Origin of the sequence: Streptomyces sp. Y20 (assembly GCF_043195475.1) — a bacterium.
Taxonomy (GTDB): Bacteria; Actinomycetota; Actinomycetes; order Streptomycetales; family Streptomycetaceae; genus Streptomyces.
The window spans coordinates 1-54,536 of the sequence record NZ_JBIDDP010000015.1 but is presented as its reverse complement, the minus strand read 5'-3'; the positions used below and the strand labels follow the sequence as shown (position 1 = coordinate 54,536).

General features: G+C 73.4%; 52 protein-coding genes and 3 pseudogenes. 30 read left to right on the top strand and 25 right to left on the bottom strand.

Going from position 1 to position 54,536, the window contains the following annotated elements:
* Positions 1–217: 217 nt before the first annotated feature.
* A complete protein-coding gene (locus ACGFT1_RS29970) occupies positions 218–1,186 on the bottom strand; it encodes an aldo/keto reductase (RefSeq protein ID WP_373912119.1) in 969 nt (322 codons plus the stop codon).
* A gap of 190 nt (positions 1,187–1,376) precedes the next feature.
* Here ACGFT1_RS29970 and ACGFT1_RS29965 point away from each other — a divergent pair, with 190 nt between their 5' ends.
* Positions 1,377–2,174 carry an endo alpha-1,4 polygalactosaminidase gene (locus ACGFT1_RS29965; protein WP_373912118.1) on the top strand — a complete coding sequence of 266 codons (798 nt, stop codon included), beginning with the start codon at positions 1,377–1,379 and terminating at the stop codon, positions 2,172–2,174.
* Positions 2,175–2,338: 164 nt separating this feature from the next.
* Here the strand turns inward: ACGFT1_RS29965 and ACGFT1_RS29960 are convergent, their stop codons facing one another.
* From ACGFT1_RS29960 to ACGFT1_RS29950, 3 genes are all read right to left on the bottom strand, one after another.
* On the bottom strand, positions 2,339–2,530 hold the full coding sequence (locus ACGFT1_RS29960) for a ferredoxin (protein ID WP_373912117.1): 192 nt from the start codon (positions 2,528–2,530) through the stop codon (positions 2,339–2,341).
* Positions 2,531–2,542: 12 nt separating this feature from the next.
* Positions 2,543–3,772 carry a cytochrome P450 gene (locus ACGFT1_RS29955; protein ID WP_373912116.1) on the bottom strand — a complete coding sequence of 410 codons (1,230 nt, stop codon included), beginning with the start codon at positions 3,770–3,772 and terminating at the stop codon, positions 2,543–2,545.
* A 184-nt stretch (positions 3,773–3,956) separates the two neighbouring features.
* Positions 3,957–4,415 (bottom strand): nuclear transport factor 2 family protein, encoded by a 459-nt coding sequence (locus ACGFT1_RS29950; protein WP_373912115.1) that lies wholly within the window; start codon positions 4,413–4,415, stop codon positions 3,957–3,959.
* Positions 4,416–4,606: 191 nt separating this feature from the next.
* Here ACGFT1_RS29950 and ACGFT1_RS29945 point away from each other — a divergent pair, with 191 nt between their 5' ends.
* Positions 4,607–5,056: a nitroreductase family deazaflavin-dependent oxidoreductase gene (locus ACGFT1_RS29945; protein ID WP_373912114.1), complete on the top strand. Its 450-nt coding sequence runs from the start codon at positions 4,607–4,609 to the stop codon at positions 5,054–5,056.
* 105 nt (positions 5,057–5,161) lie between these two features.
* On the opposite strand, the gene ACGFT1_RS29940 is transcribed toward ACGFT1_RS29945, so the two are convergent.
* The gene (locus ACGFT1_RS29940) at positions 5,162–6,079 is read right to left on the bottom strand and encodes a cation diffusion facilitator family transporter (RefSeq protein ID WP_373912203.1); all 918 of its coding nucleotides are present in this window, start codon (positions 6,077–6,079) and stop codon (positions 5,162–5,164) included.
* A gap of 350 nt (positions 6,080–6,429) precedes the next feature.
* On the opposite strand from ACGFT1_RS29940, the gene ACGFT1_RS29935 reads away from it, so the two are divergent.
* Complete coding sequence (locus tag ACGFT1_RS29935) at positions 6,430–7,446, top strand: glutathione S-transferase family protein (protein ID WP_373912113.1); 1,017 nt, start codon at positions 6,430–6,432, stop codon at positions 7,444–7,446.
* A 28-nt stretch (positions 7,447–7,474) separates the two neighbouring features.
* On the top strand, positions 7,475–7,777 hold the full coding sequence (locus tag ACGFT1_RS29930) for a DUF4235 domain-containing protein (RefSeq protein WP_121785588.1): 303 nt from the start codon (positions 7,475–7,477) through the stop codon (positions 7,775–7,777).
* A gap of 9 nt (positions 7,778–7,786) precedes the next feature.
* Here ACGFT1_RS29930 and ACGFT1_RS29925 read toward each other — a convergent pair whose 3' ends face one another.
* Both ACGFT1_RS29925 and ACGFT1_RS29920 read right to left on the bottom strand, forming a co-directional pair.
* Positions 7,787–8,179, bottom strand: a complete 393-nt coding sequence (locus ACGFT1_RS29925; protein ID WP_373912112.1) for a VOC family protein — start codon at positions 8,177–8,179, stop codon at positions 7,787–7,789.
* Positions 8,180–8,333: 154 nt separating this feature from the next.
* Entirely contained in the window at positions 8,334–9,185 is an 852-nt protein-coding gene (locus ACGFT1_RS29920; protein WP_373912111.1) for a hypothetical protein, read from the bottom strand.
* A 182-nt stretch (positions 9,186–9,367) separates the two neighbouring features.
* Between ACGFT1_RS29920 and ACGFT1_RS29915 the strand changes: the two genes are divergently transcribed.
* The 5 genes from ACGFT1_RS29915 (at position 9,368) to ACGFT1_RS29895 (ending at position 14,178) form a co-directional block, all read left to right on the top strand.
* Positions 9,368–10,318: an NADP-dependent oxidoreductase gene (locus ACGFT1_RS29915; RefSeq protein ID WP_373912110.1), complete on the top strand. Its 951-nt coding sequence runs from the start codon at positions 9,368–9,370 to the stop codon at positions 10,316–10,318.
* 134 nt (positions 10,319–10,452) lie between these two features.
* The gene (locus ACGFT1_RS29910) at positions 10,453–10,833 is read left to right on the top strand and encodes an anti-sigma factor antagonist (RefSeq protein WP_373912109.1); all 381 of its coding nucleotides are present in this window, start codon (positions 10,453–10,455) and stop codon (positions 10,831–10,833) included.
* A gap of 67 nt (positions 10,834–10,900) precedes the next feature.
* Positions 10,901–11,551 carry a DUF4230 domain-containing protein gene (locus tag ACGFT1_RS29905; protein ID WP_373912108.1) on the top strand — a complete coding sequence of 217 codons (651 nt, stop codon included), beginning with the start codon at positions 10,901–10,903 and terminating at the stop codon, positions 11,549–11,551.
* Between the two features lie 724 nt (positions 11,552–12,275).
* Entirely contained in the window at positions 12,276–12,836 is a 561-nt protein-coding gene (locus ACGFT1_RS29900) for a VanZ family protein (protein WP_373912107.1), read from the top strand.
* 106 nt (positions 12,837–12,942) lie between these two features.
* The gene (locus ACGFT1_RS29895) at positions 12,943–14,178 is read left to right on the top strand and encodes a ricin-type beta-trefoil lectin domain protein (protein WP_373912106.1); all 1,236 of its coding nucleotides are present in this window, start codon (positions 12,943–12,945) and stop codon (positions 14,176–14,178) included.
* Positions 14,179–14,187: 9 nt separating this feature from the next.
* Here ACGFT1_RS29895 and ACGFT1_RS29890 read toward each other — a convergent pair whose 3' ends face one another.
* Positions 14,188–14,433: a hypothetical protein gene (locus ACGFT1_RS29890; RefSeq protein ID WP_356822968.1), complete on the bottom strand. Its 246-nt coding sequence runs from the start codon at positions 14,431–14,433 to the stop codon at positions 14,188–14,190.
* A 216-nt stretch (positions 14,434–14,649) separates the two neighbouring features.
* Positions 14,650–15,456 carry an SDR family oxidoreductase gene (locus ACGFT1_RS29885; protein WP_373912105.1) on the bottom strand — a complete coding sequence of 269 codons (807 nt, stop codon included), beginning with the start codon at positions 15,454–15,456 and terminating at the stop codon, positions 14,650–14,652.
* A 152-nt stretch (positions 15,457–15,608) separates the two neighbouring features.
* On the opposite strand from ACGFT1_RS29885, the gene ACGFT1_RS29880 reads away from it, so the two are divergent.
* The gene (locus ACGFT1_RS29880) at positions 15,609–16,676 is read left to right on the top strand and encodes a PHP domain-containing protein (protein ID WP_373912104.1); all 1,068 of its coding nucleotides are present in this window, start codon (positions 15,609–15,611) and stop codon (positions 16,674–16,676) included.
* 16 nt (positions 16,677–16,692) lie between these two features.
* Positions 16,693–17,355, top strand: a complete 663-nt coding sequence (locus ACGFT1_RS29875; protein ID WP_373912103.1) for an HAD family hydrolase — start codon at positions 16,693–16,695, stop codon at positions 17,353–17,355.
* A gap of 246 nt (positions 17,356–17,601) precedes the next feature.
* Here the strand turns inward: ACGFT1_RS29875 and ACGFT1_RS29870 are convergent, their stop codons facing one another.
* A complete protein-coding gene (locus ACGFT1_RS29870; protein ID WP_373912102.1) occupies positions 17,602–18,480 on the bottom strand; it encodes an alpha/beta fold hydrolase in 879 nt (292 codons plus the stop codon).
* Positions 18,481–18,671: 191 nt separating this feature from the next.
* On the opposite strand from ACGFT1_RS29870, the gene ACGFT1_RS29865 reads away from it, so the two are divergent.
* Both ACGFT1_RS29865 and ACGFT1_RS29860 read left to right on the top strand, forming a co-directional pair.
* A complete protein-coding gene (locus tag ACGFT1_RS29865; RefSeq protein ID WP_373912101.1) occupies positions 18,672–19,703 on the top strand; it encodes an SDR family oxidoreductase in 1,032 nt (343 codons plus the stop codon).
* Positions 19,704–19,752: 49 nt separating this feature from the next.
* Entirely contained in the window at positions 19,753–20,016 is a 264-nt protein-coding gene (locus tag ACGFT1_RS29860) for a hypothetical protein (RefSeq protein ID WP_373912100.1), read from the top strand.
* 50 nt (positions 20,017–20,066) lie between these two features.
* Here ACGFT1_RS29860 and ACGFT1_RS29855 read toward each other — a convergent pair whose 3' ends face one another.
* Positions 20,067–21,356, bottom strand: a complete 1,290-nt coding sequence (locus ACGFT1_RS29855) for an ROK family protein (RefSeq protein ID WP_373912099.1) — start codon at positions 21,354–21,356, stop codon at positions 20,067–20,069.
* A 499-nt stretch (positions 21,357–21,855) separates the two neighbouring features.
* On the opposite strand from ACGFT1_RS29855, the gene ACGFT1_RS29850 reads away from it, so the two are divergent.
* The gene (locus ACGFT1_RS29850; protein ID WP_373912098.1) at positions 21,856–22,383 is read left to right on the top strand and encodes a GNAT family N-acetyltransferase; all 528 of its coding nucleotides are present in this window, start codon (positions 21,856–21,858) and stop codon (positions 22,381–22,383) included.
* Positions 22,384–22,646: 263 nt separating this feature from the next.
* On the opposite strand, the gene ACGFT1_RS29845 is transcribed toward ACGFT1_RS29850, so the two are convergent.
* Positions 22,647–23,183: a GNAT family N-acetyltransferase gene (locus ACGFT1_RS29845; protein ID WP_373912097.1), complete on the bottom strand. Its 537-nt coding sequence runs from the start codon at positions 23,181–23,183 to the stop codon at positions 22,647–22,649.
* A gap of 273 nt (positions 23,184–23,456) precedes the next feature.
* Between ACGFT1_RS29845 and ACGFT1_RS29840 the strand changes: the two genes are divergently transcribed.
* From ACGFT1_RS29840 to ACGFT1_RS29820, 5 genes are all read left to right on the top strand, one after another.
* Positions 23,457–24,101: a LuxR C-terminal-related transcriptional regulator gene (locus tag ACGFT1_RS29840; RefSeq protein WP_373912096.1), complete on the top strand. Its 645-nt coding sequence runs from the start codon at positions 23,457–23,459 to the stop codon at positions 24,099–24,101.
* 119 nt (positions 24,102–24,220) lie between these two features.
* Entirely contained in the window at positions 24,221–24,715 is a 495-nt protein-coding gene (locus tag ACGFT1_RS29835) for an FBP domain-containing protein (RefSeq protein ID WP_373912095.1), read from the top strand.
* Positions 24,716–25,230: 515 nt separating this feature from the next.
* A complete protein-coding gene (locus ACGFT1_RS29830) occupies positions 25,231–26,484 on the top strand; it encodes an aromatic acid exporter family protein (protein WP_373912094.1) in 1,254 nt (417 codons plus the stop codon).
* Between the two features lie 43 nt (positions 26,485–26,527).
* The gene (locus tag ACGFT1_RS29825; RefSeq protein ID WP_373912093.1) at positions 26,528–27,631 is read left to right on the top strand and encodes a hypothetical protein; all 1,104 of its coding nucleotides are present in this window, start codon (positions 26,528–26,530) and stop codon (positions 27,629–27,631) included.
* Positions 27,632–27,895: 264 nt separating this feature from the next.
* Positions 27,896–29,032, top strand: coding sequence for a lactonase family protein (locus tag ACGFT1_RS29820; RefSeq protein ID WP_373912202.1), 1,137 nt, complete (start codon positions 27,896–27,898; stop codon positions 29,030–29,032).
* On the opposite strand, the pseudogene ACGFT1_RS29815 reads toward ACGFT1_RS29820, so the two are convergent.
* Both ACGFT1_RS29815 and ACGFT1_RS29810 read right to left on the bottom strand, forming a co-directional pair.
* A pseudogene (locus ACGFT1_RS29815) lies at positions 29,000–29,197 on the bottom strand (DUF2470 domain-containing protein); the annotation flags it as partial. The gene ACGFT1_RS29820 and the pseudogene ACGFT1_RS29815 overlap by 33 nt on opposite strands.
* Positions 29,198–29,248: 51 nt before the next feature.
* Positions 29,249–29,857, bottom strand: a complete 609-nt coding sequence (locus ACGFT1_RS29810) for a TetR/AcrR family transcriptional regulator (protein WP_373912092.1) — start codon at positions 29,855–29,857, stop codon at positions 29,249–29,251.
* A gap of 120 nt (positions 29,858–29,977) precedes the next feature.
* On the opposite strand from ACGFT1_RS29810, the gene ACGFT1_RS29805 reads away from it, so the two are divergent.
* The gene (locus ACGFT1_RS29805) at positions 29,978–31,579 is read left to right on the top strand and encodes a cytochrome P450 (RefSeq protein ID WP_373912091.1); all 1,602 of its coding nucleotides are present in this window, start codon (positions 29,978–29,980) and stop codon (positions 31,577–31,579) included.
* Here the strand turns inward: ACGFT1_RS29805 and ACGFT1_RS29800 are convergent.
* The 3 genes from ACGFT1_RS29800 to ACGFT1_RS29790 form a co-directional block, all read right to left on the bottom strand.
* A complete protein-coding gene (locus ACGFT1_RS29800) occupies positions 31,541–32,389 on the bottom strand; it encodes a pentapeptide repeat-containing protein (RefSeq protein WP_373912090.1) in 849 nt (282 codons plus the stop codon). The two genes, ACGFT1_RS29805 and ACGFT1_RS29800, sit on opposite strands and share 39 nt — an antisense overlap.
* 114 nt (positions 32,390–32,503) lie before the next feature.
* Positions 32,504–34,501: a glycosyltransferase gene (locus tag ACGFT1_RS29795; protein ID WP_373912089.1), complete on the bottom strand. Its 1,998-nt coding sequence runs from the start codon at positions 34,499–34,501 to the stop codon at positions 32,504–32,506.
* A gap of 178 nt (positions 34,502–34,679) precedes the next feature.
* Positions 34,680–35,981: an alpha/beta fold hydrolase gene (locus ACGFT1_RS29790; RefSeq protein WP_373912088.1), complete on the bottom strand. Its 1,302-nt coding sequence runs from the start codon at positions 35,979–35,981 to the stop codon at positions 34,680–34,682.
* Between the two features lie 652 nt (positions 35,982–36,633).
* Between ACGFT1_RS29790 and ACGFT1_RS29785 the strand changes: the two genes are divergently transcribed.
* From ACGFT1_RS29785 to ACGFT1_RS29770, 4 genes are all read left to right on the top strand, one after another.
* Positions 36,634–37,389: a (Fe-S)-binding protein gene (locus ACGFT1_RS29785; protein WP_373912087.1), complete on the top strand. Its 756-nt coding sequence runs from the start codon at positions 36,634–36,636 to the stop codon at positions 37,387–37,389.
* Positions 37,386–38,864: a lactate utilization protein B gene (locus tag ACGFT1_RS29780; protein ID WP_373912086.1), complete on the top strand. Its 1,479-nt coding sequence runs from the start codon at positions 37,386–37,388 to the stop codon at positions 38,862–38,864. The genes ACGFT1_RS29785 and ACGFT1_RS29780 overlap by 4 nt, the downstream gene beginning before the upstream one ends.
* A complete protein-coding gene (locus tag ACGFT1_RS29775) occupies positions 38,861–39,502 on the top strand; it encodes a lactate utilization protein C (protein ID WP_373912085.1) in 642 nt (213 codons plus the stop codon). The genes ACGFT1_RS29780 and ACGFT1_RS29775 overlap by 4 nt, the downstream gene beginning before the upstream one ends.
* Positions 39,503–39,595: 93 nt before the next feature.
* Positions 39,596–40,750, top strand: coding sequence for an ABC transporter ATP-binding protein (locus ACGFT1_RS29770; RefSeq protein WP_373912084.1), 1,155 nt, complete (start codon positions 39,596–39,598; stop codon positions 40,748–40,750).
* Here the strand turns inward: ACGFT1_RS29770 and ACGFT1_RS29765 are convergent.
* The 4 genes and pseudogenes from ACGFT1_RS29765 to ACGFT1_RS29750 form a co-directional block, all read right to left on the bottom strand.
* Positions 40,746–41,684, bottom strand: a pseudogene (locus ACGFT1_RS29765) (ABC transporter substrate-binding protein); the annotation flags it as partial. The gene ACGFT1_RS29770 and the pseudogene ACGFT1_RS29765 sit on opposite strands and share 5 nt — an antisense overlap.
* On the bottom strand, positions 41,681–42,352 hold the full coding sequence (locus ACGFT1_RS29760) for an ABC transporter permease (RefSeq protein WP_373912083.1): 672 nt from the start codon (positions 42,350–42,352) through the stop codon (positions 41,681–41,683). The pseudogene ACGFT1_RS29765 and the gene ACGFT1_RS29760, both read right to left, overlap by 4 nt.
* 28 nt (positions 42,353–42,380) lie before the next feature.
* A complete protein-coding gene (locus tag ACGFT1_RS29755; RefSeq protein WP_373912082.1) occupies positions 42,381–43,061 on the bottom strand; it encodes an ABC transporter permease in 681 nt (226 codons plus the stop codon).
* Positions 43,062–43,230: 169 nt separating this feature from the next.
* Positions 43,231–43,794, bottom strand: a pseudogene (locus ACGFT1_RS29750) (TetR/AcrR family transcriptional regulator); the annotation flags it as partial.
* A 192-nt stretch (positions 43,795–43,986) separates the two neighbouring features.
* On the opposite strand from ACGFT1_RS29750, the gene ACGFT1_RS29745 reads away from it, so the two are divergent.
* The 3 genes from ACGFT1_RS29745 to ACGFT1_RS29735 all read left to right on the top strand — a co-directional run bounded on the left by ACGFT1_RS29745 (position 43,987) and on the right by ACGFT1_RS29735 (position 47,286).
* On the top strand, positions 43,987–44,844 hold the full coding sequence (locus ACGFT1_RS29745) for an AAA family ATPase (RefSeq protein WP_373912081.1): 858 nt from the start codon (positions 43,987–43,989) through the stop codon (positions 44,842–44,844).
* Positions 44,841–46,199 (top strand): VWA domain-containing protein, encoded by a 1,359-nt coding sequence (locus tag ACGFT1_RS29740; protein ID WP_373912080.1) that lies wholly within the window; start codon positions 44,841–44,843, stop codon positions 46,197–46,199. Before ACGFT1_RS29745 ends, ACGFT1_RS29740 begins: the two co-directional genes overlap by 4 nt.
* 112 nt (positions 46,200–46,311) lie before the next feature.
* The gene (locus ACGFT1_RS29735; RefSeq protein WP_373912079.1) at positions 46,312–47,286 is read left to right on the top strand and encodes a D-cysteine desulfhydrase family protein; all 975 of its coding nucleotides are present in this window, start codon (positions 46,312–46,314) and stop codon (positions 47,284–47,286) included.
* A 228-nt stretch (positions 47,287–47,514) separates the two neighbouring features.
* Here ACGFT1_RS29735 and ACGFT1_RS29730 read toward each other — a convergent pair whose 3' ends face one another.
* A complete protein-coding gene (locus ACGFT1_RS29730) occupies positions 47,515–47,874 on the bottom strand; it encodes a cupin domain-containing protein (RefSeq protein ID WP_373912078.1) in 360 nt (119 codons plus the stop codon).
* 216 nt (positions 47,875–48,090) lie between these two features.
* Entirely contained in the window at positions 48,091–49,362 is a 1,272-nt protein-coding gene (locus ACGFT1_RS29725) for a LysR substrate-binding domain-containing protein (RefSeq protein ID WP_373912077.1), read from the bottom strand.
* A 150-nt stretch (positions 49,363–49,512) separates the two neighbouring features.
* Between ACGFT1_RS29725 and ACGFT1_RS29720 the strand changes: the two genes are divergently transcribed.
* Positions 49,513–50,208 carry a type 1 glutamine amidotransferase domain-containing protein gene (locus tag ACGFT1_RS29720; protein WP_373912076.1) on the top strand — a complete coding sequence of 232 codons (696 nt, stop codon included), beginning with the start codon at positions 49,513–49,515 and terminating at the stop codon, positions 50,206–50,208.
* Between the two features lie 248 nt (positions 50,209–50,456).
* Positions 50,457–51,422, top strand: a complete 966-nt coding sequence (locus ACGFT1_RS29715; RefSeq protein ID WP_373912075.1) for a pirin family protein — start codon at positions 50,457–50,459, stop codon at positions 51,420–51,422.
* 315 nt (positions 51,423–51,737) lie between these two features.
* Here ACGFT1_RS29715 and ACGFT1_RS29710 read toward each other — a convergent pair whose 3' ends face one another.
* Together ACGFT1_RS29710 and ACGFT1_RS29705 are read right to left on the bottom strand one after the other, a co-directional pair.
* Positions 51,738–52,001, bottom strand: coding sequence for a hypothetical protein (locus ACGFT1_RS29710; protein ID WP_373912074.1), 264 nt, complete (start codon positions 51,999–52,001; stop codon positions 51,738–51,740).
* A gap of 47 nt (positions 52,002–52,048) precedes the next feature.
* Positions 52,049–52,540: a hypothetical protein gene (locus ACGFT1_RS29705; protein ID WP_373912073.1), complete on the bottom strand. Its 492-nt coding sequence runs from the start codon at positions 52,538–52,540 to the stop codon at positions 52,049–52,051.
* Between the two features lie 611 nt (positions 52,541–53,151).
* Between ACGFT1_RS29705 and ACGFT1_RS29700 the strand changes: the two genes are divergently transcribed.
* The gene (locus ACGFT1_RS29700; RefSeq protein WP_373912072.1) at positions 53,152–54,405 is read left to right on the top strand and encodes an Ig-like domain-containing protein; all 1,254 of its coding nucleotides are present in this window, start codon (positions 53,152–53,154) and stop codon (positions 54,403–54,405) included.
* The last annotated feature ends 131 nt before the right edge of the window (positions 54,406–54,536 follow it).

Here is a 54,536-nt window from a genome sequence, read left to right as displayed (position 1 = left end):
GGCAGCTCGAAAGACACGGGGAATGTGTGTACCTGCGCGCCGACAGCCCACACCTTTACACGGCCGAACACACCCGAACAAGAGATCTTCCCGTTCACGGTATTTCCTTTTCCCCATTTCCTTATTGACGCGCCGTCGAAAAAGCCCCTTCCGTCTCCCTTTCCCGCGGCGTCCGTGCGACGCGGAGCACGCGCCGCACGGGACCCCCGTCGGCGGGTCAGTGACCGCTGACGGCGCGCGCGGTGTAGGGCTGCTCCAGTTCCCCGGTCTCCTCCTCGCTCAGCTCGAGCTCCACGGCGGCGACCGCGTCCTCGATGTGCCCGGCCTTGGCGGCGCCGACGATGGGGGCGGTGACCGCGTCCTGGCGCAGCAGCCAGGCGAGGGCCACCTGGGCGCGCGGCACGCCGCGGTCGGCGGCGATGCGGGTGACCGCCTCGACGATCGCGCGGTCGCTCTCCAGGTACAGCCGGCTGCCGAAGTCGTCGGTGGCGCTGCGCCCGGTGACCGCGCCCCAGTCGCGGGTGAGCCGGCCGCGGGCGAGCGGGCTCCACGGCAGCACGCCGACGCCCTGGTCCGCGCACAGGGGCAGCATCTCGCGTTCCTCCTCGCGGTAGAGGAGGTTGTAGTGGTTCTGCATGGACACGAACGTCGTCCAGCCGTGCCGCTCGGCGGTGTGCTGCGCCTTGGCGAACTCCCACGCGTACATCGAACTGGCGCCGATGTACCGCACCTTGCCCGCCTTGACCAGGTCGTGCAGCGCCTCCATCGTCTCCTCGATCGGAGTGGAGTGGTCGTAGCGGTGGATCTGGTACAGGTCGACGTAGTCGGTGCCGAGGCGGCGCAGGCTGTGGTCGATCTCGCTCATGACGGCCTTGCGGGACAGACCGGCTCCGTTGGGGCCGGGCCGCATGCGGCCGTTGAGCTTGGTGGCCAGCACGATCTCGTCACGGTCGGCGTAGTCGCGCAGGGCCTTGCCGACGATCTCCTCGCTGGTGCCGTCGGAGTAGATGTTGGCGGTGTCGAAGAAGTTGATGCCGGCTTCCAGCGCCTGCCGGATGAGCGGGCGGGACGCCTCCTCGTCGAGGGTCCACTCGTGCGCGCCGCGGTCCGGCAGCCCGTAGGTCATGCAGCCCAGACAGATCCGCGAGACGTCCAGGCCCGTCGAACCGAGCTTCACGTACTGCATCGTTGCTGCTCCTGCCGTCGAAACGATGGTCGGGGCCGAGCCTACGGCGGTGGCCCGGAGCCGACTTGACGGCGCCGGTGTGCGGGCGGTTTGATCCTGGGCGTGCCGCGCCGCCCGGCGTGGGCAGGATGGAGCGGACTTGCCCACGGGTGTTCTCCGCGCCGCTGGGCCCCTGCCGGCCCTGGGCGCCGTGTCAGCGGCCGTGATCGTCGCGGTGACGGCTCTGGCCGGCTGCGCTCCCGGCCACCGCGGTGACAACGGTGCCGCGAAGCCGGCCGCGCTGCGGCTGCCGCCGCGCGGCGCCGGGTTCGACTACCAGATCGGTGGCGCCTATCCCCCGCCGGAAGGCGTGCGGATCGTCAGCCGCGACCGGTCCGACTCCCCCGCGCCCGGGCTGTACAACATCTGCTACGTCAACGCCTTCCAAGCCCAGCCCGCCGAGCGCTCCTCGTGGCCGCCCGACCTGCTGCTGCGCGACGCGCACGGTGCCGTCGTGATCGACGAGGACTGGCACGAGCCGCTGCTCGACCTGCGCACCCCCGCCGCGCGGAAGCGGGTGGCGCGGCGGGTGAACACGTGGATCGACGGCTGCGCGCGGAAGGGCTTCGACGCCGTCGAACCCGACAACTACGACAGCTACACCCGCTCCCACGGGCTGCTCACCGCGGCCGACGCGACCGCGTTCATGACCCTGCTGTCCCGGCACGCGCACGCCCGTCACCTGGCCATCGCGCAGAAGAACACCGCGGAACTGGCGGGGCGGCGCCGGCGGGCCGGGCTGGACTTCGCGGTGTCGGAGGAGTGCGGGCAGTACGACGAGTGCGGGGTGTACGCGAAGGCGTTCGACGACCGGGTGGTGGACATCGAGTACACCGACGCCGGACTGCGCGCGGCCCGTGCCCGGTGGGGCGGCCGGCTGAGCATCGTCCGCCGCGACCGGGACGTGTCCACCCCGGGCAGCGCGGCGTACGTCCGCGAAGTGCGCTAGGGCCTGCCGGCCGGATCATGCCGGGCTCGCGAGCCCTGGCACCGCGCCCTGATCCGGCCCCGACCGGAACGGAAGACCCCGGGCGTGCCGCCCCGGTGACAGCCGGGACCGTACGGCCGCCGACGGACCTGACGGTACGTCGGCCGCCGTGGTCGTCCCGGGTGTCAGGGGGTCACGGTGATCGCGCTCACCGGGCAGGCGCGGGCCGCCTCCCGGACCATCGGGTCGCCCGAGCCGTCCTCATGGCCCGGTACGAGGGTGCTGTAGCCGTCGTCGTCCTGGGTGAAGACGTCCGGCGCGGCCAGGGCGCACTGTCCGGCGCCGATACAGGTGTCCTTGTCGATGTCGATGTGCATGGGGAGAGCCTCTTACCAGGTCACGGGGAGTTCCAGCATCCCCTGGATCGTGTCGCCGGGTTTGAAGGGGATGTCCTCGGCGGGGGCGGCCAGCCGCAGGCCGGGCAGCCGCGCGAACAGGCTGCCCAGGGCGATCTCCAGTTCCGCGCGGGCCAGGTTCTGGCCCAGGCACTGGTGGATGCCGAAGCCGAACGCCATGTGGTGGCGGGCGGAGCGGTGGAGGTCCAGGGCGTCGGGGTCGTCGTACACGGCCGGGTCCCGGTTGATCACCGAGGTGGCGAAGAGGACCGCCTCACCGGCCCGGATCGTGGTGCCGGCGACCTCGATGTCCTCGACCGCCACCCGCTGCAGCCCCTCGGCGATGGACAGCACGCGCAGCAGTTCCTCCACGGCGGCGGGCAGCAGCGCGGGGTCGGCGCCCAGCTCGGCGGCCCGGCCGGGCTGCCGGAGCAGCGTGTAGGTGCCCAGGGAGATCATGTTGGCGGTCGTCTCGTGGCCGGCGACCAGCAGGATGATGGCCAGCGAGACGGCCTCGGTGCGCTCCAGCTCACCCGTCCGCAGCCGCTGGTGGACCAGCTCGTCGAGGATGCCGTCGCCGGGCTCGGTCTCCTTCGCCTTGGCGTCGATCAGCCCGCCGAGGTAGTCCTCCAGCCGCCGGCGGGCCTCCTCGGTGTCCTCGCCGGTCGGACCGCGCAGCAGTCTGCGGGACTGCTCCTCGAAGAACTCGTGGTCGGCGTAGGGCACCCCGAGCAGGCCGCAGATCACCATCGACGGTACGGGGAGCGCGAAGGCGGAGACCAGTTCGGCGGGCGGGCCCTGCGCGATCATCGCGTCGAGCAGTTCGTCCACGATCCGCTGGATCCAGGGACGCAGTTCCGTCGCGCGCTTGACGGTGAACGAGGGGATCATCATCCGGCGCTGCCGCTGGTGCTCGGGGTCGTCCTCGCCGAGCAGGGCCACCCTGCGCTTGCGGGCGGCCTCGAAGCGCGCGGTGATCGCGGGGAAGCCGGGGCGGCGGCGGTCGGCGGACAGGCGGGGGTCGGCGAGCAGCGTGCGGGCGGTCGCGTGCGCGGTGACCAGCCAGACCTCGCGGCCGTCGTAGAGGGTGACGCGGGACAGGGGCCGCCCGCCGCGCAGCGGGTCGTATCCGGTGGGCGGGTGGTAGGGGCAGGTGCGGTCCTGGGGGAAGGCGACGGGTTCGGCCGTGGCAGCCGGGCCGGTGGTGTCCGTCAGTTCCGTCATGGAAGAGACCTCGCAGACGAAGGGGGTGCGTCGTGCCGATCTTCATTAGATGCCCAGGGCATCTATAGGTCGACGCCAAGTTCGGCCAGTTGGGCGCGGGGCGTCATCTGGCCGGAGTGCGAGGGGTCAGGGGGCGGAAACCGGCCGCGGTCCCACGCCCCCCAGGGTGTCTCCCGCAGGAGGGTCAGGGCAACCGCACGGCGTCCGTTCCCGGGGCGAAGGCGCGGGCGACGGCGAGGCTGTCCTCGTACACGTGGTGCCGTACGACCAGGCCGTCCCGGACGGTCAGGTGCAGGGCGAAGCGGGCGCTGTAGGCGCGGCCGGTCGGTGCGGCGGTCTGCCGGATGACGCCCAGCACGACCGCGTCCTCGCCGTCGGCCAGGATGTGCCCGATGGTGGTGCCGGCCTCCTCCGGGACGTGGTGGGCGGCCAGTTCCCGATAGTGCGCGGCGACCTCGGCCCGGCCGGAACGGTGCCGGATCCACGGTGTGTCGGCCCGGCCGTGCTCCTCCTCCGGCCAGTCCAGCCGCCAGTCGCAGTCGTCGGCGTACAGATCGGCGATCGGCTGCGGGTCGCCCTGGCCGATCCTGCGCAGGAGTTCCTGGACCACGGAGCGGGTCGCGGCGGTGCGGTCGTCGGACATGGGCGGCTGCCTCCCCGGGCGGGTGGTGATCGGGACGGGGACCACTGTGCCGCGGGGGGCGCGGCGGCGCGATGACCTCTGAGGTAATCACCGCGTCGGCGGACGCGGCACGCGGTAAGGATGAATCGTGCGACCACCGGTGTTACGCCGGTGACAGACATCCGCGGGACCGACGAAGGGGACGCAGAGACATGCCACTTGAGGGCGAGTACGAGCCCAGCCCGACGCAGTGGGTGCGCGAGCAGGTCGAGCTGTACGAGAGGTCCGGCGGGACCGAGGGCACGACCCTGCGGGACACCGGGCTGCCGGTGATCCTGCTGACCACCCGGGGTGCGAAGAGCGGGAAGATCCGCAAGACGCCGCTGATGCGGGTGGAGCACGAGGGCCGGTACGCGGCGGTCGCCTCGCTCGGCGGCGCGCCCCGGCACCCGGTCTGGTACTTCAACGTGTTGTCGGACCCGCACGTCGAGCTCCAGGACGGTGCGGTCAAGCGGGACATGCGGGCCCGGGAGGTCACCGGGACGGAGAAGGCCGAGTGGTGGGAGCGGGCGGTGGCCGCGTTCCCGCCGTACGCCGAGTACCAGCAGAAGACGTCGCGGGAGATTCCGGTCTTCGTGCTGGAGCCGGTCGACGGCAGCTGACGCGAGAGCGCCGGCGGGGGTGCCGGTTCCGGCCGGGAAAGAGTCCGACCCGGAAAAGTCTGTTCCGGCAAGGTGTGGACCCGTTCCCCGCCGGGCACTCGCTCGTCAGGCCCCGCCGCGCTCCCCCGTCGCGGCGGGGCTTTCGTGTGCCTTGCCCACCGGCCGGTCGGTGACGTCCAGGAAGATCTGGTCGGCGTCCGGGAACATGTGGGTGAGGGACCGCTTGATGCGTTCGGACACCTCCTCGACGCGTTCGCTGTCCAGGCCCGGCACCAGGTCGATACGGGCGGCGACCAGGGTGGAGTCGAGGCCCATCTTCATGGTGAACAGCCCCTCCACACTGTCGATCTCCGGCTGGGCCCGCAGCAGCGCCTGGATCCTGCCGCTCAGTTCGGGGTCGGCGGCCTCGCCGATCAGCTGGTCGCGGGCGTCGCGGCCGAGCCGGTAGGCGACGTAGACCAGCAGTACGCCGATGGCCAGCGAGGCGGACGCCTCCCAGACGACCTGCCCGGTCACCATGTGCAGGGCCATCCCGATCAGCGCGAGGGTGACGCCGAGGACCGCCGTGGCGTCCTCGGCGACCACCGTGCGCAGCGCGGGATCGCGCAGCCCGGCCAGGCCGCCGCCCTGCCCGCGCACCTGGTGCAGGGCGCGCATCAGGGAGACGCCCTCGGCGATCAGGGACACGCCCAGGACGGCGAGGCCGACCACATAGCCGCTGAACGTCTCGTCGGCGCCGTCGCGCAGGGCCTCGACGCCCTGGAAGAAGGAGAAGCAGCCGCCCATGACGAAGATGCCCACGGCGGCGAGCAGCGACCAGAAGAACCGCTCCTTGCCGTAGCCGAAGGGGTGCCGGGTGTCGGCCGGGCGGCGGCTGCGGCGCAGCGCCGCCAGCAGGAAGACCTCGTTGAGGCTGTCGGCGACGGAGTGCGCCGCCTCCGACAGCAGCGCGGGCGAGCCCGCGAGGACACCGCCGACCGCCTTGGCGACGGCGATGACCAGGTTGGCGGCGAGCGCCACCAGGACGGTGACCTTGGTGTGCCGGTCGGCCTGGGACTCTCCGCCGCTGCCGGCCCGGGACCCGCCGCCGTCCGCGCGGTCGGCCGGGGGACCGCCGGAGCGGCTGCCCGGTCGGCTGCCGGACCCGCCGTCGGGTCGGCCGGTGTCCTGTTCGCGTCCGGGCCGCACGCCGCCGTCCGCGGCGCGCGCCGGCGCCGTTTCGTTGTTCCCGGCCGCAAGCGCGGCCTTCTCCCGTTCCGAGGATGTCCCAGTCACTTAGCGGCGACTGCCCCCGACCGGGCGGCTCACACCGTGCGGGACGCGCGGAACGGGGAACGCGGTGGCACGGAGGATCCCGGCGGTGAGGAGGAGACATGGGCGGCGACGGCACTCGCGCGTACGGCCACAGCACGTTCCACCGGTCCAGGAGTCACTTCGCCGACCGGATCACCGCCGACGGCCGGGACGGCTGGCCGGTCGAGGCGGGCCGCTATCGGCTGGTCGTCTCCCGTGCCTGCCCGTGGGCGAGCCGGGCGGTGATCGCGCGCCGGCTGCTGGGGCTGGAGGACGCGCTGTCGATGGCGGTCGCCGATCCGCTGCAGGACGACCGCAGCTGGCGGTTCACCCTGGACCCGGACGGCCGGGACCCGGTGCTCGGCATCCGGTTCCTCGCCGAGGCGTACGACCGCCGTGAGGCGGGCTACCCGGGCGGGGTGAGCGTGCCCGCGGTGGTCGACGTCCCCAGTGGGCGGCTGGTCACCAACGACTACCAGCGGATCACCCTGGACCTGGCCACCGAGTGGACGGCCCTGCACCGCCCCGGCGCGCCCGACCTCTACCCGGCCGCCCTGCGCGCGGAGATCGACGAGGTGATGGCAGAGGTCTACGAGGACGTCAACAACGGGGTGTACCGGGCCGGCTTCGCCACGCACCAGAAGCCGTACGAAGAGGCCTGCGCGGGCGTGTTCCGGAGGCTGGAACTGCTCGGTGAGCGGCTGGCCGGACAGCGGTATCTGGTCGGTGACACCCTCACGGAAGCGGACATCCGGCTGTTCACCACGCTGGTCCGGTTCGACGCCGTCTACCACGGCCACTTCAAGTGCAACCGCTGGAAGCTGGCGGAGCACCCGGTGCTGTGGGCGTACGCCCGGGACCTGTTCCAGACGCCCGGCTTCGGCGACACGGTCGACTTCGGCCACATCAAGCGCCACTACTACCAGGTGCACTCCGGCATCAACCCCACCGGCATCGTGCCGCTCGGCCCGGACCTCGGGGGCTGGCTGGGTCCCCACCACCGCGCGGAGCTGGGCGGCCGGCCGTTCGGGGACGGTACGCCGCCGGGTCCGGTGCCCGCGGGCGAACGGGTGGCCGCGCGAGGACGGCCCGCATGAGGATCGCCTGACGAGGAAGTAGTCACCCATGGCCAAGAACAAGAAGAAGAAGCTCCCTCTCGCCTATCAGCCCGTCGGATTCGTGCTCAGCTGGGCAGGCGGCGCGCTGGCCGGTATGGCCTTCCGCAAGGCGTGGATGGCGATCCGGCACGAGGACGACGCCCCCGACGCCCTGGACCCCGACCGCGGCTGGGGTGAGATCCTGCTGGCCGCGGCGGTCCAGGGCGCCATCTTCGCGGTGGTGCGCAGTGCCGTCGACCGCACCGGTGCGAAGGCCATCGAACGGTCGACGGGCGTGTGGCCGGCTACCGACAAGGGCGGCCGGGACTGAGCCGGCCGGTCAGCCCTGCTTAGGGGCCGTCGAGGACTGCAGGCGCAGGGTGAAGGAGTGCCCGGCGGGGTCGGAGTACCCGCGTTCCTCGTACGGCCCCGCCGCGTCCCTCGTCTCGATCGGCCGGCCGCCGAGCCCCACCACCCGGCGCTCGGCCTCGTCCAGGTCCTCGACGAGGAAGTCGAGATGGGCCTGGAGCGAGTTCTCGGGGCGCGGCCAGCTGGGCGGCGTCGCGTTGACGTCCCGGCGAAAGGCCAGCCGGACCCCGTCGGCGCCCCGGATCTCGACGAGGTTCGCGGACGCGGCGGTCCGTTCGCCTTCGAGCAGTTCCCGGTAGAACTCGGCGAGTTTCTCGGGCTCGGCGCAGTCGAGCACCAAGACGCCCGCTTTGACCAGTGCCATGCTTCCTCCTGGTGAATCCCGTGCGGTTGTCCCCTGCGGATATCCCGGGCCGCGGGAAACAGTCGGCGGGCGCGGCGTGTTCGGCCGCGGCCGCGCGGAAGTGGCCGCCCGGGTGCGGTGGTCGCCGGTCGTTTCGCCGCGCGGCCGATGGCGGTCAGTCGCAGCCGGCGCCCTCTTTCGCGCGCGGCCAGGCCTCCACGGCGTGGGAGGTGCGGACGTAGGCCGTTCGCCGGTCGTCCGTGAGCCAGAGCCGCCGGCCCCGGTAGTGGTACCCGGTGTCGCGGGCGGCGGCGGGCATGCGCACGTCCCCGCGGTACGGCGCCCGGAGCGGACCGTCCCGGGCGAGCACGCCCTCGGGGTCGCGGACGTACTCACGGCCGTCCAGCCTGAGGAAGTGGGCCGACTGCCGGCCGCAGTGCGCGGAGCCGGCGGAGCCGGTGATCCGGCTGACCGGCAGACGTCTGCCGTGTCCGTCGGTCCACACCTCCCAGCCCCAGGCGGCGGCGTACCGGGCGGGCAGTTCGGCCGGGTCGCAGGAGGCGTGCGTCTCCGGGCCCCAGCCGGGCCGGCCCTTCTGGTCCCTGGCCACCACGACCGCCACTTTCGTACGCCCGGCCACGTCGTAGGAGTACAGGACCCGGTCCGCGGACCGGCGTTCGACGCGGTAGCCGCTCCCGGGGTCCTGCGGCTCGGCCATGTCGAAGTAGCGGGCCAGGCCCTCCTGCGGGGTGGCACCGCCGTCGGCGGTGCTCCACGCGTCCGGGCCGGAGCCCTCGAAGATCTCCCCGTCGCACTCCAGCGCCCGGCCGGCCGCGCCGGAGGCCAGGCGCAGGGCTCGCGGCCCGGTGCCGTCGGTGTTCCTGGTGGGCACGTGCAGCGGGCCGCTGTACGGGGACGCCGGGGGCGTGCCCTTCACCACCGGGCCGGGCGGTGGCCCGTCGTCACAGCCCGCCGTCGTCACCGCCGTCAGCGCCGCCACCGCCGCCGCCACGATCCCTCTGCGCATGCCCGCCCCCTTCTCCTCCCGCGCTCCCGCGCTCCCGTGCGTCCTGGGACGCCGGGGACGGCCGGAACGTTCAGCGGGTTCGCCGGCGCCGGCGCGGGTGGCACCGGACGTGGCAGGATCCTGTCGGAGGGTGGCCGTCGTGCCATGTTCCGGACGGGCGGACTCCGGCAGGCTGGGTCACCATGAGCGATGTGAACACGATGCGAGCCATCACCCAGGACGTCCTCGGCGGTCCCGGGGTTCTGCGGTACGTGCGGATGGAGCGGCCGGAGCCGGGCCCCAACCAGGTGCTGGTACGGGTGCGGGCGGCCGGGGTGAACCCCACCGACTGGAAGCACCGGGCCACCGGCGGGTTCCTGGGCGAGCCCCCGTTCGTCCTCGGCTGGGACGTGTCCGGCGAGGTCGTCGAGAACGGGATCGGCGCCGCCGCCTTCGAGCCCGGCGACGAGGTCTTCGGCATGCTGCCGTACCCCTTCGGCCACGGCTCGCACGCCGAGTACGTGCTCGCCCCGGTCCGCGCCCTGACCCGCAAGCCGGCCTCGATCGACCACGTCCAGGCCGGCGCGCTGCCGCTGGTCTCCCTGACCGCCTGGCAGGCGCTGACCGAGCACGCGGACGTGCGGCCCGGGCAGCGGGTGCTGATCCACGCGGCGGCCGGCGGGGTCGGCCACGTGGCCGTGCAGATCGCCAAGGCGCGCGGTGCGTACGTGATCGGCACGGCGAGCGCGGGCAAGCACGGCTTCCTGCGGGAGATCGGCGTGGACGAGCCCGTCGACTACCGCTCCACCGACGTCACGGAGGCGGTCCGGGACGTGGACGTCGTCCTGGACACCCTCGGCGGGGAGACGGCCGTACGGTCCCTGCGGACGCTGCGGCCCGGCGGGGTCGTGGTGTCGATCCTGCCGGGAGGCTCCCGGGAGTTCTACGACGAGGCCGAGCGGCTCGGCGTGCGGGGGGTGCGGATGCTGGTCGACGCCGACCGCGCCGGCATGCGGGTGGTCGCGGAGCTGGCGGAGTCCGGGAAGCTGACGGCGACGATCGCCGGGACGTTCCCGCTCTCCGACGCCGCGAAGGCGCACGAGCTGGGTGACACCGGGCGGACGGCGGGCAAGCTGGTGCTGCTGGCGGACTGAGCGGGCCCGGCGGCCGGCCCGGACGCGCCAAACTCGAAGACATATGTCAATCGAACATGCTCAAATTCCTTCCATCGAGGGTAACTTGACGGTCGGGAACCGACGTCCGGGCGCGGGTGGGAGGTGGTGCCGAGGTGCGACACGAGCCCGAATCCCTCACCCGGCAACTGGGCATGTACACCTGCCGTGGTCACACGGTGCTGGAGTTCCGGGGCGAGATCGACATCGTCGCGGCGACGGAGATCGGTCCGTTCCTCGACCGCGTGACCGGCCGGCCGGGTGCGCGGGTCGTGATCGATCTCAGGCCGGTGGAGTTCTTCGACTGCTCGGGGCTGCGGCTGCTCTACCGGGCACGCGTGCGGGTGCTGGAACGCGGCGGGCAGCTGCACCTGGTGTGCACGCACCCGCTGACCCTGCGCGTCCTGCGGGTCACCGGCCTGGCCCGGCTGCTGCCCACGCACCCGGACCTGGCGGCGGCCCTGGCCCGCTCCGAGGCCGCCTCCGGCTCGCTGTGAGGGACAACGCGTCTGCTTGATCCGGCCGTTGACGGGAATCCGGTCAGCAGGAAGGAGGGCCGTCGCGATGACGACTCCCGTCAGACGCCTGCCCGGCTGGGCCAAGGCCGTGGCCGCGCTCGTGCTGGTGCTCGCCGTGCTGTTCGCCGGGATCCGGCTGGCCGTACTGCCGGGCATCAAGGACCTGTTCGGCACGCAGACCCACGACCGTTCCGGACCCGCACTGCTGAAGTCCGTCCGGGACATGAGCCGTTACGACGCCGCGTCCGGCACCTTCCAGGTCGTCGTGGACCTGGAGAAGGACGCGAAGTTCCTGCCGGACGCGATCCGCGGGACCCGCACCCTCTACGTCGGCGCGGGCACCGTGGACGCCTACGTCGACCTCGGCCGGATCGGCGAGAAGGACGTCACGGTCAACAGCGACCGCACGTCCGCCACGCTCCGGCTGCCGCACGCACGGCTCGGCACCCCCGCCCTCGACCCGCGTCACTCCTACGCCGTGTCCAAGCAGCGCGGGCTGCTGGACCGGCTCGGCGACCTGTTCTCGGACAACCCCAACAGCGAGCAGGCCGTGCAGAAACTCGCCGTCCGGCACATCGGCGACGCGGCCGGGAGCAGCGGGCTGACCGCCCGCGCCGAGCACAACACCACCGCCATGCTCCAGGGCCTGCTGCGCTCCCTCGGCTTCGAGGAGGTGCGCGTCTCCTACCGCGGCTGACCGGCCGGGTCAGCCGCCCGGTACGCCCGGCAGGGCCAGCGCCCCCAGCACTGCGACGCCCGCCAAAAGCCAGGTCACGTGGTCGTCCGCGTGTCCGGGGCGGAGGCGTCCGAGGGGCGCGGCCCGGGCCGGGCGCGGCCGCGCGGGGCGCGTGGGTCACGGCGAGAGAGGCAAGGGCCACCGCCGGCACGGCGGTGGCCGCGCCCCCAGCGGGCGGCCGTCGCGGTCCGGGACACGCAGGCGTGGGCGCCGCCCGCCCCGGCCTCGTTCACCGAACGGGCCACCAGGTCGCCGCCGGGGGCACCCCGGCGGCGAGCAGGACGGCGGGCACGATCGTGACGGTGTCCGGGATCCGGCGGAGCCGTCCGGACTCCTCGGGTTCCTCGCCCGAACCCCTGGCTCCGAAGTCGGCGGAGCCCTCCGGGTGCGCGGCCCGAGTCCGACGGACACGCGGGCGGTGACCCGCAGAGCCGCGCTGGCCGTGACCGCCGACGCGGCCACGTGCACCATGGTGAGCGGGCCGCCGACCGCCTCGTGGGTGACCGCCTCGCCGAGCGCCGTGCCGAACGGCGGCAGGCTCGCGAGCCCGAGTGCGCCGGCGGCGACCGTCACCGCGGCGGCCCGCAGGGGCCGGCCCCCGGGTGAGTGCCGAGACGGCGGCATCCCGGGGCGAGGCGGGGGTAAGCGGCCTACGGAACGCGGAGGTTGACGACTGGAGGACCCGATGGCCCGAACCGCCCTGCGCCTGCCCACGGTGCTGCGTACCGCGAGGAAGCGGCCCGAGGCCGAGGAGCCCCGTCCGCCGGCCGTGCCGCGGCACGCGCTGCCGTTGCCCGTCCGGGTGCTGGCGGTCCTGGCCGCGTTCGCGTTCATGGTGGCGTTCGCCGTCGTACTGGCCCGGATCACGCTCCAGCCCTCCCCCGCGTCGGTGTCCCTGACACACAGCAACCTGCACCCGGGCAGCTCGCTGAGGGCCTATCTGGAGCATGCGCCGGTACGGGACGCGCTCCGGCAGCTCGGCGGGAACGTGCTGCTCGGCGTGCCGTTCGGGGTGCTGGTGCCGGTCCTGGCGCCACGCGCGCGGGGGATGCTCCACGTCCTGGTGCTGACCGCGCTGGTGATGCTGATGGTGGAGCTGGTGCAGGGGGCGCTGGTCACCGGGCGGGCCTTCGACATCGACGACGTCATCCTCAACACGACCGGGGCGCTGCTGGGTTGGCTGGTCCTCGGGCGGCGGCTCGGTCGCGGGGTGCACCGGCGGGTGACCGAGCCCTCGGCGGAGTGAGGGCGGGCAACAGGTCCGTACCAGAGTATTGACGGGTCCTTATCTCACTTCTTAAATCAAGAGGCATCACATTCGCTCCCCCACTCCCCACAGTGAACGGAGAGCCATGGCCTCCCCGCGTCTGCTCCGCAGATGTCTCCTCGCCGCCCTGTCCGCCGCGCTGATCGGCTCCGCCGCCGTCGGCCCGGCGCGGGCGCAGACCGCCGCCCCCGCGGCAGCGGCCGCCACCACCTTCTCGGACACCTTCGACGGGCCCGCGGGTGCCGCGGTCGACTCCTCGAAGTGGACCCTGGAGACCGGCGACAACGTCAACAACCACGAACGGCAGTACTACACGTCGGGCACGAAGAACGCCGCCCTGGACGGCCAGGGCCACCTGGTGATCACCGCCCGGAAGGAGAACCCGGCCGGGTACCAGTGCTGGTACGGCAGCTGCCAGTACACCTCGGCCCGACTGAACACGGCCGGCAAGTTCCAGGCCACCTACGGCCATGTCGAGGCCCGGATGAAGATCCCGCGCGGGCAGGGCATGTGGCCGGCGTTCTGGATGCTCGGCACGCCGGTCAACTGGCCGGACTCGGGCGAGATCGACGTGATGGAGAACGTCGGCTTCGAACCCTCGACCGTGCACGGCACCATCCACGGCCCCGGCTACTCCGGCTCGGGCGGCATAGGCGCCGGCTACACCCTGCCGAACGGGCAGGCCTTCGCGGACGCCTTCCACACCTTCGCCGTCGACTGGGCGCCCGGCTCGATCACCTGGTCGGTGGACGGCACCGTGTACGAGCGACGCACCCCCGCCGACCTGGGCGGGAAGACCTGGGTGTACGACAACAAGCCGTTCTTCCTGATCCTGAACCTCGCGGTCGGCGGCTACTGGCCCGGCGACCCGGACGCCTCCACCCAGTTCCCGCAGCAGCTCCTGGTGGACTCGGTGTCGGTGACGACCGCGAACAGCCCCTCCGGCGTGCCGGTCCGGGGGCTGGCCGGCAAGTGCGCCGACGTCGCCGGCGCGAACAGCGCCAACGGCACACCGGTCCAGCTCTACGACTGCAACGGCACCCCCGCGCAGCAGTGGACCGCAGGCTCGGACGGCACGCTGCGGGCGCTCGGCAAGTGCCTGGACGCGACGGGCAACGGTACGGCCGACGGCACGGCCGTCCAGCTGTGGGACTGCACCGGCGGCCCCAACCAGAAGTGGACCGTCACCGCGGCGCACGACATCGTCAACCCGCAGGCGAACAAATGCCTGGACGTCACCGGGAACAACTCGGCCAACGGCACCCGGCTCCAGCTCTGGACGTGCTCGGGCGGCGCCAACCAGAAGTGGACGGTCGGCTGAGCCGTCCGCTCAGTGCACTCTCCAGGTGTACTTGTCGCCGCCCACGAAGCGGACCACGTCCGGGTCGTCCAGGTCGTGGATGGGAAGGCCGTGGGCGGCGGCGGCCTCCAGCACGTCGGTCACGGTCCGCGCCTCGCCGATCACCTCACCGTCGATCTCCATGATCCTGAACGGCGGCTCGCCCGGCCTGCCCGGGCACACGCCGAGCACCAGGATCCGCGGACGGGACATATGGGGAACTGCTTGTTCGGTCATGCCATCGAGGGTAGAACGCAACACGCCCGGGCGGGTCGTCCCGCCGGAGCCGTCACGTCACGCCGGGCGGGCGGAACGGTCGGGGCGCGCGGGCGAGCTGTCCGGGATCGGTGAGGCGCCGGCCGGTGCGGTCCGGCGTGGCGGCAGCCCCGGCCGCAGCGGACGCGCCGGTGGCCGGGTCCGTCGCAGGAACCGGTCCGCGGCCTCATCGGCGTCTCAGGGCCGGCGCCAGTCGTCGCTGGTCAGGTGCGAGCCGGCCTGGGGACCCATGCGCAGCATGCCGCCGTCCACGCTCCAGGAGGCGCCGGTGACGTAGGAGGCGTCCGGGCTCGCCAGGAAGGCGATGACGGCGGCGACCTCGCGGGCGTCACCGGGCCGGCCGAGCGGTACGCCGGGGCGGCTCACGGTGTGCACGTCGGTGTCCTCCTGGCCGGTCATCGGGGTGGCGATCTCGCCCGGCGCGACCGCGTTCACGGTGATGCCGTACTCGGCCAGCTCCAGGGCCATCACCTGGGTGAGCAGGCCGAGCCCGCCCTTGGCCGCGCAGTACGGGGCCGCGCCGACCCGGGGCTGGTGCTCGTGGACGGAGGTGACGTTGACGATCCGGCCGCCGCCGCCCTGCCGGATCATGCGCCGGGCGGCCCGCTGCCCGAGCAGGAACGGGCCGACGAGGTCGACGTCCAGGACCTGGCGCACATCCGCCAGGTCCAGGTCGAGGAAGGGGGTCATGGTGCCCGTACCGGCGTTGTTGACCAGCACGTCGACGCGGCCCAGCTCCTCGTAGAGCCCGTCCACGGTGTCGGCGGCCTCGGGCGGCCGGGTGAGATCGATCCGGCCGACGACGGCCCGGCGGCCGTGCGCGCGGATCTCCCGCGCGGTCTCCTCGGCGCCCTTGTCGTCGGAGTGCCAGGTGAGACCGACGTCCAGGCCGGCCTCGGCGAGCCGTACGGCGGTGGCGCGGCCGATGCCGCTGTCCGCTCCGGTGACGACCGCCGTGCGGCGTGCTGCGGCTGGGCTGGGCATGACGTCCTCCTCACGTTCGGGTGATCCTGCGCAGTACCCGGGGGCGGTGGGGGCAAACCGGTGCCGGGGGCCGTGGACGTGGCGGGCGGGCGTGGGGCGTGTCCGGCGGTTCGCCGCGCCCCCGCGGGGTGCCCGGTGTGAACCTGGTGTGCATGGAACCCGTCGCCGCACTGGACCGGATCGCCTTCCTGCTGGAGCGGTCGCTCGCGCCCACCTACCGGGTACGGGCCTTCCGCACCGCCGCCCGGGTGCTCGCCGCGCTGCCCGGGGAGGAAGTGGCCCAGCGGGCGGCGGGCGGGACCCTGGAGACCCTGAAGGGCCTCGGGCCGAAGACCGCCCAGGTGGTGCGGGAGGCGCTGGCCGGTGAGGTGCCCGGCTATCTGCGCACGCTGGAGGAGGAGGCCGGTGCGCCGGCCCCGGCGGACGGCCCCGGCGCCGCGCTGCGGGCCCTGATCCGCGGGGACTGCCACACGCACTCGGACTGGTCCGACGGGGGCAGCCCGATCGAGGAGATGGGACGGGCGGCGGCCGGGCTGGGGCACGAGTGGACCGTGCTCACCGACCACTCGCCGCGCCTGACCGTGGCCCGCGGGCTGTCACCGGAGCGGCTGCGGGAGCAGTTGGAGGTGGTGGCGGGGCTGAACGCGCGCTGGGCGCCGTTCCGGCTGCTCACCGGCATCGAGTGCGACATCCTGGACGACGGCTCGCTGGACCAGGAGCCGGAGCTGCTGGAGCGGCTGGACGTGGTCGTGGTGTCGGTCCACTCCAAGCTGCGGATGGACGCCCGGTCGATGACGCGGCGGATGGTGGCCGCCGTCCGCAGTCCGCACGCCGATGTCCTCGGGCACTGCACCGGGCGTCTGGTGACGGGCCGGGGGCGGCCGGAGTCGGAGTTCGACGCGGCGGAGGTGTTCGCCGCGTGCGCCGAGTCCGGCACGGCCGTGGAGATCAACAGCCGTCCGGAGCGCCTGGACCCGCCCCGGCGGCTGCTGCGCGCGGCCGTCGAGGCGGGTGTGCTGTTCGCGGTCGACACCGACGCCCACGCACCCGGCCAGCTGGACTGGCAGATCCTCGGCTGCGCGCGGGCCGAGGAGTGCGGGGTGCCGCCGGAGCGGGTGGTGACGACCTGGTCGGCCGGGGAACTGCTGGGCTGGACGCGCGAAGGACGGCTGCCGGCACGCGTGGCCGGGTCCGGGCGTGGTACCCGGTCGGAGAGCTGAAGAGGAAAGGACACCCATGAACCGCGCCGCCGTGTTCGACGTCGACGGAACCCTCGTCGACACCAATCACCTGCACGTCGTGACCTGGTGGGAGGCGTTCCGGCAGGCGGGTCACGACGTGCCCATGCACGCCGTGCACCGGGCCGTCGGGCTGGGCTCCGAGGACCTGGTCGCCCATCTGCTCGGCGACGACCGGGACAAGGACCAGGACTCGGCGCTGAGCGCCGCGCACAAGGCGCTGTACGGCCAGTACTTCGACCGGCTGCCCGCCCTGCCGGGGGCCGCCGAGCTGCTGCGGCGGCTGCGTGCGGACGGCTGGACGGTGGTCCTCGCCACCTCGGCGAGCGGTGCGGAGCTGGGCGCGCTGCGCCGGGCGATCGGCGCGGACGACGCCATCACGGACACGGCGAGCGCCGACGACGTACAGGAGGGCAAGCCGGCCGCGGAGCCGGTGGAGCACGCGCTGGAGCTGGCCGGGGTCCCGGCCTCGCGGGCGGTGTTCGTCGGGGACACCGTCTGGGACATGCAGGCGGGCAGCAAGGCCGGCGTCCGCTGTGTGGGGGTGCTGTGCGGCGGGCTCCCCCGGGCCGACCTGGAGGAGGCGGGCGCCGAGGCCGTGTACGCCGGCCCGGCCGACCTGCTGGACCGCTTGGCGGAGAGCCCGTTCGGCGGGGAGTGACGCAGGTCATGCCGGCCGGATGGAACACCGCGAGGTGGTTGCCCGTTGAACCAACCGTGGGTGTGGACGGGACAGTGTCCCCGGGCCTCACCTTCTGCCCACAGGGACGATCGTCCGGCTGAAGCCCTGTGGAGCGTCTCGCCGCGAGGCGACCGCCGTCCGCACCCACCTTCCGACCGCCCCGGCCGTGATTCCCCCGTCACGGCCGGGGCTCCCCTCTGTCCGGCAGCCTGCCCGGCGGCCCGTTCACCGGCCGGCGGAACCCGCCGCGGCCGCTACGGCCGTCCGCCCGGGCACCGAGCCGAGGAACTCCCGCAGGTCCGCCGTGAGCAGCTCCGCGTGCGTGGTGAACAGCCCGTGGCCGCCGTTCTCGTAGACCTTCAGCGTGCCGTCCGGCACCAGGCGTGCCGCGCGCTCCCCGGTGAGGGCCAGCGGCGCCGAGGTGTCGTGGGTGCCGTGCACGACCAGCACCGGGACCCCGACCGTGGGCAGCTCCGCGGTGAGATCCAGGCCGGCGACCACGGCCCGGACGCCGTTCGAGGCGCGCGGCGTGGCGGTGAGGCAGCGGTCGATCAGATGGCGGACGTACTCCGGCGACACCTCGTTGCCGGGCTGGTGCACGGCGAAGAAGTCGTCGGCCGAAGCGGCGAAGTACGCCGCCCGGTCACGCCGGAACATCTCGTCGTCGGCCTGGACGGCCGCCGGGTCCAGGCCTTCCGGCAGGCCCGGCGAGCGGACCAGGCCCGGGGTGACTCCGGCGACCAGCGCGGCACGGGCCACCCGCGCGGTGCCGTGCCGGGTCAGGCAGCGGACCACCTCGGCGGTGCCGACCGAGTGCCCGATCAGGGTGACCTCGCGCAGATCCAGGTGGTCGAGCAGGCCGTGCAGGTCGTCGGCGAGGGCGTCGAGGTCGTACCCCGTCCAGGTGTCCTCGGACCGGCCGTGGCCCCGGCGGTCCAGGCCGACGCAGCGGTAGCCGGCTTCCGCGAGCGGCAGCATCTGGTGCTCCCACATGTCGTGGCCGAGGTAGGCGCTGGCGACGAAGACGGCGACGGGCCCGCCGGCGGGGCCGTGGTCGGCGTAGTGCAGTCGGGCGCCGTCGACGGGGCTCGTGAAGTACGGCATGGGGGCCTCCTGGGGTTTCGGTATGGATCCGGCGGCGGGACGGGACGCCCGCCGTGCTCGGTGATCCGATGGTTCCGCGCAGGGGGCCGCGCGGTCGATTACCCGTGACGTCATGCCGCGTGTGCGGGCACGGTGCCCGGGTACCCGGCCGCTCGTCTCAGCCTCCGCCGTGACGACGAGAGGAGCCGAAGGTGAGCAGCTCAGTGGGCAGCAGGGTCGTCGTGACCGGCGCCACCGGCAATGTCGGGACGAGTGTGGTGCGTCTGCTCGCGGAGGATCCCGCCGTCAAGTCGGTGCGGGGACTGGCCCGGCGGACACCCGAGTGGTCGCCCGCGAAGACCGAGTGGTCCGCCGTCGACCTGGCCTCGGACCGGGCGAGCCTCGCGGAGCGCTTCGAGGGCGCCGACGCCGTGATCCATCTGGCCTGGGCGTTCCAGCCGACCCACGATCCGGCCACCACCTGGCGGACCAACGTGCTCGGCAGTATCCGGGTGTTCGAGGCGGTCGCCGCGGCCCGGGTGCCGGTGCTGGTGCACGCCTCCTCCGTCGGGGCGTACTCGCCGGGGCCGAAGGACCACGCGGTGGACGAGAACTGGCCCACGCACGGCTGGCCGGACGCCGCGTACTGCCGCGAGAAGGCCTACCTGGAGCGCACGCTGGACGTGTTCGAACGGGACCACCCCGAGGTGCGGGTGGTCCGCATGCGGCCCGCGTTCCTGTTCAAGTGGCAGTCGGCGAGCGAGCAGCGGCGGATCTTCGGCGGGCGGTTCCTGCCCGGGCCGCTGGTCCGGCCGGAACTGCTGCCGTTCCTGCCGGACGTCCCCGGCCTGCGGATGCAGGCCCTGCACACGGACGACGCCGCCGAGGCCTACCGGCTCGCGGTGCACACGGACACCGCCCGCGGCCCCTTCAACCTGGCCGCCGATCCCCCGCTGGACGCGGGCGTGCTCGCCGAGCTGCTCGGCTCACGGCCGGTGCGGCTGCCGCGTACGGCGGTCCGGTCGGCGATCGCCGCCGCGTGGGGACTGCACCTGCTGCCCGCCTCACCGCACCTGTTCGACGCCGTGCTGCGGCTGCCGATGATGGACAGCGGCCGGGCGCGCACCGAGCTGGGCTGGCAGCCGCGGTACACGGCGACCGAAGTCCTCCAGGAGTTCCTGGACGGCCTCCGCAAGGGCGGCGGCATGGAGACCGAGCCGATGCGGGGACGCAAGGTCGGCTGAGCACATCACCGAGACCCACAGTTCGAACCGAAGAGGAGCGGAGAAAACCATGGCGGTGCAGGAACCCGGTGCCACGTCCGGAGCCGAGGAGCGGCCCGTCCCCAGGGACATGCCCGATCAGCAGGCCGGTCCCGGAGAGGACCCGCTGGACGTCGTACCGGGACACGCGCTCGGCGACGCGCCGGACGAGGACGCCGTGCCGGACGAAGGCGCCGTGCCGGACACCGACGAAGCCGGCAGTGGCCCGCAGGGCGCGCCGCGGCAGGGCACGGTGCACCCGGAACATCCCGGGGCGCAGGAGCCGACGGACTGAGACCCCCCGCGGGCGGGCCTCCGGGCACAGGCCCGCGCGCGGGCACCGGCTCAGCGCGGGGCGCGTTCCTGGAGCGCGGTGCGCCAGGCGGGCAGCCGGGCCTCGCCGACCGGTTCCGGGCGCCGTCCGCCACTGGCGAAGAAGCCGGCCAGCGGCAGGATCGCGGCGCCGACCGTCACCGCGTCGGGCCCCAGCCGGCCGAGGTCGATGGTCACCTTGTCGGCCGGGTGCCGCAGCGCGTACGTCGCCGCGTGCCGGCGTACGGCGGGCAGGAAGCGGGTACCGAGCTGGAGCCCGGCCCAGCCGCCGATGAGGATGCGCTCGGGCTGGAAGAGGTTGATCAGGTCGGAGAGTCCGGCGCCGAGGTACTCGGCGGTCTCCTCCAGGACGGCCAGCGCGGCCGGGTCCGCCGTCTCGCCCTCGGCCGGGTAGGCGGCGGCGAGCATAGCGGTGAGCGCGGTCTCCTCGTCGGTGTCCGCCGGCGGCCGGCCGCCCTCCTCGCGCCAGCGGGCGAGCAGCGACTCGGCGCCCGCGTACGCCTCCAGGCAGCCGGGTGCGCCGCAGCGGCAGCGGCGCCCGCGCACCCGCACGGTCAGATGACCCCACTCCAGGGCCCGCCCGTGCTCCGCCTCGGGAGTGACCAGGCAGGCGCCGACCCCGGAACCGAACAGCACGACCACGGCGTTGCGGGCCCCGCGGCCGGCCCCGAACCACATCTCCGCCTGGCCGAGGGTCTTGGCGCCGTTGTCGATGAAGTACGGCACCTCCTCGGGAAGCGGTGAGGCCGAGCGGAGGAGCCGCTCCAGCGGGACCGCGTCCCAGCCGATGGTCTGCCCGTGGACCACGGCACCCCGGTCCGGGGAACGCTCGACGATGCCGGGGACGCCGACGCCGACACCGAGCAGCCGGTCGGGATCGGCCTGCCGGGCGGTGAGGACCTCGGCGACGCCGTCGCGGATATGGCCGGCGATGACGTCGACGTCGTAGCCCTGCGGGGTCAACGGCCTCTCCGCACGAGCGAGTTCGGTGAGGGCGACGTCGAACAGCTCCACGCGGACGCGGGTCTCGCCGACATCGACGCCGATCATCTGGCCGCTGTGGGGGGCGACACGCAGCAGGGTGCGGGGCCGGCCGCCGTCGGAGTCGACACTGCCGGCCTCCTCGACCAGGCCGTCGGCGACCAGGTCCGCCACCACGTTGCTGACCGAGCCGGAACTCAGCCCGGTGGCGGGACCCAGTTCGAAGCGGCTGAGCGGGCCGTCGAAATACAGCCGTTGCAGCACCGCCGTACGGTTGCCGCGCCGGAGATCACGTACCGTGCGTCCGTTCCGCCCCGCCATGTGGTTCCTTCCCATCCCCTGCCCGACCTGCAACATACCTCCCGGGGAGGACAGGACGCGACTTCACGCCAACCCTTATTTCAAACTATGAGCGAAGCGGGCGCCCGGGCGGGGGACGCCCCGGGTCCGGGCGCTGAGGGTGGTCGGACCGGTGGGGTCGCAGGGCCGGGAGGCCCGGGCCGGGCGGGGTCGGGGGTCCCGGTTCCCGGGGCGGTGGGGTCGGGGCGCGAGCGGCCCGACCGTCGGGGATCGGGGGCTCGGCGAGTCCGCGGGACCGGCACGGCGAGCGGGCTCCCGGGACACCCTCCGGGAGCCGCTCCCGGACCACACGCCCCGGCGGTGCCGGGCGCGCCTCTCCTCCCCGTACGGGGCCGCCGCCCGGGACATACCGATCGTTACAGGACGAAGCTCCTGGCCAGGCGGCTGTACGGCAGTGGCGGTTCTTGCGGCTCCCGTAGGTTGGCCGTCTCATCCGGCACACCGCGACGGGGGTCAGCCCATGCGCAGCAGCACCAGGATCCGCCTGATCGAGCCCACCGACGCCGCCCCGATCGCCGCCCACCGGGCGCGGGACTTCGAGGCCTTCCGGCCGTGGGAACCGGCCCAGCCGGCCGAATTCTTCACCCCGCAGGGCCAGTCGGAGCGGATCGAGAGGCTGTTGGCCGGACACCGAGCCGGTACGGCTTGGCCGGGCGTGGTCCTCGCTGACGACCAGGTGATCGGGCAGGTCACCGTCGGAGGCGTCCTGCCGCAGCCGCACCTGCGCCGCGGCTCCGTCGGATACTGGATCGCGAGCGTCGCCCAGAACCAGGGGCACGCCGGGCGCGCCGTCGCACTCGCGCTTCAGGTGATGGCGGACGAGCTCGGGTTGCACCGCGCCGAGGCGTCCACCCATCTGGAGAATCTGCCGTCCCAGCGGGTGCTGCGCCGCAACGGGTTCAGTCCGTACGGTGTCGCCCACTCCTCGATCTTCCTCGACGGAGGCTGGCGGGACGCGCTGCTGTGGGAACGCATCCTCGGCGACTGACCGATCGACGGGCCCCGACGGGGATCAGCTCGTCTTTCGCACCGGGTGCGGAGCCGTTCGACCTGGTGAAGCCGGGCGAAGGCCCGCCCGGCGGACCCGGCCCGGTCCAAAGCCGTGGGCGGCACCGCGTGGGGCGATCACGGGTCTGATGCCATGTTCTCGCAGCGGGCGGCGGCAGAAGCACCTGCGCAACCCGCAGGCCCACCTGACTCCGAGCGCGAGAACGACAGCGCTCCGACAGATCCGCGCCGTCGAGGACGAGCTCAATCGGACGATGCGCCCGAGGACCATATGCCGAACCACTGCTCGGCGCCATAGGCCTCGAACCGCTCCACCTCGATGAAACCCAGCTTCGCCGCGAGGCGCATCGAGCGGACGTTGGCGGTCTGGGTGGCGAGCACCACTGGTTCGCCGGGAAGCGCGCCGGCGAACCAGTCGAGTGCCGCACCGCACGCCTCGGCGGCGTACCCGTGTCCCCACGCCTGCGGCAGGAACAGGTAGCCCAGCTCGACTTTCCCGGCAGCCTGACGAAGGTTCCCCGTGTCTTTGGTGAGCGTGATCTGGCCGATCATCACCCCGTCGAGATCGACTGCGAAACGGCCGGGGCGCCGGCCGGGTGCCCCGGGCATCGCGCGCTCCAGCTCGTCACGCGGTCGAGGGCCACCGAGATAGGAGCTCACCTCTGGTGAGGCGAACAGCTCGATGACCGCCGCACGGTCGCGGGCCTCGGGCTCACGAAGCACGAGTCTCTCGGTCTTGATCGGAGCGGGCGGCCAGGCGATGGGTCCGAGCTCGGTCATGCCGGTCAGCTAATCAGCGGGTTCGGCAGCGATCAAGATGTACGGGAGGATGGCGGGTTCATGGGCCACCAGCCCGACCGCCGAGGGACCCGCCCGGCTTCTTGGCCTCCTGAGATGTCTTCGAGGGAACGGAGCAGCCCGCGCTCACGCACCCCGAGCACCCTGCCGGTCGCCGGTGCGGAGCGGGTGCGACGCTGATGGCCGTTCCATCGAGTTGCCCCTGACCTGCCTCTTCCTCTTTGATGGCGGGCGGGCGGCGGACCGGGAGGTGCGATGGAGGCGGTACGGGCCGACGCGGTGGTGTGGCGCAACCGCGCACTGACCCTGTTCGACCGGGTGTCGCTCCCGGTGGCGGTGTGCGACGTGCACGGTCGTGCGGTGCTGGCGAACCCGGTGATGGCCGCGGAGTGCGGTACGACCCCGGGGCGGTTGCGCGGCCGGGAGGTGCTGGAGCTGTTCCGGCCGCAGGAGACCACCCAGGTGGAGCGGATCGCCGAGGCGCTGCGGCTGCGCCACCGCTCCCGCTACCAGGTGTCGGTGTGCTGGCGGGCGCCCGGCGGGGCCGAGCGGTGCGGTGAGCTGACCGCGGACCCGGTGAGCGACAGCGTTCAGGAGACACCGGCGCTGCTGGTGATGCTGCGGGCGCGGGGCGAGTGCCCCGCGCCGGGGCCGGCGGCCGGGCCGGTGGTCAGCGCGGTGGAGCGGCGGGTGCTCGCGCTGCTGGCGGGCGGCGCCACCACCGCCCGCGCCGCCCGGGAACTGGGCCTGAGCAGGGACGGCGTCACCTATCACATGCGCCGCCTGTCGGCACGGTGGGGCGCGGCCAACCGCACCGAACTCGTCGCCCGCGCCTACGCCCTGGGCGTGCTCGTCCCGGGAGTGTGGCCGCCCGGTGTGGGGCCGGCGGAGGCGGAGTAGGCGGCGGGAAGGAGGCGGCAGCGGAAATCCATTGGCCCGCCGTCCCGGAGGCTGCCTACGCTGACCCGTGAACCTAGACCCCTTAGGTTCAGGGCACACCGAATCCGGAGGACTCCCCCATGCGACCCGTCACCGAGCCGGACATCCGCGACTCGTTCATCAACTGCTCCAAGGGCGAGGCCAAGCGGCTGGCGGTCCCGCGCGACCTCGGTGAACGCCCCTGGGACGACCTGGACTTCCTCGGCTGGCGTGATCCCGGGGCCCCCGACCGCAGTTTTCTGGTGACCGAGCGGGACGGCCGGCTGATCGGCGTCACCCTGCGCTACCCCGCCTCGCAGCGCGGTTTCCTGCACCGCAGCATGTGCTCGCTGTGCCTGACCACGCATCCCGGCGGCGGGGTGTCGCTGATGACCGCGCGGAAGGCGGGGACGGCGGGCCGGGAGGGCAATTCGGTCGGGCTGTACATGTGCACGGACCTGGCGTGTCCGCTGTACGTGCGCGGCAAGAAGGTCCCGGATTCCGGCGCCCGGTTCGAGGAGAGCCTGACCCTGGAGGAACAGATCGCCCGCATGACGGGCAACCTGTCGGCCTTCCTCGACAAGCTGTACGCCTGACCGGGGCCGCAGGCCCCGAGTCTCCGTCCCGCACGCCGACCTGGTCCGGGCCGAGGCGGTCGCGCGGGAAGGCACCCTGCGTCTTCGTCTTCGGGCAGTGGGGGTCCTGGGGCTCGTGCGCGTCGTGCGTGGCCGCCGCAGCAGCTCCGGCGCGCGGCCGGTTCCGGCGGCCCGTCCCGGCGCGCTGGGCGTACGCCGCCCGCAGTTGCCGCGCGTGCACCGGCCCGTCGGCATCGTGGGCCGGCGCCGGCCGGTGGTCCGGGGCGCCGCCAGGGCGAAGGTGCGGAAGCCCATCTCCTCGACCGGATGGCGGACCACCCGGTTCTCGAAGGCGAGCGCAGCGGAAGGGCGGTCCGGTCGAGGGCGGCGACCACCGGACCCGCGGGGAGAGTGTGGTGAAGACCGCCCCCGCGTGGATGACGCATACGCATGAGCACACCTGAAACTTTGCGGACAGGAACGGTCGGTGAAACGATCATGTTCGATGCGCCCGATGAACGGGAACAGGCCAAGGGATGCTCGACGTACGGAAGTGGATCACAGGACTGCTGCGACTGGTGCGACGCCACCGGGAGCCGGTGGTCGTCCAGACCCTGCGGTCGGCGGCGGCCGCGACGATCGCCTATGTCATCGCGCTCCGGCTGAGTCCCGAACCCGCCCCGCTCACCGCACCGCTGACCGCCCTGCTGGTCGTCCAGGTGACCTTCTACGCCACCCTGACCAACGGCATCCGCCGGGTGAACGCGGTGGTCGCGGGCGTGCTGGTGGCCATCGCCTTCAGCGTGCTGGTCGGCCTGACCTGGTGGAGCCTGGCGCTACTGATCGTGGCCGCGCTGGGCGTGGGACACCTGGTGCGCGTCGACGAGTACGTGGCCGAGGTGGCGATCAGCGCCATGCTGGTGCTCGGGGTGACCACGGTCGGCTTCACCGCGTGGGCGCGGATCGTGGAGACGCTGATCGGCGCGGTCGTCGGCACGGCCTGCAACCTGCTGCTGCCGCCGCCCGTCTGGGTGGACGAGGCCGGCCGGTCGATCGAGGACCTGGCGCGCCGGGTGCGGCAGCTGATGCTGCGGATGGGTGAGGAGGCCGCGGGCCGGACGCCCTGGGAGCAGGCCGCCGAGCGGCTGCACGAGGCACGCCGGCTCGACCACGACATCGTGCAGGTCGACGCGGCGCTGCGGCAGGCGGAGGACAGTCTGCGGCTCAATCCGCGCGTCAAGGAGGGGCTGCTGCACCGGGTGGTGCTGCGCACCGGTCTGGACACGCTGGAGATCTGCACGGTCGTGCTGCGGGTGCTGGCCCGCTCGTTCACCGACCTGGCGAAGGCCCGCGCGTCCGAGGAGCTGTTCCCGCCGCCGGTGGGTGCCACCGTGGAACAGCTGCTGTCGGAGATCGCCGACGCCGTGGTCAGCTTCGCCGTGCTGGTGACCACCCATCTGAGCGAGAACGCCGAATCGGCGGAGAGCCGGCTGACCGCCGAGTTGCACACAGCGGCCGGTACCCGGGACCGGCTGGCCGAGCTGCTCCGGGAGGAGGTCCGCAAGGACTGGGAGCACTGGCAGCTGCTGGGCGCCGTACTGACCGAGACGACCCGCATCATCGACGAGCTGGACACCGAGCACCGCACCCGCCGGCTCCTGGAGGAGCTGGACCGGGTCTCCCGGGAGCAGCGGACCAGGCTGCCCCGGATGTCCCGGCTGCGCGAGCGGCTCGGGGTCCAGGAGGAGCTGTGGCGGAACCGCGCGGGGTTCGGCGAACGTTCTGGGTGAGAGGGCGCCGGACGGGCCGGCGCGCGGAGCGAGGGGCGGGCGCATGAGCGGTACAGGGGTCCGGATCGACGGGAACACCGTACGGCTGCCGGGCGGGGTGGCGGTGCGGTTCGTGCGCACGCTGCGGCTGCCGGAGACGGGCACGCATCCGCTGCCGCCGGGGCTGGGCGAGTTCCCCGTCCGGCGGGTGGCCGACTACGCCGACCGGGTGCCGGAGGAGTGGCGGACGCGCGGGGGCGTGATGCTGCCGGTGTATCTGCGCGAGGCGATGTGGCTGAGTTTCGCCGGTACGACGGAGCCGGCCGCCCTCCAGGTCGGCGCGGGCAAGGTGTGCGCGGTGTCCGGGGAGCGGTGGAGCGACCGGCTGGTCCGGCGCCCGCAGAACTACCTGGTGCTGCCCCGCCAGCCCTGGCTGGACGGCATCAACTCCGGCAAGGGCACCGTCCGCCAGTTCGTGGCGGTGCCCCTCGGTCTGGGCGCGACGGTCGAGGGCCAGGTCACCGGTGAGGAGGTGTGGGGCGGGATCCAGCTCCGGTCGTTCCCGCTCCGGGACGAGGCCCTCGCGCAGTGGCGGCGCCGGGAGGAGCGGGAGCGGCCGGAGCGGGAGCGGACGCTCGGCGCGCCCGGCGGTTTCGGCGTGACCGGTGGGTACGGCGCGGCCCCGCCGCCCATGGCGGGGGGAGCCCCCGGGGCGGCGGGCCCGATGATGGCGTCCGGGCCGGGGGGTGCCGTACCGCCGGCTCCGGGCGCCGCCCCGCGGCGCGCCGCGGCCATGGGTCTGGGCGTCGGCGGTTCGATGCGGCAGGAGGTCTACCAGGACGACCGGCCCCTCACGGACTGGTCCGAGGAGCCGGCCGGGCGGGTGTTCGTGCACCTGGTCACGCCCCCGGAGTGGCGCCGGATCACCGGGGAGGCGCCGCCACCGTCACCGGTGGACCGGGCGGCGTACACCCGTGCGGGCCTGCCCTGGTACGACTACTACGACGCGGACGCCGAGGATCTCGCCCCCACGGACACCCTGGAAGGGGTCAAGCCGGTCGGCGACTGGCTCGGCACCGATCCGGACCCGTGGCAGCCCCCGTCCCCCGGCCAGATCACCCCCCTGAAGGACGCCCCGGGCAAGCCGGTGGAGGACGGCGAGTGGTGACCGCCGGGCGCCGGTTGTAGCGGAGCGGTCAGGCCGGCCCTTCACCCGCCCGCCCCGGCGTTGCACAGCGCGCAACACCTTTTGCCGGGCTTGCCCCTGAGGGTGGGCGCGGGCCAAGGTGGCTGTCACGAGCGGGGTGTGACCGACGACCTGAGGTGCGGCATGGACACGGAGGCACGGGCGGCACGACGGGGTTCTCCCGTGGTCCGGGACGGCGCGGAGCGCCGTGGTGGCGGCTGGAGCAGGCGCCGGTTCGTCGGGGCCGTGGCGGGCACGGCGGCCGTGGTGGCGGTGCCTGCCCCGGCGGCGCCGCCGGCGGACGACCGGACCGCCGCCCACCGGCGGGCCGCCGCCGCGGCCGCCCGCGAACCGTCCGGACCCCGCCCGCTGTACGTCGGCACCTATACCTCCACCGAGGGCGGTGGCACCGGCGTCGCCCTCGCGTCGTACGACCCGGAGTCGGGCCGGATCACCGGCTCGGGCACGCTCACCGGGGTCCCCGACCCGTCGTACCTCGCCGTGCACCCGGACGGCCGCACGCTGTACGCGGTGGACGAGCGGCCAGACGGCGGCGTCACGGCCGTACGCCTCCAGGACCGGCGGGTGCTCGGTACCCGGAGCACGGGCGGCGCGGGCCCCTGCCATCTGTCGGTGCATCCCACCGGCCGCTGGCTGCTCAGCGCCAACTACGGGTCGGGGAGTGTCGCCGTGCACCCGGTCGACGCCTCGGGCGCCCTGGGCGGGCGGACCGCTCTGGTCACGCACTCCTCCCCGCAGCCGGGCCCCGGCCAGACGGGCCCGCACGCGCACCAGTTCCTCACGAGTCCGGACGGCGGGCACGTCCTCGCCGTCGACCTCGGCACCGACACCGTCTACACCTACCGCCTCGACCTGGCGAGGGGCACGCTCACGGAGGTGGCGCAGGCGCACACCCGGCCCGGCGCGGGACCGCGCCACCTCACGTTCCACCCCGGCGGCCGGTACGCCTACCTGGCCAACGAGGTGGACGACACGATCGCCGTGTGCGCCTACGATCCGGGGTCGGGCCGGCTGAGCGTCGGCGAGCCGCAGCCGACGGGCGCCGACGGCGGCACCAACTACCCGGCGCAGATCCTGGTGACGGCGGACGGCCGGTACGCGTTCCTCGCCAACCGGGGCCACAACAGCCTGGCCCGGTACGCCGTCGAGGACGACGGGGCCCGGCTGCGGCTGCTCGGCACGGTGCCGGTGGGCGGGGACTTCCCGCGGCAGATCGCGTTCTCCCCGGACGGCCGGCTGCTGTTCGCGGCGAACCAGCGCTCCGGCACGGTCACCGTCTTCCACGTCGACGCGGACGGCGGGCTGCGCTCCGCGGGCACGCCCTTCGTCTCACCCGTCGCCGTCTGCGCGCTGCCGTTGTAGCGCGCGGGGGCAGGCGGTGCCGCTGAGTCGCGCGAGCAGGACGTGCACGCGCTCGGCGAGCCGGGCGACATCGTCGGCGGGCGTGTGGAAGGGCAGCCGTACGCCAGCGTGTGCGCGGCTGCGCTCGATGCGCGGGGTCGGTCCGTGCCGGTCGACGGCACACCCCGCAGATCGAGGCGCCCGCCGGCCACACCGCATCCGTACCGCGGCAAGGGGTTACGCGAGGACACCGAGCAGGGCGCGGGCACACAGGTCACGCACCTGCTCCCGGGTCGGCTCCCCCTCGCCGCGCAGCCATTCGAGACAGACGGCGGTGGTGAAGGCGAGCCAGCCGCGCACCGCCAGGCGCACCTGCGGCCCGGACACGTGGACCGGCCCGAACTCGGGGTCGGCGGCGAGCGCGGCCAGGATCTGCTTCTCCTGCGCGGCCAGCGCCTGCCGGTATACGCGGCGTACGGCCTGGTCGCCGGCCGCGTCGGCACGGTGGAAGGCGCGGAAGCCGTGGGCATGGGCCTCCACGTAGCCGAGGTAGGTGTCCAGGCCGGCGGTGAGCTGCTCACGCACCGGCACACCGGGTACGGCCGCCGTCATGCGCAGCATGCGGACACTCTCCCGCTCCACGACCGCGGTGAAGAAGTCCCGCTTGTTCGGGAAGTAGTGGTACAGGAGCCCGCGGGACACCCCGGCGATCTCGGCGACCCGCTCGATCCGCACCTCGTCGTAGGGACTCTCCGAGAACAGCCGCGCGCCGACCGACAGCAGCTGCTCACGGCGCTCCTCGGTGCTGAGTCTGCGCCGGGCGCGTTCCCCCTGGTTCGCGGGCATGGCGTCACTCTACTTGACGCCGATTCAACAAGGGGACCACACTGGATCCGTTATTGAACTCACGTACAACACGCGCGCGCCACAGTTTCGACCATCCGCTGGACCAAGGGAGATCGCGTCATGGCGGAGACGACGCAGACCGGGCTGCCCAAGGGTTTCCGGAGCGCCGAGCAGGGCTGGCCCGAGCTGCACCGCATACCGCACCCGCCGCGCCGGCTGCCGCTGCTCGGCGATGTGCTCGGCGTGGACCGGCGCCGGCCGCTCCAGGACTCGATGCGCTTCGCGCGCGAGCTGGGTCCCGTCTTCCGGCGGCGGGCCTTCGGCAAGGAGTTCGTGTTCGTGTGGGGGGCACGGCTCGTCGCCGACCTCGCCGACGAGGCCCGCTTCGCCAAACACGTCGGCCTCGGGGTCGCCAATCTGCGGCCGGTGGCGGGCGACGGCCTGTTCACCGCCTACAACCACGAGCCCAACTGGCAGCTGGCGCACGACGTCCTGGCACCCGGATTCGGCCGGGAGGCCATGGAGGGCTACCACGGAATGATGCTGGCCGTCGCCGGGCGGCTCACCGACCACTGGGACCGGCAGCTCGCGGCCGGGCGCACGGTGGACGCCCCCGGCGACATGACACGGCTCACCCTGGAGACGATCGCACGGACCGGCTTCGGGCACGACTTCGGCTCCTTCGAGCGGGACCGGCCGCACCCCTTCGTCACGGCCATGGTCGGCACCCTCAGCCACGCGCAGCGGCTGAACAGCGTGCCCGGGCCGCTGGCCCCGCTGCTGCTGCGCGCCGCCACCCGGCGCAACGCGGCCGACATGGCCTACCTCGACCGCACGGTCGACGCCCTGGTCGCCGCCCGCCGCCGGTCCGGGGGTGGCGAGGGAGACCTCCTGGACCGCATGCTCGCGACCGCGCACCCGGTGACCGGGCAGAAGCTGTCCGCCGAGAACGTCCGCCGGCAGGTGATCACCTTCCTGGTCGCGGGCCACGAGACCACCTCGGGCGCGCTCTCCTTCGCCCTCTACTACCTCGCCCGGCACCCCGACGTCGCCGCCCGGGCCCGCGCCGAGGTCGACCGCGTCTGGGGTGACGCCGCCCGGCCCCGCTACGACCAGGTGGCCAAGCTGCGCTACGTCCGCCGGGTGCTGGACGAGTCGCTGCGACTGTGGCCGACCGCGCCGGCCTTCGCCCGGGAGGCCCGCCAGGACACCCTCCTCGCCGGGGAGCACCCCATGCGCCGGGGCGCGTGGGCCCTGGTGCTGACGCCGATGCTGCACCGCGAACCGGAGGTGTGGGGCGAGGACGCCGAACGGTTCGACCCGGACCGCTTCGAGGCCGCCGCCGTACGGGCCCGGCCACCGCACACCTTCAAGCCGTTCGGCACCGGGGCGCGTGCCTGCATCGGCCGCCAGTTCGCCCTGCACGAGGCGACCCTGGTCCTCGGCCTGCTGCTGCGCCGCTACGACCTGCGCATCGATCCCGGCTACCGGCTGAGCGTCGCCGAGCGCCTGACCCTGATGCCGGAGGGGCTGCGCCTGCGGCTGGAGCGGCGGCGCCCGGCGGCCGGGTCCGCGCGGTCCGCGGGGGGTTCGGCGCAGTCGCCCGGGGACTCCCCCGAGGCCGACGCCCGCTGTCCGGTCGCCGGGGCCCCGGTGCCGGTCACGGCTGACGAGGGCGCCGGATCAGGCGACCGGTGCCCAGTGCGCGGGGCGGGTGACTGACCCGGGCAGACGCGTGCCGGCGCTGCCCCGGGCCGCGTCGACCTGCGGCTGGGTGAGGAAGAAGGCCCCGGTGAGGTCGGCGTCGGTCAGGTCGGCGTCGCGCAGATCGGCGCCGATCATGTCGGCGGTGCGCAGGTCCGCGCCGGTGAGGTCGGCGGCGATGAGAATGGCGCCGCGCAGGCTCGCCCCGCGCAGGTCGGCGCCCCCGAGCCGGGCTCCGACGAGGTCCGCGCCCCGCCGGTCCCTGCCCTTGCCCCTCCCCTTGGTCCTGGGGCCGGCGTCGGCCCGTACCAGCTCGCTGGTGCGCAGCAGCAGGGCGTTGACCTCCTGCCGGTGTGCGGCCACGTCCAGCGCGGCCAGTTCCTCGGGGGTTTGCCGGGTGAGGCGTTCGGTCCTCTCCAGCGCCCGGCGCAGCGCGGGGTGGACGGGGCCGGCGGCGGGCAGGCCGAGCGCCTCGGTCAGGTACCACAGCAGTTCGTGCAGCTGCCGTACGACCGGGAACGCGTCGAACATCCGGCGGGCGTGCTCCGGGGAGCCGCTGCGCCAGTCCTGCCCGCCGAAGGTGACCTGGGAGACCTTCTGCCCGGCACCGAAGCAGTCGTAGACCGTGCAGCCGGTGAAGCCCCGCGGGCGCAGCTCGGCGTGGACACCGCAGCGGTGGTCCCCGCCGAGGTTGGGGCAGGGTCTGCCCGCGGGCTTGTCCAGCGCGAAGTCGGCGGATCGGGCGAAGGGCAGGGCGACGCAGCACAGCCCGAAACAGTGGGCGCAGTCTCCGCGCAGCTCCGGAAGACCGGCTATCTGATCCGACATGGCGACCAGCCTACTGACCTGCGCAGCCGCCTTGTCCGCCGCCGCTCACCCCGTGCCCCGGGCGGTCCGGCACCGACGGGCGCTCAGCGGCGGCGGGGCGCGGCGCGTGCCGGGCTACCGCAGGCGCTGAGCGAGTGCCTTGACGAGGTCGGTCCGCGCCACCCGGAGTGCGAAGTGCTTCGGGGAGCCGGCGGCCGGGCGGGCGTACCAGGGCAGGGCCCGGCGTCGCCACTTGGCGGGGGGCAGGTCCGCGGGGAGCGCGGGCAGCGGTACCGCCCACGGTCCCAGCCGGAGTTCGCCCGACCAGACGCCGGCCGGGAGCGTGCCGACGGGCACGGTGGCGTGGAAGTCCCCGGGCCCGGAGGTGCACCGGACCGGGAACTCGGCGGTCGCGCCGCTGTCGTTCGTCAGCGCCAGCACGAGGGCGTCCGGCGGGTACTCGGCCAGCTCGCAGCGTCCGCCGAACCGCAGCGCGGGGGGCGTCCCGTCGCTCCACCGGATGGCGCCGTCGAGGCGGAGAAGAGGCGCCACCCGGTGTTTGGTCTCGCCGAGGTCGAGCGTGAAGTTGCCGTGGGGTCTGGTGGTGTAGAGGGTGACGGCGCGCGGCCCCTCCGGGGTGGCGAGCACCCGCGTGGTGGCCGCGCCCGAGACGCCGTCGGCGCGCTTGCTGCCGATCCGCACCTCCTTGGTGAGCCCCTGGGCGCCGACCGCGAGGGAGATGTCCCACAGTCCGTCCGCCAGCGGCTCGCCGTCGGCGGCGGTGGCGGGGTCGACGGTGGCCTCGAACCCGGCGAGGTCGTAGCCGTACCGGCCCTCGTCGTCCTGGGCGCCGAGCCCGGGGGTGGCCGTGTGCGTGACGGGCAGCCGGTACTCGGTGCCGCTGTCGCGCTCGCGCAGGACCAGCGCGGTGGTGACGTCGCGGGTCTCGACGCGGTGGATGTAGCCGTGGCCGGCCAGGTGGAGCGTGCCGCCGTCCATCCCGGCACGGGTGATGTGATGGCGGATCCCCAGCTGCGCGGTGACGTCGTAGCAGAGGTCGGGGATCGCCCGGGCGGGGTCGCGCAGGAACGGGTATCGGGCGAGGGCCCGGCCGCCGTCGACGAGGACGGGGGTGGCGGCCCCGGACCGGGCGAGCCCCTTCTCGAACTCCACGAGTTCCAGCAGTTCGTCCAGCATGCGGTGGCGTACGAGGTGCAGCCGCAGCCGGGCCATGGCCGACAGCCGTCCGTTCAGCCCCTCGTGCCACAACGGCTCGATGGCCGCGGCGAGTTGGCCGAGCATCTTCTCCTGGGTCTCGCGGGGCTCGAAGACCAGCTGGTCGGCGACCATCTGCTGGACTTCCACGGTCAGATGCCGGTGTGCCAGGTGATCGCGGCCGGGGCCGGGCGGCACGTTGTCCAGGATCAGGTCGACCATGCGGGGCAGGAACCGGAGCCGGAGCTCGGAGCCCTTGAGCCGGCGGGTGATGTTGCCCTCGTCCTCGCGCAGCACCCAGTACAGGCAGTCGTAGTCGGCGACCACCGAGACACCGGAGGCGTGCAGATAGGCGGCGCCGACGAACAGCTGGTCCTCGCCGATCGCCAGGTCGGTGGGGAAGCGCAGCCCCAGCCTCTCCAGCAGCTCCCGCCGGAACAGCTTCATCGGGTTCAGCGTCCAGTACACCCGGGAGGAGAAGACATCCGTGTGCGGCTGGTTCCGCCGGAACATCGACGTGGGCGCCCCGCGTCCGCCGACACCCACCATCTTGCCGAGCACGATGTCGGTGCCGTTCTCCTCGGCCATCGCCACCATGCGCTCGAGTGCCTCCGGGCCGAGGTGGTCGTCGGCGTCCAGGAAGAACACGTACGTGCCGGTGGCGTGGTCGAGTCCGGTGTTGCGCGGTGCGGACGGGCCGCCCGAGTTCGCCTGGTGGAAGACGCGCAGCAGGCCCGGATAGCGGGCGTCCAGGCGGTCCAGCTCCGCGGCGGTGCCGTCCGTCGAGCCGTCGTCGACGACGATGACCTCGAGCCGGTCGCGGCCGATGCTCTGCTCGGCCACCGAGGTGACGCAGCGCGTCAGATACGGCATCGCGTTGTACGCGGCGATGATGACCGAGACGGTGACGCCGGACATGGGAACGCGCTCCATATTCACTGCTCAGCGAAAGTTTCGGGTTTCTGTGAACCTACCACGGACCGAAATCGGCACTGATTAGTTGCCTCATGAAATGACTGCCGGGACGGCTCCGAGCCGAATAGCGTTCTCGCCCGCGCAATTCCCGCGGTGCGGCGCCCGGCGGGCGGTGTCCGCGTCAGGCCTCGTCCCGGGCGAGGGACAGCAGCCGGTCCAGGACGTGCGGGGCGCCCGCGCGCAGGCCGTCGTGCTCGTACTCGTTGGTGACCCAGGGGCGCAGACCGCGGATCGCCTCGGCCGTCTCCAGCGAGTGCGCCGTGTCGACGTACATGTCGTCGTGGTAGACGGCGGCGGCGGCCGGGACCTCGTTGGCGGCGAGGCGGGCGGGGTCGTACAGCGGGCGCCAGTCGGTGCGGGCGGCGAGCAGCTCGGCGGTCTCGCGCAGTGGGCGCAGCGCCGGGTCGGTGTCGAACATCCAGGGGTGGACCGTCTCTCCGGTGAAGAGGACGGGCGCGTCGCCGGCGAGTGCCTTGGCCGCGTCGAACTGCGGGAACTCCGCGCGGACGCGTTCGGCGGCCCAGGCGGTGGGGCGGGCGTCCTGGCCGTAGATCGCCTCGTGGACGAGGGCGTACAGGGGGTGGCCGGCGTACGACAGCAGGCCCCGCACCTGCTCCTGGAAGGCGTCGGACAGCTCGAGGCCCGCCGGGGTACGCACGAAGGCGTCCTCCAGGAGGTGGTGCAGACGGTGGCTGCCGTCGCTCGCGCCGAGCATCAGGCCGAGGGACTGGAAGGCCTCCACGGTGAGGCGGTGGCCGCCCGGCAGGACCACGTCCTGGCCGAGGAGGTGGTCCGCGATCCGGCGGGCCCGCTCGACGTCCTGCGGATAGCGGGCGTAGTGCGCGATGACCTTGCGTTCGACGCGCGGGTAGGCGGCCCGGTAGACGTCGTCGGCATGGGCGTGCAGGGAGGGCAGGCCGCCGGTGACGATCGCGGTGTCGATGCCCTCGGGGGCCAGCGAGAGGTACGTCACGGTGCAGAAGCCGCCGAAGCTCTGGCCGAGCACGGTCCAGGGGGCGCCGCCGGTGACCTGGGGTCGGATGGCCTCGCAGTCGCGGACGATCGAGTCGGCGCGGAAGCGGGCGAGGTGATCGGCCTGCTCGGCGGGGCCGCCGCGCAGCGGCAGCGTCTGGCGGGTCGCGGGTGTGGAGCGGCCGGTTCCGCGCTGGTCGAGCATGAGGACGCGGTACTCCTCCAGCGCCCGGCCGAGCCAGGCCTGCCGCCCGACGAAACGATTCGCCCCGAAGCCGGGACCGCCCTGGAGGTAGAGCATCCAGGGCAGTTCCTGCCCGGCCTTGTCACCGGCCACCACCTCGCGGGCGTACAACTCGATGGTCTCGCCGTCCGGGTCGGCGTGGTCGAGGGGCACCGTGAAGTGACGGTCGGTGAGGACGACACCGGGCTGGCGGTAGCTGAGGCTCAACAGGTCTCCCGGGACGGATGGGACGGACACGTCCCAGTTCAGCACATGAGCGCACCGGAGCCGACCCCCGGGATCACGGTTCGTCACTGAACCGCCGGTCAGCGCGGGTCGGCGTGCGGGGAGGCCGGAGCGGCGCACCGCCGGCTCAGGCCGGAGCGCCGGCCGCCGGTGCCGCCGGCGCCGGGCCGGACGCGCGAACGGATCGCCGGGGTGTGCCGGACGTCGGGGCGGCCCCCGTGCCGGGGACACGGGCCGAGGTCATCCGGTGCGTTCCGGCTCGCCGGGCCTCGCTCACCGGCGGCCCGTGCGGCAGACGCGGCGGCCGGCCATCCGGTGGAGGTGGCGCACCTCGGCGATACCCGTGACACGCCGGTGTGACGGCTGACGGCCCACGCCCGCGGACTGCCGGTGGTAGCGGACCGGCCGAGGCGGCGGCCCGCGGCAGCGCCCTGTCCGGACCCGCGCACACGGGCTCCCCGGCGGCATCCCGCGCTGCGCCGGCCGGTCGTCCGCACCGAGCCGCGCACCCGGCACACGCCCGCGGCGGTACCGGCCGGTGGTGGGGGCTCGGCTCACCGGCGGTGAACCGAGCCGCGGCCCCCGCCGGCGCACTACCCTGCATTCGTCAGACGACCGTCACCGAGGAGCCGCGATGCGTGTCGCCCTGTTCCTGACCTGTGTCAACGACACGCTGTATCCGGACACCGGGCGGGCCGTGGTGAGGCTGCTGACCAGACTCGGCGTCGAGGTCGACTTCCCGGGCGGCCAGACGTGCTGCGGACAGGCCCACTACAACACCGGCTACCGGCACCAGGCCGAGCCGCTGGCCCGGCACTTCGCCGAGGTGTTCGCGGGGTACGAGGCCATCGTGACCCCGTCGGGATCCTGCGGGGCGATGGTGCGGGAGCTGTATCCGCGGCTGGGTGAGCGGGCCCGGGCCGAGGGGCGCGGGGACGCGCTGGCGCGGACGCTGGCGCCGGTGGTGCCGAGGACGTACGAGCTGACGGAGTTCCTGGTGGACGTGCTCGGGGTGACGGACGTCGGGGCGTACTACCCGCACAAGGTCACCTACCATCCCACCTGCCACGGCCTGCGCGGCCTCGGGCTCGGCGACCGGCCCCGGCGGCTGCTGGCGGCCGTCCGGGGGCTGGAGCTGGCCGAGCTGCCCGGTGCCGAGGAGTGCTGCGGCTTCGGCGGCACGTTCGCGCTGAAGAACGCCGAGGTGTCGGCCGCGATGGGCGCGGACAAGGTGCGCAGCGCCGAGTCGACCGGCGCGGAGGTGCTCTGCGCGGCCGACAACTCCTGTCTGATGCACATCGGCGGCATGATGAGCCGGCTGCGGACCGACCTGCGGCCGGTGCACCTCGCGGAGATCCTGGCGAGCACGGAGGAGGAAACGGCGGTATGAGCGCAACGTTCGTCGGCATGCCCGCGTTCCCGGAGGCCGCGCGCCGGGCCGTGCACGATCCCGTCCTGCGCGCGAACCTGCGGCACGCCACGCACACCATCCGGGCCAAACGCGCCAGGGCGGTGGGCGAGTTGTCCGACTGGGCGGAGCTGCGGGAGGCGGGCCGCCGCATCAAGGACCATACGCTGCGCCATCTCGACCGCTACCTCGTGCAGTTGGAGGAGTCGGTCACCGCCGCCGGGGGCACGGTCCACTGGGCGGCGGACGCCGGGGAGGCCAACGCCATCGTCGCCCGGCTGGTGAAGGAGACCGGTGAGTCCGAGGTCGTCAAGGTCAAGTCGATGGCCACGCAGGAGATCGGGCTGAACGAGGCGCTGGAGGCGGAGGGCATCCGTGCCTACGAGACCGATCTCGCCGAACTGATCGTGCAGTTGGGCAGGGACCGGCCCTCACACATCCTGGTCCCGGCGATCCACCGCAACCGGGGGGAGATCCGGGACATCTTCGTCCGCGAGATGGGCGCGTGGGGCCGCCCGGCGCCGGCGGGCCTGACCGATACCCCCGCCGAACTCGCCGAAGCCGCCCGGCTGCACCTGCGGGAGAAGTTCCTGCGCGCCGAAGTCGGCGTCTCCGGCGCCAACTTCATGGTCGCCGAGACGGGCACCCTCGTCGTGGTGGAGTCCGAGGGCAACGGCCGGATGTGCCTGACCCTGCCCGAGACCCTGATCTCGGTCGTAGGGATCGAGAAGATCGTGCCGACCTGGCGGGACCTGGAGGTCTTCCTCCAGACACTCCCCCGCTCCTCCACCGCCGAACGCATGAACCCGTACACGAGCATGTGGACCGGCACCACCGACGGGGACGGGCCGCGCACCTTCCACCTCGTGCTCCTCGACAACGGCCGCACCGACACCCTCGCCGACCAGGTCGGCCGCCGAGCGCTGGCCTGCATCCGCTGCTCGGCCTGCCTGAACGTCTGCCCGGTGTACGAGCGGGCCGGCGGCCACGCCTACGGTTCCGTCTACCCGGGCCCGATCGGCGCCATCCTCAGCCCGCAACTGCGGGGCACGGGCAGCGAGATCGACGCCTCCCTGCCGTACGCCTCGTCGCTGTGCGGCGCCTGCTACGAGGTGTGCCCGGTCGCCATCGACATCCCCGAGGTGCTGGTGCACCTGCGGGAACGGGTCGTGCAGGGCGGGCCGGCGGTACGGCAGGGCAACAAGGTCGTCCTCAAGCCCGCCCGGGGACACGCGGCCGAGCGGGCGGCCATGCGGGCCGCGCGCTGGGCCCTCACCCGCCCCGGCGCCCTGCGCACCGGCCAGCGGCTCGCCTCCCGCACCCGGCGGCTGCATCCTCGTACCCTGCCCGGCCCGGGGAGGGCGTGGAGCGGCGCCCGGGACCTGCCGGCCGTACCGGCCGAGTCCTTCCGGGACTGGTGGCAGCGCACCCGCGGCGGAAAGGACGGCGCCCAGTGAACAGCAGGGAGCGGATCCTGGGCCGGGTGCGGCGGGCCCTCGCCGACGTGACGCCGGACGAGCGGCCGTACGAGGAGGCCGTGGCCCGGCGCTACCTGCGCGAGCACGGGCGGCGGACCGTCGAGCGGACGGTGGAGCTGCTCGCGGAGAACCTGGCCGACTACCGGGCGGCCGTGCACCGCTGCGACGCCGAGCAGCTGCCGCACCTCGTGTCGCGGCTGCTGGCCGAGCGCGGCGCGCGGGAGGTGCTGGTACCGCCCGGGCTGCCACCGCAGTGGCTGTCGGCCACCGGCGCCGCACAGATCCCCGACCGGGCGGTGAGCACCCCGCACCGGCTGGACCGGGTGGACAGTGCGGTGACGGGGTGCGCCGTGGCGATCGCCGAGACCGGCACGATCGTTCTCGACGGCTCCCCGGACCAGGGCCGGCGCCGCATCTCGCTCATCCCCGACCACCACATCTGTGTCGTCCGCGTCCCCGGCCAGGTCGTCTCCTCCGTGCCGCAGGCCCTGGAACGGCTGGACCCCACCCGCCCGTCGACCTGGATCTCCGGCCCGTCGGCCACCAGTGACATCGAACTGGACCGGGTGGAGGGCGTGCACGGCCCGCGGACGCTGGAAGTGGTGCTGCTGAGCTGACCCGGCACCGCGCCGGCCGGAGCGGTCCTCGGCCGTCCGCCGGTCGGAGCACGGTGGGGAGAGGTGTCCGGCGCCCTGCCGTAGCGTGAGGGAATGATCCGGTTCGAGCAGGTCGGCAAGCGGTATCCGGACGGTACGACGGCCGTGGACGACCTCTCCTTCGAGGTGTCCGAGGGCGAGCTCGTCACCCTGGTCGGCCCGTCCGGGTGCGGCAAGACGACAACCATGATGATGGTGAACCGGCTCATCGAGCCGACCTCCGGCCGGATCTTCGTGGCCGGCGACGACATCGCGGCCGTCGACCCGGTGCGGCTGCGCCGCCGTATCGGCTACGTCATCCAGCAGGTCGGTCTCTTCCCGCACCGCACGGTCCTGGACAACACGGCGACCGTGCCCGCGCTGCTCGGCTGGAAGCGGGCGAAGGCGCGGGCACGGGCGGCCGAACTGCTGGATCTGGTGGGCCTCGACCCCCGGACGTACGGGTCCCGCTACCCGGAGCAGCTGTCCGGCGGGCAGCGGCAGCGGGTGGGCGTGGCGCGGGCCCTGGCCGCGGATCCGCCGGTGCTGCTGATGGACGAGCCGTTCGGCGCGGTCGACCCGGTGGTGCGTGAGCAGTTGCAGGACGAGTTCCTGCGGATGCAGGCCGCCGTGCGCAAGACGGTGCTGCTGGTCACCCATGACATCGAGGAGGCCGTCCGGCTCGGCGACCGGATCGCCGTGTACGGGCAGGGCCGTATCGAGCAGTTCGACACGCCGGGCGCGGTGCTCGGGGCGCCCGCTTCGCCGTACGTCGCCGGGTTCGTGGGCGCGGACCGCGGGCTGAAGCGCCTGTCGGTCACCGCGATCGAACCGGAGGACCTGGAGCAGCCGCCGGTGGCCCGCCTGGACGAGCCCGCCGGCCGGGCGCTGGAGCGGCTGCGGGCCGAGGGCGCGCGCTGGGCGGTCGTCCTGGACGCGGGTGGTGACCTGCACGGCTGGGTCGGCATCGGGGAACTGGCGGCGGGCGGCACGGTCGCGGCCCTGGCCCACCGGATGACCGCATGGGTACCGGTGGGCGCGCCGCTGAAGCAGGCGTTCGGGGTGATGCTCCAGTACGACGCCGGGTGGGTGGCCGTACTGGACGGGGCGCGGTTCCTCGGCGTGCTGACCCCGGCGCGGCTGCACGAGGCGCTGCGCCGCTCGGTGGACGCGGACGCCCGGGGGGTGGCGCGCGGGCAGGTGCCGTTCGACTCGGTGGCGGATGCCTGAGCAGCCCCTTGCCCTTCAGGTAGGCGCGGGCCACGTCGGCCGGCAACCGGCGCCAGCTGTCGACCTGCCGGTTCAGGCCGGCCAGGTCACCGGTGGTGAGGACGCCGTTCAGCGCCCCGAGGACCTTCGTCACACCGGCGCCGCCCGCGCGGGAACGGTTGACGACGGGGACGATCAGGTCGGCGTTCTGGAGGTGCCTGTCGTCGGCGAGCAGGACGAGGCCGAAGGAGTCCAGGGTGGCGTCGGTGGTGGTGGTCAGCACCATCTGGTCCCGGCCGTCCCGCACGGCCCGCTTGGCCTGCGTGGTGCCGACTCCCTCGGGGTCGACGCCGGTGACGTCGATCCCGTACACCCTGCGCAGGCCGGGGGCGCAGTACGGCCGCTGGACGCACTCGTCCCCGGCGGCGAGTCGCACGCCCAGCCGCGAGGCGCCCAGGTCGCTGAGGCTGCGCAGGCCGTGCCGGCGGGCGTAGGAGGCGCTCACGGCGAAGGCGTTCTGGTCGACGGCCCGGCCGGGCGGGAGCACGGTGAGGCCGCGGGGCGCGGCGAGGGCCCGCAGGGCCCGCAGGGTGGTGGCGGGGTCGGGTGAGCCGGCCGGGGGCGCGCCGGCGCCGTGGGTTCTTGCGGCGAGCCAGTCGGCGAAGGTGGCCGCGTACTCGGGCACCACGTCGATCTGGCCCGACTCCAGGGCGGGTTCGTACAGTTCGCGGTTGGCGACGGTGAGCAGGGAGGTGCGGTAGCCGGCCTGGTCCAGCAGCTGCGCGTACATCTGGGCGAGCAGGTCGCTCTCGGTGAAGCCCGCGGAGCCGATCACCAGGTGACGGCGGTCGCCGGGCGGCCCGGTGACCTGGCCCCGGTTCTCCAGGGACGGGCCGGTGGAGCAGGCGCTCAGGAGGAGGAGGGCGAGGGCGGCGAGCGCCGTACGGGCTGTCATCGGCCACCCCGGACCCACGGCGGCGCCAGCCGTCCGGCGATCTCGAAGGCGCCCTCGACGAGGAGGGCGAACACCGCGACGAGCAGGGCACCGGCGACGACCTGGGGTGTGCTGGCGAGAGCGAAGCCGGCCGTGATGATCCGGCCGAGGCCGCCGCCGCCCGCGAGCGCGGCGATCGTGGCGGTGGCGACGAGCTGGACGGCGGCGATCCGCACCCCGTTGAGGATCATGGGGAGCGCCAGGGGCAGTTCCACGCGGAACAGCAGCTGCCGGCCGGTCATCCCCATGCCCCGCGCGGCCCGCACCACGCTCCGGTCGACCTCGCGCATGCCGACGTAGGCGTTGGTGAGCAGCGGCGGCGCGGCGAACAGGACGAGGGCGACCACCGTGGGGCCCTCGCCCCACCGGCCCACCGGGGTCAGGAGCAGCAGCACCAGGACGGCGAAGGTGGGCACGGCCCGGCCGGCGTTGGCGAGGTTGACGGCGAGCGCGCCGCCCTTGCCGAGGTGGCCGAGGACGAGGGCGACGGGCAGTGCGATCAGGCAGCTGACGAGCAGGCAGACGACGGTGAGCAGCAGGTGCTGGAGCAGCCGGTGCCGGATGCCGTCGTCGCCCGTCCAGTGCGCGGGGTCGGTGAGCCAGTCCCAGGTGGCGGTGAGGGTGCTCATGCGGGGGCCGTCCGTGTCCCGGCCGGGCTCATGCGCGGCCGGCCCGGGTCCAGGGGGTGATCAGCCACTGCACGCCGAGCAGGAGCAGGTCGGCGGCGACGGCGATCAGCACGCACAGGACGGACGCGGTGAGCACCTGGGCCTTGAAGTAGGTGTTCATGCCCGCGTAGAGGAGGTTGCCGAGGCCTCCGAAGCCCACGATCGCGCCGACCGTGACCAGGGAGACCGCCGAGACGGTGGCGATGCGCAGGCCGGCCATCGCGGCGGGCAGCGCGAGGGGCAGTTCGACGGTGAGGAGCAGGCGGAGGGGGCCGTAGCCGAGGCCGCGCGCGGCCTGCCGGATCTCCTCCGGGACCGCGCGCAGGCCCGCGAGGATGTTCCGTACGAGCAGGGTGAGCGAGTACAGCACCAGCCCGGTGACGACGAGGGCGGCAGACAGGCCGTAGAGGGGCAGGAGCAGGGAGAACATGGCAAGCGACGGGATCGTGTAGAGCACCGTCGTGACGGCGAGGACCGGACCGGCCGCCCAGCCCCGGCCGCGGGCCAGGAGCGCGAGCGGCAGGGCGACGGCCACGGCGATGAGGACGGACAGCACGGTCAGCCGCAGATGCTGGAGCACCGCGTCGAGGAGGATCTGGCGGCGGGTGGTCAGATAGAGGCCGCAGATCCACTCGTTGCGTGTGAGGCAGTCGTCCGGGGGCGCGGTCACGGGTCCATTGGACCGGGCGCGGCAGCGGACCCGCGCGTTGTGGTGACCCGTACGGGGACCAGGGGCGGTCCCCGAGGGAGCGGTGACCCGGCCGGCCGGAGCCACTCCTCTCCGGAAGGGTCGCCCTTGGCCGGGCCGGCCGGCGCGGACCCTGCGCCGGGCCGGTCGGGCGCATGCCGGCCGCGTCCAGCAGGGCGGTGGCCGTCGCCGTGGCGAGGCCGTCGGCCAGCTGCTCCACCCCGGCGCCGGCCCGGGCGCCGGCGCCGTCGAGGACGAGCTGGCGGGCGAGCAGCTCGGGGTCGCGGGCGCCACCCCGGTCGGCCTCGGCACGGAAGCTCGCGGCCAGACGGTCCTTGACCTCGCGGGCGACCTTGCTCGCCGGGTGCTCCGGGTCCTTCAGTTCGACCAGCACGGCCAGGTACGGGCAGCCGTGGTAGCCGGCGTCCAGGGAAGCCTGCTCCAGCCGTTCGAAGACGTACAGGACGCGCTCGGGGGGGCTCGCGCTCTCCGGGTGGGGACGGGTGAACCGGGCCTCGTACCACCGGACGCCGCGCTCCAGGCTCGCGGCGAGCATCGCGTCCTTGCTGTCGAACAGCTGGTGCATCGACCGCTTGGACACGCCCGCCGCCCGGCACAGGGCCTCGATGCCCACGCAGACGCCGTCGCGGTAGGAGAGCCTGGCGGCGGCGTCGAGCAGCCGGTCGCGGGGGGACGCCTTCTCCGATGTGGCCATACGGTGAGGTCACCGCGCCGCGGGGGGAGGGAAACCGATCGGTATACACATCGGTTCGTACGTCGGCACGCTTCGCCGGCGCCGGTCACCCGGGTACTCGTGCCCCGGACCGGAACACGTGACAGAAACGGTGAACAAGCGCTTAGATAGGCGGCCGAAGGACGCATCGCTCCCGAGCCGCCGGAGGCCCCGTTGTTCACATCCGTCGACGACGTCTCCGCCCGCCTGGCCGAGACCGGCTACCTCGCCTCCCCCGCCGTCGCCACCACCGTCTTCCTGGCGGACCGGCTGGGCAAGCCGCTGCTGGTCGAGGGCCCCGCCGGGGTGGGCAAGACCGAGCTGGCCAAAGCCGTCGCCCAGGTGACCGCGGCCCGGCTGGTACGGCTCCAGTGCTACGAGGGCGTGGACGAGTCCCGCGCCCTGTACGAGTGGAACCACGCCAAGCAGCTGCTGCGGATCAGCGCGGCCCGCGACGAGAGCTGGGACGAGACCCGCACCAACATCTTCAGCGAGGAATTCCTCCTCCCCCGCCCCCTGCTGACCGCCATCCGCGGCGACGAACCGACCGTGCTGCTGATCGACGAGACCGACAAGGCCGACGTCGAGATGGAGGGGCTGCTGCTGGAGGTCCTCAGCGACTTCCAGATCACCGTTCCCGAGCTGGGCCCGGTCACGGCCACCCGCCGTCCCTTCGTCGTCCTCACCTCCAACGCCGCCCGGGAACTGTCCGAGGCGCTGCGCCGCCGCTGCCTGTTCCTGCACATCGGCTTCCCGGAGGAGGAACTGGAGCGGCGGATCGTACGGCTGAAGGTGCCGGGCCTCGGCGAGGCGCTGACCGAGTCGGTGGTCCGGGTGGTCGGGGCGTTGCGCGCGATGGACCTGCGCAAGGTGCCCTCCGTCGCGGAGACCATCGACTGGGCCCGCACCCTGCTGGCCCTGGGCGCCGGCACGCTGGACGAGACGGTCGTCCTGGACACCCTCGGGGTGATCCTCAAGCACGAGGACGACATCCGGAAGGCGGCGGCCAAGCTCGACCTGGCCGCGCTGTGACCGCCGTCGCCTGCCGGATCACCGGCCTGGTCGGGGCGCTGCGCGCGCACGGGGTGCGGATCGGCACCGGGGAGACCGTGGACGCGGCCCGCGCGGTGGAGGCGCTGGGGCTGACGGACCGGGAGCTGCTGCGCGAGGGGCTGGCCGCCACACTGCTGCACGGACCGGGCCAACGGGCTTTGTTCGACTCGGTCTTCGACCTGTACTTCCCGCGCGGCGTCGGCGGACCCGGCGGCGCCCCGCGGGACCGGGAGGCGTTGCGCGACCGGCTCGCGCGGGCACTGGCCGACGACGACCGGGCGCTATTGGCCCGGCTGGCGGCGGAGGCGGTCGACTCCCTTGGCGGGTACGGGAGTTCACCGGGCTCGGACGGCTGGTCGGCCTACCAGACCCTGGACCGGCTGCGTCCCCAGACCCTCCTGGCGCGGGTACGTGCCGAGGTGCGCGGCCGGGACGGCGGCGGAGCGGGCTCGGGCTTCGCGGACCGGCTGCTGGACGACGAGCTCCGGCGCCGCGTCGAGGAGTTCCGGCGGATGGTCGGCACGGAGGCGCGGCGCCGGGTGGCCGAGCGGCGCGGACGGGACGACATCGCTCGGCGCGCTGTCCGCCCGACCGCCGACCGGGTGGACTTCCTGGCCGCGAACCGGGACCAGCTCGCCGAGCTGCGCCGGGTCGTGCGGCCGCTCGCCCGCAAGCTGGCCACCCGGCTCGCCGCCCGCCGCCGCCGGGCCGCACGAGGCACGATCGACCTGCGCCGTACCCTGCGCTCCTCCCTGTTCACGGGCGGGGTGCCGATCCGGCCGGTGCTGCGCAGACGCCGCCCGGTCCGGCCCGAACTGGTGCTGCTCTGCGACGTGTCCGGCTCGGTGTCCGGATTCTCGGACTTCACCATGCTGCTGGTGCAGGCACTGCACGACCAGTTCGGCAAGGTCCGGGTGTTCGCGTTCGTCAACCGGCTCGACGAGGTGACCGGCCTGCTGGGCCACGGCCGCGCCGACCCGGACGGGCTCGGCGCCCGCATCCGCGCCGAGGCCACGCTCACCGGCTGGCACGGCAGCAGCGACTACGGCGTGGCGCTGGGCGAGTTCACCGAGCGGTACGGCGACGCGGCCGGCCCGCGCACCACGGTGTTCGTCCTCGGAGACGCCCGGACGAACATGAGCGACCCCAACCTCCCCGCCGTCCGCGACCTGGTCCGGCGGGCCCGCCGCGTCTACTGGCTGAACCCCGAGCCACGCGACCGGTGGGGCACCGGCGACTCCGCCGCACCCGCCTACGCCGAGCTGGTGGAGATGCACGAGTGCCGCACGGCCCGGCAGCTCGGCGCGCTGATCGCCCGCCTGCTGCCGGTGTGACGCCGGGCGGCCCGGGTCGAGCCGGCACCGGAAGGGAGGGCTGCTGCCGGAGATGCCCGGCGGCCGTGATCGACTGGACGGCCACGCCGACCACTGAACCGAGGATGCCGCCATGAGCCACCCGCCCGTGCCGCTCGGCACCTTCCCCACCCCCGTCGAACCGGCACCCAGGCTGGCCGCCGCGCTCGGACTCGCACCCGGCGACCTGTGGGTGAAACGCGATGACCTGACAGGCCTCGGCGCCGGCGGGAACAAGATCCGCAAACTGGAGTGGACGGCGGGCGCGGCCCTGGCCGAGGGCGCGGACACCCTCGTGACCACAGGGGCCCCGCAGAGCAACCACGCCCGGCTGACCGCCGCCGCGGGCGCCCGGCTCGGCCTGGACGTCGTCCTCGTGCTGCGCGGCTCGCCCGGCGCCTCCCGGTCCGGGAACCTCGCCCTGGACGGCTTGTTCGGGGCGCGGCTCGCCTGGGCCGGCGAGGTGGACCGGGCCGGGCTGGACGCGGCGGCGGCCGAGGTGTGCGGACGGCTGCGGGCGGCCGGCTCCCGACCGGCGCTGATCCCGTTCGGGGGTTCCGGCACGCTGGGCGCCCGGGGCTACGTCCGGTGCGGCGAGGAACTGCGCGAGCGGATGCCGGACCTGCGGACGGCCGTGGTCGCCCTGGGCTCGGGCGGCACCATGGCCGGGCTGGTCGCGGCCCTGGGCACCGGGTCGGTGCTCGGCGTCGACGTCGGCGCGCTGCCCGACCCGGCCTCGGCGGTGGCGCGGTTCGCGGCGCCGCTCACGCCGGAGACGGTCACGGCTGCGGGGCTGCGGGTGCGTCGGGACCAGGTGGGCGACGGGTACGCGGCGCTGACCGGCCCGGTGCGCGAGGCACTCCGGCTGGCCGCCCGCACGGAGGGACTGGTCCTGGACCCGACGTACACGGGCCGTGCCCTGGCCGGCCTCCGGGCGGCCGTCCGGGACGGCACCGTCCGGCCGGGCGAGAAGACGGTCTTCGTCCACACCGGCGGTCTGCCGGGTCTGTTCGGTCACGAGGACGCGCTCGCGTTCGCGGAGGGCGGCGCGGAGACGTTCGGCGGCTGACGGCCGTGGGCGAGGGGGTGCGGGTGGGATCGGGAGTGGCCCGTAGGAGTGGGAGTGGCCCTGGCAGTGGCTGTGGCCCGTCGGCCGGTTGCGGGGGCGGGGCCGGGTCATGGGCGGACCCGCACCGGGCAGGGCGGATCGGGGCCCGGGCTCAGGTCCAGGGCCGGGCCGGCCGGGTCGCACGGGGACGGCCCGGCCGGGGTGGTGGCGGGCGGGCCCGCCGTCCGGTCAGCTCTTGGCGTACTCGTTCGCCATCGTCCCGGCGAAGTCGTAGACGATGACCGGCTCGTCACCGACCACCCAGGCGTCGTGACCGGGTGCGCACACGAAGACGTCACCGGGACCGACCTCGGCCTCGCCGCCGTCGTGGTCCATACGGAGACGCATCCGTCCCTGCACCACGTATCCGTTGTGCGGGACCATGCAGCTGCCGGTGCCCGCGATCGGCGCCACGGACTCCGACCAGCGCCAGCCCGGCTCGAAGGTACCCACCGCGAAGTCGAGCCCGGTCAGATGGAGCGCTTCGACATGGCCGCGGGGGAAGTCGCGCCGTTCGTCCGGCTTCTCGACCGTCTTCACTTCCAGCATGACGGTGTCCTCCTTCCGGCCGCGGACCGCGGCCGGGGCCGGCCTCCGTCCCCCGGCGGCCTCGGACGGCACCGGCGCTGCGGCGGCCGTACCCCACGGCTCCATCGTCGGCCCGGCAACCGGCCCGCGCCAACCAGGGGGCACCGGACATCGATGTCGCCGGCAGGTCGTCCCGGTGGGCCCGGGTGCGGCCTTGCGGGTGGCCGGGCGGGCCGGTCACCAGCTGGGGGCCGCCCGCAGCAGCAGGTCGTGGACGCGAGCCACGTCCGGGTTGTCGCAGGCGCCGGGACGCCGGACGAGGAAGCTGGTGTTGATCGGCGGATCCTCCGGTTCCAGCAGCGCCACCAGCGCGCCGGAGGCCAGCAGGTCCTGGCACAGATAGCGGGGCAGCACGCTGAACCCGGCGCCCCCGGCCACGGCCGCGAGGACCCCGCGCAGGTCGGGAACCGTCACGGCAGCGGTACGGGACAGCCGCCGGCCGAAGACGTGCCGCCAGTACCGGCGGGCGATCGGCAGGTCCTCGGCGTAGGTGACGAGCGGGACATCGTGCAGGACGGCGGGGTCGAGGAGAACGGCCGAGCTCGGGGTAGGAGTTCGCGTCGGGACCGGAGTCCGCGGGGCGGAAGCGTCCGGGGCGGTTGGGCCTGGGGCGGAAGCAGCCGGGGCGGCGGGGCCTGGGGCGGAAGCCTCCGGTACCGGGCTCTCCGGGGCGGGAGCCTGCGGGCGGGCGGCGCCTGGGACGGTGGAGCCCCGGGGGGCCGGGTCCGGCACGGAGGAGACCCGGTCGGCGGAGCGCCGGGGGGCTGAGTCCGGGGTGGCGGAGCCCGGCGCCGCGGTGCCCAGGACCCCGGAGCCCGGGGTGGGGGCGTCCCGCGTGGTGGAGCCCACGGTGGCGGGGTCCCCGATGGCGGGGCCCCCGGCGGCGGCGTTCCGTTCGCCCTGTCGTCCCCGCAGCCGGTCGGCCCAGACCGGGGAGGCGACCAGGACGAACTCCTCATCGGCGAGCGGCACGGCGTGCACCGTACGGCCACGCGGGCGGGTCGTGGCGATCACCAGGTCGTGACGGCCGGCGCGCAGTTCCTCCAGCAGCGGATCTGTCAGGCCCGTCGACACCCGCAGCCGGAGCCCCTCGGCGACCAGCGGGGCCAGAGCCGGCAGCACGGTGGTGCAGAGGAACTCCGCCGGGCCGGCCAGATGGACGGGCTCGGCCCGGGTACCGGCCGGCGGGGTGGGGCCGGCGACGACGGCCAGGTCGTCCAGGGGCGCGGCGATCCGGGCCGCCAGCTCGTCGGCCACCGGCGTGGGCGTGACCCCGCGCGGCAGCCGTTCGAACAGCTCACGGCCGGTCTGCCGTTCCAGCGCGCGCATCTGCGTCGTCACCGTCGGCTGCGACAGCCCGAGCACACGGGCGGCGCCGGTGAAGGAGCCGGAGCGGTACACCGCGAGGAAGGTGCGCAGCAGGTTGAGGTCGAGCGCGGGGGTCTCCACGGTCCGAGTATCACCGCCCGCCATTCCCGTCGCACCCATAGAAGATCCAATGCCTGCCATTCACCAGCCCATTGGATGTCTATGGGCGCGGTCGCCTACGTTCTCTTGTACAGACCGCAAGCCCTTCGAAGTCAGAACCCGGGAGACCCCATGTCGAAGATCCTGTTCGTGATGACCGGCGCCGATCACTGGACGCTCGCCGACGGCACCGCGCACCCGACCGGTTTCTGGGCCGAGGAGGCGGTCGTCCCGTACCGCGCCCTCAGGGCCGCCGGTCACGAGGTCGTCGTCGCCACCCCGGGCGGTGTGGTCCCGCCGCTCGACCGGGCGAGCCTGGCCGCCGAGGTCAACGGCGGCCAGGAGAAGGCCGACGAGATCGCCCGCGCCGTGGAGGAGATGGCCGAGCTGCGGACGCCGGTGAAGCTCGCGGAGGTGGACCTCGCCGACTTCGACGCCGTCTTCTACCCGGGTGGGCACGGCCCCATGGAGGACCTGGCCGTGGACCCCGACTCCGGCAGGCTGCTGGTGGCGGTCCTGGACTCGGGCAAGCCGCTGGCCGTGGTCTGCCACGGCCCGGCCGCCCTGCTCGCCGCGGTCCGGGCGGACGGTACCAACGCCTTCGCCGGCTACCGGGTGGCGGCCTTCACCAACGAGGAGGAGACGCAGGGCGGACTCGCCGGGCAGGCCAGGTGGCTGCTTCAGGACCGGCTGACCGAGGCGGGCGTCGAGGTGGGGGCGGGCGAGCCGTGGACGCCGCACGTGGTGGTCGACCGCACCCTGGTCACCGGCCAGAACCCGGCGTCCTCCGCCCCGGTGGCCGAGGAGCTGCTGAAGCGGCTGGGCTGACCCGAGGGCCGGCGCGCCGTCCCCCGTCCCGAGCCCGGTCGTCCCGTCGACGGCCGGGCCGTCTGCGAGCGCCCGGCCGCCAGGAGGCTGACCGGTCCGCCGTACCCCGCTCCAGGGCGCTGCCTGAACCGTGCCGTCCCCGTCCGTGTCGTACAGCGGAACACACCGGAAGGGCTGCCGGGGCACACGGAGCGAAATCCCGGACACCGCGCGCACCGTCCGGCCCGCACACCGCTAAGTTGGGCGCCATGAGCAACCTAGACCGCGCACCCGTGCCCAGCGTCTGCGGTGGCCGCGGCTTCGTCGTCGCCGAACCGGTGCGCGAGCTGCTGAGCCCCCGGCACGTGAAGCTGGGCCAGTCGACCGAGGTACGCCGGCTGCTGCCGAACCTCGGGCGGCGCATGATCGGCGCGTGGGCCTTCGTCGACCACTACGGCCCCGACGACATCGCCGACGAGCCGGGCATGCAGGTGCCGCCCCACCCGCACATCGGGCTCCAGACGGTCAGCTGGCTGCACGAGGGCGAGGTGCTGCACCGGGACTCCACGGGCAGCCTGCAGACGATCGGGCCCCGGCAGCTGGGCCTGATGACCTCGGGCCGCGCGATCAGTCACTCCGAGGAGACCCCGCGCCCGCACGCCCGTTTCCTGCACGGGGCCCAGCTGTGGGTCGCCCTGCCCGACGAACACCGGCACACCGACCCGCGGTTCGAGTACCACGCCGAGCTGCCCCAGGTCACCGCGCCCGGGCTGACCGCCACGGTGATCCTGGGCGAGCTGGACGGCGCCCGGTCGCCCGGTACGACGTTCACCCCGATCGTCGGCGCCGACCTCGCCCTCGCCGGGGGCACCGACGTACGGCTGCCGCTGGAACCGGACTTCGAGTACGGCGTACTGGCGATGTCCGGCGAGGTGCGGGTGGACGGGGTGCCGGTGCTGCCCGGCTCGATGCTCTACCTGGGCTGCGGACGGTCCGAACTCCCGCTGCGCGCCGAGTCGGACGCCGGGATCATGCTGCTGGGCGGCGAGCCCTTCGCCGAGGAACTCCTCATGTGGTGGAACTTCGTGGCCCGCACCCAGGACGAGATCGAACAGGCCCGCGCGGACTGGACGGAAGGGTCCCGTTTCGGCGAGGTGAAGGGTTACGACGGAGCCCCGTTGCCCGCACCCGCGCTGCCGCCGGTACCGCTGAAACCCCGCGGAAGGGCGCGCTGACGTGCGAAACGTCGGCCGGACCGCCCCGAGCCCCTGACCGTGCTCCGGTATGCGGTGCCTGGAGCCGGTACACCCCTGGCGACCACGTGCGGTCACCAGCAGGCTGGACTCCGCGGGGAACTCGGCAGTCGAACCCCGCTACGGAGTGGCAGGCCAGGAAGCGCCCTGGCCTGCCGCTGCCTCGCGATGCCGTCCGCTGCGCCTGCCCGCAGCGACGTCGCCGCCGCCTGGTGAAGTCGCGGTCACGGGCCAGTCACGGACTCTTCAGCTCGTGCACGGGTGCTGGCGAGGCGGTAGGAGTCGGCGCTCTTCGCATCAAACCGCAAAGGGATCGCCCACGACGCCGCAAAGCCGCACCAGCCCTGACTGCCCCTCGTCATCGACCTGCACATAGACGGTGTACGACCATCCATGCCCCTCCGATTCGCGCCGCGTCCAGGCAAGCACTTCATCAATATCAGCCTCTGATACCTGATATTCGTGCGAGTGATTGCTGACCGTGTCCCAGAAGTACACGCGATACACGGCACGGTCTTGCTCCCAAGTGATATCCCTGGGGTCTACTGGGCGTATTTGCATGGCCTCATCATAGAAGCTCGTCCGTGCTCGGGCCCGTCCGTGCAGAGCTAGTTCACGTAGAGGGTCTGGCTGAGCCCCGTGTCGATGTTCCCGGGTTTCGGTGCAGTGATCTGGCCGCTGATGACGCCGGTGTAGCTGCCCGCCCTGCGCACCTGCTTTCCACCTTCGAGCGGCGTGTAGAACGTTGCCGTCTTCCCGTTCTTGATCACCTGGGTCTGGCTGGAAGTCGTCATGACCTGCCTCGGCCCCATGCGGGGGCCCAATTCCAGCCTGCCGTTGAGATGTACGGTAACCGACGGGTAGGTACTCTGGCAGGTCACGCGAGTCTTGAACAGAATGCGCCCATCAGGCTGCCCGGAAGACCGGTGAGGGTTCTGCGGCGTCGCGATACAGGTCGCGCCACCAGCAGCAGCAAGCTTGACGCTCCCGAGTCGGCCGGAGTCATCGGCATTTGCAGGCGTGGATACCAGAACGGTCGCAGCCAACCCAACTGCCCCCAGAGCAGTTATGGTTCGACGCTTCAACAGTTCACTCTTCATGCTCACGGTTCCCCGATTCTTTTCCGCATGAGGGACGGAACTCGTCAGACGGCCCGCCCCCCAGGTCACGCATGACTGTATCCCCATGATCGTCTTCGGGGAAAAGAATTGAGGATCTTCTGAGCTTGCACCGAGGCCGACCCGTGTCACCGTCGCAGCCGGTGGCGGCGGATGAATTCACCGCCGAAGCGGCTCGCAGTTCAAGAGCCCCTGCCCGTATCGCAGCAGGGGCACGTTCACCCCGTTCCGCAACCTGTCCGCCCTCGCCGAAGCCGGCCGGGAACGGTACGGCATCGGTCCCGATACCCGCGCCCGCCTCGACGCCCGCTTCTTCCACCGCTTCGACGACGGCAACGCCCGCTCCGCCCCCTGCTCCGCCGGTGCCCCCGGCACTCCCGCCCGAACCGCGGATTCGACGCCGCACTCATGCCTTCCGTGGCATGAGCAAGCCAGAGCACACCAACGTCAGCATCGCCTCGATGACGCGCCCGGCAATGCGTGGCCTTCGCCACAATTTACCCATTTATGGACACAGCTGTGCCTATAAATACTGTCGAGGCTGATTGCTCTCTTCCGTGATCAGCACAGGACCACAAAAACCGATCGATGGCATGGAGAAGCGCTTGACCACGCTGTGTAAACGAAGCACCAGGCTGGTGGCTACGGCCGGCGTACTCGGCGGCGTACTCGCGGTCACGGCCCTCGGCGGTACGAGCCACGCCGCCACCAGCGGCAACGATGCCGGGAACCACCCGAACCCGCAGGCGCCGGTGAGCCGGACGGCCTCCCAGGAGGCCTCCGAGGCCCGCATACAGATCACGCCCGGGCAAGGTGCCTACAACGTCGGGGTCAGCGACCCGGTCAGTGTCACCGTCGGCAACGGCAAGCTCACCAAGGTGACCATGACCGCCGTCGCGACCGGCGCCGAGATTCCGGGCAGTCTGTCCGCGGACGGCACCTCCTGGAAGCCGGACGGCCGGCTGAAGCGTGCCACCGAATACCAGATCGCCGCAGAGGCCGAGGACGCCGAGGGCCGCTCCGCGACCGGTAACGCCACGATCACGACGGTCTCCCCGGCCAACGACTTCCTCGGGCACGTCTCCCCCCAGGACGGCTCGACCGTCGGCGTGGGCATGCCGGTGACGGTCGGCTTCGGCAAGGCGGTCAGCGACAAGGCTGCCGTGGAGGCGGAGATCCAGGTCAGCTCCAGCAGCGGCCAGCGGGTCGTCGGTCACTGGTTGAACGACCACCGCTTGGACTTCCGCCCGGAGAACTACTGGAAGTCCGGCTCCATCGTCACCGTCACGCTCAACCGCCACGGCATCCGGAAGACGGTCACGTTCAAGATCGGACGGAGCCAGATCAGCACCGTCGACGCGAAGACGAAGCAGATGACCGTCGCGCGGGACGGCAAGACGGTCAAAACCATTCCGATCTCATCAGGCAGCCGCGAACACCCGACGTACAACGGTCAGATGGTGATCTCCGAGAAGTTCAGGCAGATCCACATGAACGGTGCGAGCGTCGGCCTCACGGAGAAGGACGGCAAGCCCTCGTACGACATCAAGGCCGTACCGCACGCCATGCGCCTCACCGACTCGGGCACGTTCATCCACGGCAACTACTGGGGTGGCGACTCGGTCTTCGGCAAGGTCAACACCAGCCACGGTTGCGTAGGTATGAGGGATGTCAGGGGCGGCGGCGACGGCAGGCAGCCCGCCGCGTGGTTCTTCGACCACTCGATGATCGGTGACGTCGTGATCGTCAAGAACTCCCAGGACAAGACCGTGCCGGCCCCGGACAACCGCCTCAGCGATTGGAACATGTCGTGGAGCGAGTGGACCGCGGGCAGCCCCACCACCTGACATCACGGCGCTCTCCACACATCCGCATCGACACCCCTTCCGCCGGGCGGTGGACGGCGACTGACGCGCCCGGCCTCGAAGCAGGCCCCCGGCCACTCACCGAGCCTATCCCTGTCTCGTTTACACATCTG

Coding starts and splice junctions, on each gene's coding strand:
- ACGFT1_RS29930 (WP_121785588.1), top strand. CDS start 7,475: ATGGCCAAGAACAAGAAGAAGAAGCTCCCTCTCGCCTATCAGCCCGTC.
- ACGFT1_RS29955 (WP_373912116.1), bottom strand. CDS start 3,772: ATGACGGAACTGACGGACACCACCGGCCCGGCTGCCACGGCCGAACCC.
- ACGFT1_RS29885 (WP_373912105.1), bottom strand. CDS start 15,456: ATGCCCAGCCCAGCCGCAGCACGCCGCACGGCGGTCGTCACCGGAGCG.
- ACGFT1_RS29830 (WP_373912094.1), top strand. CDS start 25,231: ATGCTCGACGTACGGAAGTGGATCACAGGACTGCTGCGACTGGTGCGA.
- ACGFT1_RS29875 (WP_373912103.1), top strand. CDS start 16,693: ATGAACCGCGCCGCCGTGTTCGACGTCGACGGAACCCTCGTCGACACC.
- ACGFT1_RS29860 (WP_373912100.1), top strand. CDS start 19,753: ATGGCGGTGCAGGAACCCGGTGCCACGTCCGGAGCCGAGGAGCGGCCC.
- ACGFT1_RS29730 (WP_373912078.1), bottom strand. CDS start 47,874: ATGCTGGAAGTGAAGACGGTCGAGAAGCCGGACGAACGGCGCGACTTC.
- ACGFT1_RS29880 (WP_373912104.1), top strand. CDS start 15,609: ATGGAACCCGTCGCCGCACTGGACCGGATCGCCTTCCTGCTGGAGCGG.
- ACGFT1_RS29835 (WP_373912095.1), top strand. CDS start 24,221: ATGCGACCCGTCACCGAGCCGGACATCCGCGACTCGTTCATCAACTGC.
- ACGFT1_RS29715 (WP_373912075.1), top strand. CDS start 50,457: ATGAGCAACCTAGACCGCGCACCCGTGCCCAGCGTCTGCGGTGGCCGC.
- ACGFT1_RS29770 (WP_373912084.1), top strand. CDS start 39,596: ATGATCCGGTTCGAGCAGGTCGGCAAGCGGTATCCGGACGGTACGACG.
- ACGFT1_RS29810 (WP_373912092.1), bottom strand. CDS start 29,857: ATGCCCGCGAACCAGGGGGAACGCGCCCGGCGCAGACTCAGCACCGAG.
- ACGFT1_RS29780 (WP_373912086.1), top strand. CDS start 37,386: ATGAGCGCAACGTTCGTCGGCATGCCCGCGTTCCCGGAGGCCGCGCGC.
- ACGFT1_RS29960 (WP_373912117.1), bottom strand. CDS start 2,530: ATGCACATCGACATCGACAAGGACACCTGTATCGGCGCCGGACAGTGC.
- ACGFT1_RS29760 (WP_373912083.1), bottom strand. CDS start 42,352: ATGAGCACCCTCACCGCCACCTGGGACTGGCTCACCGACCCCGCGCAC.
- ACGFT1_RS29850 (WP_373912098.1), top strand. CDS start 21,856: ATGCGCAGCAGCACCAGGATCCGCCTGATCGAGCCCACCGACGCCGCC.
- ACGFT1_RS29905 (WP_373912108.1), top strand. CDS start 10,901: ATGACGACTCCCGTCAGACGCCTGCCCGGCTGGGCCAAGGCCGTGGCC.
- ACGFT1_RS29785 (WP_373912087.1), top strand. CDS start 36,634: ATGCGTGTCGCCCTGTTCCTGACCTGTGTCAACGACACGCTGTATCCG.
- ACGFT1_RS29895 (WP_373912106.1), top strand. CDS start 12,943: ATGGCCTCCCCGCGTCTGCTCCGCAGATGTCTCCTCGCCGCCCTGTCC.
- ACGFT1_RS29800 (WP_373912090.1), bottom strand. CDS start 32,389: ATGTCGGATCAGATAGCCGGTCTTCCGGAGCTGCGCGGAGACTGCGCC.
- ACGFT1_RS29900 (WP_373912107.1), top strand. CDS start 12,276: ATGGCCCGAACCGCCCTGCGCCTGCCCACGGTGCTGCGTACCGCGAGG.
- ACGFT1_RS29970 (WP_373912119.1), bottom strand. CDS start 1,186: ATGCAGTACGTGAAGCTCGGTTCGACGGGCCTGGACGTCTCGCGGATC.
- ACGFT1_RS29795 (WP_373912089.1), bottom strand. CDS start 34,501: ATGTCCGGCGTCACCGTCTCGGTCATCATCGCCGCGTACAACGCGATG.
- ACGFT1_RS29915 (WP_373912110.1), top strand. CDS start 9,368: ATGAGCGATGTGAACACGATGCGAGCCATCACCCAGGACGTCCTCGGC.
- ACGFT1_RS29920 (WP_373912111.1), bottom strand. CDS start 9,185: ATGCGCAGAGGGATCGTGGCGGCGGCGGTGGCGGCGCTGACGGCGGTG.
- ACGFT1_RS29945 (WP_373912114.1), top strand. CDS start 4,607: ATGCCACTTGAGGGCGAGTACGAGCCCAGCCCGACGCAGTGGGTGCGC.
- ACGFT1_RS29825 (WP_373912093.1), top strand. CDS start 26,528: ATGAGCGGTACAGGGGTCCGGATCGACGGGAACACCGTACGGCTGCCG.
- ACGFT1_RS29845 (WP_373912097.1), bottom strand. CDS start 23,183: ATGACCGAGCTCGGACCCATCGCCTGGCCGCCCGCTCCGATCAAGACC.
- ACGFT1_RS29735 (WP_373912079.1), top strand. CDS start 46,312: ATGAGCCACCCGCCCGTGCCGCTCGGCACCTTCCCCACCCCCGTCGAA.
- ACGFT1_RS29855 (WP_373912099.1), bottom strand. CDS start 21,356: ATGGCGGGGCGGAACGGACGCACGGTACGTGATCTCCGGCGCGGCAAC.
- ACGFT1_RS29705 (WP_373912073.1), bottom strand. CDS start 52,540: ATGAAGAGTGAACTGTTGAAGCGTCGAACCATAACTGCTCTGGGGGCA.
- ACGFT1_RS29720 (WP_373912076.1), top strand. CDS start 49,513: ATGTCGAAGATCCTGTTCGTGATGACCGGCGCCGATCACTGGACGCTC.
- ACGFT1_RS29870 (WP_373912102.1), bottom strand. CDS start 18,480: ATGCCGTACTTCACGAGCCCCGTCGACGGCGCCCGACTGCACTACGCC.
- ACGFT1_RS29935 (WP_373912113.1), top strand. CDS start 6,430: ATGGGCGGCGACGGCACTCGCGCGTACGGCCACAGCACGTTCCACCGG.
- ACGFT1_RS29805 (WP_373912091.1), top strand. CDS start 29,978: ATGGCGGAGACGACGCAGACCGGGCTGCCCAAGGGTTTCCGGAGCGCC.
- ACGFT1_RS29890 (WP_356822968.1), bottom strand. CDS start 14,433: ATGACCGAACAAGCAGTTCCCCATATGTCCCGTCCGCGGATCCTGGTG.
- ACGFT1_RS29700 (WP_373912072.1), top strand. CDS start 53,152: ATGGAGAAGCGCTTGACCACGCTGTGTAAACGAAGCACCAGGCTGGTG.
- ACGFT1_RS29710 (WP_373912074.1), bottom strand. CDS start 52,001: ATGCAAATACGCCCAGTAGACCCCAGGGATATCACTTGGGAGCAAGAC.
- ACGFT1_RS29840 (WP_373912096.1), top strand. CDS start 23,457: ATGGAGGCGGTACGGGCCGACGCGGTGGTGTGGCGCAACCGCGCACTG.
- ACGFT1_RS29925 (WP_373912112.1), bottom strand. CDS start 8,179: ATGGCACTGGTCAAAGCGGGCGTCTTGGTGCTCGACTGCGCCGAGCCC.
- ACGFT1_RS29950 (WP_373912115.1), bottom strand. CDS start 4,415: ATGTCCGACGACCGCACCGCCGCGACCCGCTCCGTGGTCCAGGAACTC.